General features: G+C 42.3%; 60 protein-coding genes (2 of these 60 only partly in view). 37 read left to right on the forward strand and 23 right to left on the reverse strand.

The window, feature by feature from the left end; all coding sequences use genetic code 11:
- From POW22_RS09475 to ychF, 3 genes are all read left to right on the forward strand, one after another.
- On the forward strand, positions 1–681 hold the 3' portion of the coding sequence (locus POW22_RS09475; protein ID WP_272832418.1) for an alpha/beta hydrolase. The gene continues 186 nt to the left of window position 1, outside the view; the window shows 681 of its 867 coding nt (coding positions 187–867); its start codon lies off the left edge, out of view; its stop codon occupies positions 679–681.
- Positions 674–1,471, forward strand: coding sequence for an alpha/beta hydrolase (locus POW22_RS09480; RefSeq protein WP_272832420.1), 798 nt, complete (start codon positions 674–676; stop codon positions 1,469–1,471). The genes POW22_RS09475 and POW22_RS09480 overlap by 8 nt, the downstream gene beginning before the upstream one ends.
- 69 nt (positions 1,472–1,540) lie before the next feature.
- Positions 1,541–2,635, forward strand: a complete 1,095-nt coding sequence (gene ychF, locus POW22_RS09485; protein WP_272832422.1) for a redox-regulated ATPase YchF — start codon at positions 1,541–1,543, stop codon at positions 2,633–2,635.
- Here ychF and POW22_RS09490 read toward each other — a convergent pair.
- Positions 2,632–3,162 (reverse strand): hypothetical protein, encoded by a 531-nt coding sequence (locus POW22_RS09490; RefSeq protein WP_272832423.1) that lies wholly within the window; start codon positions 3,160–3,162, stop codon positions 2,632–2,634. The two genes, ychF and POW22_RS09490, sit on opposite strands and share 4 nt — an antisense overlap.
- 291 nt (positions 3,163–3,453) lie before the next feature.
- Between POW22_RS09490 and POW22_RS09495 the strand changes: the two genes are divergently transcribed.
- Both POW22_RS09495 and POW22_RS09500 read left to right on the forward strand, forming a co-directional pair.
- Entirely contained in the window at positions 3,454–5,307 is a 1,854-nt protein-coding gene (locus POW22_RS09495) for a DNA topoisomerase IV subunit B (RefSeq protein WP_272832424.1), read from the forward strand.
- 27 nt (positions 5,308–5,334) lie between these two features.
- The gene (locus POW22_RS09500; RefSeq protein WP_272832425.1) at positions 5,335–8,010 is read left to right on the forward strand and encodes a DNA gyrase/topoisomerase IV subunit A; all 2,676 of its coding nucleotides are present in this window, start codon (positions 5,335–5,337) and stop codon (positions 8,008–8,010) included.
- Here the strand turns inward: POW22_RS09500 and POW22_RS09505 are convergent.
- Together POW22_RS09505 and POW22_RS09510 are read right to left on the reverse strand one after the other, a co-directional pair.
- Positions 8,007–8,417: a DNA topoisomerase IV gene (locus POW22_RS09505; protein WP_272832427.1), complete on the reverse strand. Its 411-nt coding sequence runs from the start codon at positions 8,415–8,417 to the stop codon at positions 8,007–8,009. The two genes, POW22_RS09500 and POW22_RS09505, sit on opposite strands and share 4 nt — an antisense overlap.
- Positions 8,418–8,442: 25 nt before the next feature.
- On the reverse strand, positions 8,443–8,826 hold the full coding sequence (locus POW22_RS09510) for a helix-turn-helix transcriptional regulator (RefSeq protein WP_272832428.1): 384 nt from the start codon (positions 8,824–8,826) through the stop codon (positions 8,443–8,445).
- A gap of 281 nt (positions 8,827–9,107) precedes the next feature.
- On the opposite strand from POW22_RS09510, the gene POW22_RS09515 reads away from it, so the two are divergent.
- Together POW22_RS09515 and POW22_RS09520 are read left to right on the forward strand one after the other, a co-directional pair.
- Complete coding sequence (locus tag POW22_RS09515; protein WP_272832429.1) at positions 9,108–10,211, forward strand: M14 family zinc carboxypeptidase; 1,104 nt, start codon at positions 9,108–9,110, stop codon at positions 10,209–10,211.
- 83 nt (positions 10,212–10,294) lie between these two features.
- Complete coding sequence (locus tag POW22_RS09520) at positions 10,295–10,774, forward strand: Lrp/AsnC family transcriptional regulator (RefSeq protein WP_272832430.1); 480 nt, start codon at positions 10,295–10,297, stop codon at positions 10,772–10,774.
- Here POW22_RS09520 and POW22_RS09525 read toward each other — a convergent pair.
- Both POW22_RS09525 and aroB read right to left on the reverse strand, forming a co-directional pair.
- Positions 10,771–11,052 (reverse strand): hypothetical protein, encoded by a 282-nt coding sequence (locus POW22_RS09525; RefSeq protein ID WP_272832431.1) that lies wholly within the window; start codon positions 11,050–11,052, stop codon positions 10,771–10,773. The genes POW22_RS09520 and POW22_RS09525 overlap by 4 nt on opposite strands.
- 70 nt (positions 11,053–11,122) lie before the next feature.
- The gene (aroB, locus tag POW22_RS09530; RefSeq protein ID WP_272832432.1) at positions 11,123–12,196 is read right to left on the reverse strand and encodes a 3-dehydroquinate synthase; all 1,074 of its coding nucleotides are present in this window, start codon (positions 12,194–12,196) and stop codon (positions 11,123–11,125) included.
- 68 nt (positions 12,197–12,264) lie between these two features.
- Here aroB and POW22_RS09535 point away from each other — a divergent pair, with 68 nt between their 5' ends.
- A complete protein-coding gene (locus POW22_RS09535) occupies positions 12,265–13,455 on the forward strand; it encodes a proline dehydrogenase family protein (RefSeq protein ID WP_272832433.1) in 1,191 nt (396 codons plus the stop codon).
- Here POW22_RS09535 and POW22_RS09540 read toward each other — a convergent pair.
- The 5 genes from POW22_RS09540 to tsaE form a co-directional block, all read right to left on the reverse strand.
- Complete coding sequence (locus POW22_RS09540) at positions 13,452–13,838, reverse strand: hypothetical protein (RefSeq protein WP_272832434.1); 387 nt, start codon at positions 13,836–13,838, stop codon at positions 13,452–13,454. The two genes, POW22_RS09535 and POW22_RS09540, sit on opposite strands and share 4 nt — an antisense overlap.
- 2 nt (positions 13,839–13,840) lie before the next feature.
- Positions 13,841–15,040 carry an alanine dehydrogenase gene (locus tag POW22_RS09545; RefSeq protein ID WP_272832435.1) on the reverse strand — a complete coding sequence of 400 codons (1,200 nt, stop codon included), beginning with the start codon at positions 15,038–15,040 and terminating at the stop codon, positions 13,841–13,843.
- Between the two features lie 63 nt (positions 15,041–15,103).
- Positions 15,104–15,640 (reverse strand): hypothetical protein, encoded by a 537-nt coding sequence (locus POW22_RS09550; RefSeq protein ID WP_272832436.1) that lies wholly within the window; start codon positions 15,638–15,640, stop codon positions 15,104–15,106.
- Positions 15,585–15,722 carry a hypothetical protein gene (locus tag POW22_RS09555; protein ID WP_272832438.1) on the reverse strand — a complete coding sequence of 46 codons (138 nt, stop codon included), beginning with the start codon at positions 15,720–15,722 and terminating at the stop codon, positions 15,585–15,587. The genes POW22_RS09550 and POW22_RS09555 overlap by 56 nt, the downstream gene beginning before the upstream one ends.
- 180 nt (positions 15,723–15,902) lie before the next feature.
- Positions 15,903–16,337: a tRNA (adenosine(37)-N6)-threonylcarbamoyltransferase complex ATPase subunit type 1 TsaE gene (gene tsaE, locus POW22_RS09560; RefSeq protein WP_272832439.1), complete on the reverse strand. Its 435-nt coding sequence runs from the start codon at positions 16,335–16,337 to the stop codon at positions 15,903–15,905.
- A 362-nt stretch (positions 16,338–16,699) separates the two neighbouring features.
- Between tsaE and POW22_RS09565 the strand changes: the two genes are divergently transcribed.
- A complete protein-coding gene (locus tag POW22_RS09565) occupies positions 16,700–18,505 on the forward strand; it encodes a helix-turn-helix domain-containing protein (RefSeq protein ID WP_272832440.1) in 1,806 nt (601 codons plus the stop codon).
- Here POW22_RS09565 and porX read toward each other — a convergent pair.
- The gene (gene porX, locus POW22_RS09570; protein ID WP_272832441.1) at positions 18,474–20,021 is read right to left on the reverse strand and encodes a T9SS response regulator signal transducer PorX; all 1,548 of its coding nucleotides are present in this window, start codon (positions 20,019–20,021) and stop codon (positions 18,474–18,476) included. The two genes, POW22_RS09565 and porX, sit on opposite strands and share 32 nt — an antisense overlap.
- Before the next feature lie 36 nt (positions 20,022–20,057).
- Here porX and POW22_RS09575 point away from each other — a divergent pair, with 36 nt between their 5' ends.
- The 11 genes from POW22_RS09575 to POW22_RS09625 all read left to right on the forward strand — a co-directional run bounded on the left by POW22_RS09575 (position 20,058) and on the right by POW22_RS09625 (position 31,270).
- Positions 20,058–21,284: an HD domain-containing protein gene (locus POW22_RS09575; protein ID WP_272832442.1), complete on the forward strand. Its 1,227-nt coding sequence runs from the start codon at positions 20,058–20,060 to the stop codon at positions 21,282–21,284.
- Positions 21,285–21,383: 99 nt separating this feature from the next.
- A complete protein-coding gene (lpxD, locus tag POW22_RS09580; protein WP_272832443.1) occupies positions 21,384–22,409 on the forward strand; it encodes a UDP-3-O-(3-hydroxymyristoyl)glucosamine N-acyltransferase in 1,026 nt (341 codons plus the stop codon).
- A complete protein-coding gene (locus POW22_RS09585; protein ID WP_272832444.1) occupies positions 22,402–23,805 on the forward strand; it encodes a bifunctional UDP-3-O-[3-hydroxymyristoyl] N-acetylglucosamine deacetylase/3-hydroxyacyl-ACP dehydratase in 1,404 nt (467 codons plus the stop codon). The genes lpxD (POW22_RS09580) and POW22_RS09585 overlap by 8 nt, the downstream gene beginning before the upstream one ends.
- 15 nt (positions 23,806–23,820) lie before the next feature.
- On the forward strand, positions 23,821–24,603 hold the full coding sequence (gene lpxA / locus POW22_RS09590) for an acyl-ACP--UDP-N-acetylglucosamine O-acyltransferase (protein ID WP_272832445.1): 783 nt from the start codon (positions 23,821–23,823) through the stop codon (positions 24,601–24,603).
- 5 nt (positions 24,604–24,608) lie between these two features.
- Complete coding sequence (efp, locus tag POW22_RS09595; protein WP_272832446.1) at positions 24,609–25,175, forward strand: elongation factor P; 567 nt, start codon at positions 24,609–24,611, stop codon at positions 25,173–25,175.
- A gap of 60 nt (positions 25,176–25,235) precedes the next feature.
- A complete protein-coding gene (lpxD, locus tag POW22_RS09600) occupies positions 25,236–26,177 on the forward strand; it encodes a UDP-3-O-(3-hydroxymyristoyl)glucosamine N-acyltransferase (RefSeq protein WP_272832447.1) in 942 nt (313 codons plus the stop codon).
- A 1-nt stretch (position 26,178) separates the two neighbouring features.
- On the forward strand, positions 26,179–26,583 hold the full coding sequence (locus tag POW22_RS09605) for a nuclear transport factor 2 family protein (protein ID WP_272832448.1): 405 nt from the start codon (positions 26,179–26,181) through the stop codon (positions 26,581–26,583).
- A 71-nt stretch (positions 26,584–26,654) separates the two neighbouring features.
- The gene (sucD, locus tag POW22_RS09610) at positions 26,655–27,527 is read left to right on the forward strand and encodes a succinate--CoA ligase subunit alpha (protein WP_272832449.1); all 873 of its coding nucleotides are present in this window, start codon (positions 26,655–26,657) and stop codon (positions 27,525–27,527) included.
- A gap of 117 nt (positions 27,528–27,644) precedes the next feature.
- On the forward strand, positions 27,645–28,391 hold the full coding sequence (gene fabG, locus POW22_RS09615) for a 3-oxoacyl-[acyl-carrier-protein] reductase (protein WP_272832450.1): 747 nt from the start codon (positions 27,645–27,647) through the stop codon (positions 28,389–28,391).
- A 22-nt stretch (positions 28,392–28,413) separates the two neighbouring features.
- Positions 28,414–30,444 (forward strand): VWA domain-containing protein, encoded by a 2,031-nt coding sequence (locus POW22_RS09620; RefSeq protein ID WP_272832451.1) that lies wholly within the window; start codon positions 28,414–28,416, stop codon positions 30,442–30,444.
- Positions 30,445–30,454: 10 nt separating this feature from the next.
- Positions 30,455–31,270, forward strand: a complete 816-nt coding sequence (locus tag POW22_RS09625) for a prohibitin family protein (protein WP_272832452.1) — start codon at positions 30,455–30,457, stop codon at positions 31,268–31,270.
- Positions 31,271–31,288: 18 nt separating this feature from the next.
- Here POW22_RS09625 and POW22_RS09630 read toward each other — a convergent pair whose 3' ends face one another.
- The 4 genes from POW22_RS09630 to POW22_RS09645 form a co-directional block, all read right to left on the reverse strand.
- Positions 31,289–33,079 carry a sodium:solute symporter family protein gene (locus tag POW22_RS09630; protein WP_272832453.1) on the reverse strand — a complete coding sequence of 597 codons (1,791 nt, stop codon included), beginning with the start codon at positions 33,077–33,079 and terminating at the stop codon, positions 31,289–31,291.
- Between the two features lies 1 nt (position 33,080).
- Entirely contained in the window at positions 33,081–33,722 is a 642-nt protein-coding gene (locus tag POW22_RS09635; protein ID WP_272832454.1) for a hypothetical protein, read from the reverse strand.
- The gene (locus POW22_RS09640) at positions 33,722–34,591 is read right to left on the reverse strand and encodes an OmpA family protein (protein ID WP_272832455.1); all 870 of its coding nucleotides are present in this window, start codon (positions 34,589–34,591) and stop codon (positions 33,722–33,724) included. The genes POW22_RS09635 and POW22_RS09640 overlap by 1 nt, the downstream gene beginning before the upstream one ends.
- 251 nt (positions 34,592–34,842) lie before the next feature.
- Positions 34,843–35,274 (reverse strand): hypothetical protein, encoded by a 432-nt coding sequence (locus POW22_RS09645; protein WP_272832456.1) that lies wholly within the window; start codon positions 35,272–35,274, stop codon positions 34,843–34,845.
- Positions 35,275–35,403: 129 nt separating this feature from the next.
- Between POW22_RS09645 and POW22_RS09650 the strand changes: the two genes are divergently transcribed.
- The 5 genes from POW22_RS09650 (at position 35,404) to POW22_RS09670 (ending at position 39,746) form a co-directional block, all read left to right on the forward strand.
- Complete coding sequence (locus tag POW22_RS09650; protein ID WP_272832457.1) at positions 35,404–36,087, forward strand: hypothetical protein; 684 nt, start codon at positions 35,404–35,406, stop codon at positions 36,085–36,087.
- 132 nt (positions 36,088–36,219) lie between these two features.
- Positions 36,220–37,197 carry a hypothetical protein gene (locus tag POW22_RS09655; protein ID WP_272832458.1) on the forward strand — a complete coding sequence of 326 codons (978 nt, stop codon included), beginning with the start codon at positions 36,220–36,222 and terminating at the stop codon, positions 37,195–37,197.
- Between the two features lie 162 nt (positions 37,198–37,359).
- A complete protein-coding gene (locus tag POW22_RS09660; protein ID WP_272832459.1) occupies positions 37,360–37,881 on the forward strand; it encodes a DinB family protein in 522 nt (173 codons plus the stop codon).
- A complete protein-coding gene (locus POW22_RS09665; RefSeq protein ID WP_272832460.1) occupies positions 37,882–39,195 on the forward strand; it encodes a hypothetical protein in 1,314 nt (437 codons plus the stop codon). It begins immediately after the preceding gene.
- Positions 39,196–39,200: 5 nt separating this feature from the next.
- A complete protein-coding gene (locus tag POW22_RS09670) occupies positions 39,201–39,746 on the forward strand; it encodes a hypothetical protein (RefSeq protein ID WP_272832461.1) in 546 nt (181 codons plus the stop codon).
- A gap of 112 nt (positions 39,747–39,858) precedes the next feature.
- Here the strand turns inward: POW22_RS09670 and POW22_RS09675 are convergent, their stop codons facing one another.
- Positions 39,859–40,335 (reverse strand): DUF2306 domain-containing protein, encoded by a 477-nt coding sequence (locus tag POW22_RS09675; protein WP_272832462.1) that lies wholly within the window; start codon positions 40,333–40,335, stop codon positions 39,859–39,861.
- Positions 40,336–40,661: 326 nt separating this feature from the next.
- Positions 40,662–41,186, reverse strand: coding sequence for a 5' nucleotidase, NT5C type (locus tag POW22_RS09680; RefSeq protein WP_272832463.1), 525 nt, complete (start codon positions 41,184–41,186; stop codon positions 40,662–40,664).
- 136 nt (positions 41,187–41,322) lie between these two features.
- Here POW22_RS09680 and POW22_RS09685 point away from each other — a divergent pair, with 136 nt between their 5' ends.
- Positions 41,323–41,697: a hypothetical protein gene (locus POW22_RS09685; RefSeq protein WP_272832464.1), complete on the forward strand. Its 375-nt coding sequence runs from the start codon at positions 41,323–41,325 to the stop codon at positions 41,695–41,697.
- Here POW22_RS09685 and POW22_RS09690 read toward each other — a convergent pair.
- Positions 41,694–43,244, reverse strand: coding sequence for a M20/M25/M40 family metallo-hydrolase (locus POW22_RS09690; RefSeq protein ID WP_272832465.1), 1,551 nt, complete (start codon positions 43,242–43,244; stop codon positions 41,694–41,696). The genes POW22_RS09685 and POW22_RS09690 overlap by 4 nt on opposite strands.
- A 138-nt stretch (positions 43,245–43,382) precedes the next feature.
- Between POW22_RS09690 and POW22_RS09695 the strand changes: the two genes are divergently transcribed.
- Both POW22_RS09695 and POW22_RS09700 read left to right on the forward strand, forming a co-directional pair.
- Entirely contained in the window at positions 43,383–44,285 is a 903-nt protein-coding gene (locus tag POW22_RS09695) for an EamA family transporter (RefSeq protein WP_272832466.1), read from the forward strand.
- Between the two features lie 72 nt (positions 44,286–44,357).
- Positions 44,358–46,481, forward strand: coding sequence for a flavin monoamine oxidase family protein (locus POW22_RS09700; protein WP_272832467.1), 2,124 nt, complete (start codon positions 44,358–44,360; stop codon positions 46,479–46,481).
- A gap of 53 nt (positions 46,482–46,534) precedes the next feature.
- Here POW22_RS09700 and POW22_RS09705 read toward each other — a convergent pair whose 3' ends face one another.
- Positions 46,535–46,657, reverse strand: coding sequence for a hypothetical protein (locus tag POW22_RS09705; RefSeq protein ID WP_272832468.1), 123 nt, complete (start codon positions 46,655–46,657; stop codon positions 46,535–46,537).
- A 138-nt stretch (positions 46,658–46,795) separates the two neighbouring features.
- On the opposite strand from POW22_RS09705, the gene POW22_RS09710 reads away from it, so the two are divergent.
- Together POW22_RS09710 and POW22_RS09715 are read left to right on the forward strand one after the other, a co-directional pair.
- On the forward strand, positions 46,796–47,158 hold the full coding sequence (locus POW22_RS09710; RefSeq protein ID WP_272832469.1) for a hypothetical protein: 363 nt from the start codon (positions 46,796–46,798) through the stop codon (positions 47,156–47,158).
- Positions 47,159–47,160: 2 nt separating this feature from the next.
- Positions 47,161–48,774 (forward strand): FAD-binding protein, encoded by a 1,614-nt coding sequence (locus POW22_RS09715; protein ID WP_272832470.1) that lies wholly within the window; start codon positions 47,161–47,163, stop codon positions 48,772–48,774.
- Positions 48,775–48,815: 41 nt separating this feature from the next.
- Here the strand turns inward: POW22_RS09715 and POW22_RS09720 are convergent, their stop codons facing one another.
- Entirely contained in the window at positions 48,816–48,938 is a 123-nt protein-coding gene (locus POW22_RS09720) for a hypothetical protein (protein WP_272832471.1), read from the reverse strand.
- A gap of 321 nt (positions 48,939–49,259) precedes the next feature.
- Between POW22_RS09720 and POW22_RS09725 the strand changes: the two genes are divergently transcribed.
- A complete protein-coding gene (locus tag POW22_RS09725) occupies positions 49,260–50,165 on the forward strand; it encodes a hypothetical protein (RefSeq protein ID WP_272832472.1) in 906 nt (301 codons plus the stop codon).
- Positions 50,166–50,217: 52 nt separating this feature from the next.
- Here POW22_RS09725 and POW22_RS09730 read toward each other — a convergent pair whose 3' ends face one another.
- Positions 50,218–50,838, reverse strand: a complete 621-nt coding sequence (locus POW22_RS09730; RefSeq protein WP_272832474.1) for a hypothetical protein — start codon at positions 50,836–50,838, stop codon at positions 50,218–50,220.
- A 257-nt stretch (positions 50,839–51,095) separates the two neighbouring features.
- Here POW22_RS09730 and POW22_RS09735 point away from each other — a divergent pair, with 257 nt between their 5' ends.
- From POW22_RS09735 to POW22_RS09755, 5 genes are all read left to right on the forward strand, one after another.
- Complete coding sequence (locus POW22_RS09735; protein WP_272832476.1) at positions 51,096–52,982, forward strand: CocE/NonD family hydrolase; 1,887 nt, start codon at positions 51,096–51,098, stop codon at positions 52,980–52,982.
- A 6-nt stretch (positions 52,983–52,988) separates the two neighbouring features.
- Entirely contained in the window at positions 52,989–53,561 is a 573-nt protein-coding gene (locus POW22_RS09740; protein ID WP_272832477.1) for a Crp/Fnr family transcriptional regulator, read from the forward strand.
- A 77-nt stretch (positions 53,562–53,638) separates the two neighbouring features.
- On the forward strand, positions 53,639–54,319 hold the full coding sequence (locus POW22_RS09745) for a type 1 glutamine amidotransferase domain-containing protein (RefSeq protein WP_272832478.1): 681 nt from the start codon (positions 53,639–53,641) through the stop codon (positions 54,317–54,319).
- 2 nt (positions 54,320–54,321) lie between these two features.
- Positions 54,322–55,428, forward strand: coding sequence for an alkene reductase (locus POW22_RS09750; RefSeq protein WP_272832479.1), 1,107 nt, complete (start codon positions 54,322–54,324; stop codon positions 55,426–55,428).
- A gap of 11 nt (positions 55,429–55,439) precedes the next feature.
- Positions 55,440–55,859 carry an OsmC family protein gene (locus tag POW22_RS09755; RefSeq protein WP_272832480.1) on the forward strand — a complete coding sequence of 140 codons (420 nt, stop codon included), beginning with the start codon at positions 55,440–55,442 and terminating at the stop codon, positions 55,857–55,859.
- A 60-nt stretch (positions 55,860–55,919) separates the two neighbouring features.
- On the opposite strand, the gene POW22_RS09760 is transcribed toward POW22_RS09755, so the two are convergent.
- Complete coding sequence (locus tag POW22_RS09760) at positions 55,920–56,504, reverse strand: hypothetical protein (RefSeq protein WP_272832481.1); 585 nt, start codon at positions 56,502–56,504, stop codon at positions 55,920–55,922.
- Positions 56,505–56,562: 58 nt separating this feature from the next.
- Entirely contained in the window at positions 56,563–57,369 is an 807-nt protein-coding gene (locus POW22_RS09765; protein ID WP_272832482.1) for a DUF1853 family protein, read from the reverse strand.
- 60 nt (positions 57,370–57,429) lie between these two features.
- Here POW22_RS09765 and POW22_RS09770 point away from each other — a divergent pair, with 60 nt between their 5' ends.
- Positions 57,430–57,671, forward strand: the start of a protein-coding gene (locus tag POW22_RS09770) for a Rossmann-fold NAD(P)-binding domain-containing protein (RefSeq protein ID WP_272832483.1). Its footprint extends 424 nt past the window's final position; 242 of the gene's 666 nt are visible here — the first part of the coding sequence; it begins with the start codon at positions 57,430–57,432; the stop codon falls past the right edge of the window.

Raw genomic sequence — 57,671 nt, forward strand, 5'->3', positions numbered from 1 at the left:
AATGGCTTGCATTTTAAAGTGAAAGACCCGATCGGCGTGGTTTTATACCTGAAAGGCAATTCCAAGAGTATCAAAGGCTGGGGGAAGTTTGCCGTGGATTTTACGCGACACAATTATGATGTGATCATGTTGGATTACCGCGGATTCGGCAAAAGCACTGGGAAACGCAGTCAAAAAGCTATCAAAAGAGATGTGCAGTACGTCTACAACAAAATTAGAGAGCGCGTCAGTGAGGAGTACATTATTATCTATGGCCGATCTTTAGGTTCAGGTTTCGCTACCAAGATCGCTTCAGAGAATCATCCACGCATGCTCATTTTGGATGCTCCATATTATAGCCTCACAAAAACTACCTCAAGGTATATGCCGTTTATGCCTTTGTCTGTGATTTTAAAATATCCAATGCCAACCTATAAATGGTTGAAGTATGTTCGATGCCCCATCCACATTATCCACGGGACTCAGGACCAACTCATACCTTTTAAGTCAAGCATTAAGTTATCTAAGATAAATCCAAGCAGAACAAGACTTTATGCTGTGATAGGAGGAGGGCATAAGAACCTGAATAATTTTGAATCCTACCACCGTATGCTCAGCGAGATTTTAATGAGCAAACCTACGGATATTGATCTTGAGACCACCAGTATGAAAGTAAAACACAGCTCCAAAGCCAATGCGTAAACTGTTTTTTGGGATTGCGATTCTCACCATTCCCTACACTGTTTTTTCTCTATTTATGTACTTCATTCAAGACAATATCATGTTTCAGCCTCAAACTTTGGCTGCAGATTACAAATATGCCTTCAATACAGAGTTTGAGGAGTTTAACCTGTGGACTCCAGACAGCGTTGCCTTGAATGCCTTGCATTTTAAAGTTGCTGATCCAAAAGGCCTTATTCTGTATTATCACGGAAATGCAGGAAACTTAGCGCGTTGGGGCGGTATCGCAGAACAGTATACCAAATACGGTTATGATGTGATGGTGATGGATTATCGCGGCTACGGAAAAAGTGGTGGAAGCCCTGCAGAAGCTACCCTATACAGTGATGCTCAGCTGTTTTATGAACATGCCAAAAAGCAATATAGGGAACAGGATATTTTGGTTTTTGGAAGATCTTTGGGAACCAGCGTGTCTACCTTTTTGGCAGCGGAAAATACTCCGGGACAGCTCATTTTAGAAACACCCTTTCACAGTATAGAAGACGTGGCCAATACCCGTTTTAGGTATTTACCGGTTCAATGGCTCATTAAATATGACTTCCCCAGCTATAAATATGCGCCAGAGGTGAATTGCGCAACCCTTATTTTACACGGTACCCGTGATGGAGTTGTGCCTTTTAGCTCCGGACAGCGTTTATTCTTAGAATTCAAACCCGCAAATGTGCAATTCATCACTATTCCAGAGGGTAGGCATAACAATCTCGGGGAGTTTCAGCTTTATCACAAATCCCTGGATTTGTTCATTAGATGAATTAAGGCCGTATAAATGGCGCGGTATACAGGGCAATTCTTATCTTTGCCGCCAAATTAGTTACAGCCCATGAAAGCCGGAATTGTAGGATTACCGAACGTAGGAAAATCAACACTTTTCAATTGTTTATCCAATGCCAAAGCGCAAAGTGCGAACTTTCCGTTTTGTACCATTGAACCAAATTTAGGTGTGGTAAACGTACCCGATACCCGTTTGGAGGTATTGGAAAAATTGGTGAATCCGGAGCGCGTAGTTCCTGCTACGGTAGAGATTGTAGATATTGCCGGTTTGGTAAAAGGTGCCAGTAAGGGTGAAGGGCTCGGCAACCAATTCTTAGGAAACATTAGAGAGACAGACGCTATTCTTCACGTATTGCGCTGTTTTGATAACGATAATATTGTTCACGTTGACGGTTCTGTAGATCCGGTTCGCGATAAGGAGACCATTGACATTGAGCTCCAACTTAAAGACCTAGAAACTGTTGAGAAACGTTTGGAAAAAGTAAAGCGTGCAGCAAAAACAGGTAATAAAGAAGCTCAAAAAGAAGAAGCAGCGCTCAACTTGATCAAAGAAGGTTTAGAAGCTGGTAATTCTGTACGTGCTATTGAGGTGCCAGAGGACGCTCGCGAAGCCTATATTGATCAATTACAGCTCATTACTGACAAACCGGTAATGTATGTTTGTAATGTAGACGAGTCTAGTGCAGTTAGCGGAAACGCTTATGTAGAGCAGGTGAAGGCGGCAGTAGCTTCAGAAAATGCGGAAGTGCTCGTATTGGCTGTGGGCACTGAGGCGGACATCAACGAACTAGACGATTATGAAGAACGTCAAATGTTTTTAGACGATATTGGTTTGGAAGAACCTGGAGCGTCTAAATTGATCCGTGGAGCTTATAAACTTCTCAACCTGCAAACCTACTTCACTGCAGGAGAGAAGGAAGTTCGCGCATGGACTGTTGCAGTAGGAGCCACTGCTCCAGAGGCGGCAGGAGTGATCCATACAGACTTTGAGAAAGGTTTTATCCGTGCGGAAGTCATTGCCTATGAAGATTATGAGGCCATGGGCTCTCGTGAAAAGGTCAAAGAGGCTGGTAAGCTCGGCATTGAAGGAAAAGACTATGTGGTGAAAGACGGCGACGTGATGTTGTTCCGTTTCAATGTCTAACGATTGGCGTAATCTGACATATAACGAGTTTCTCCCCGAGCTTTTCGCTTTTCTTTTTTAATACTTTCGATCTTCTTTTGAGTAGTCTTTAGCCAATCTTGTGCATGACAGTGCTCTGGCGCGTAGAACAAGGCCTTTTCAAACATGACCTGCGCTCTTAAATAGGCGCCTGATCTATAAAAATCAACGCCAAAGGACAAATAGTGTTCTGCCCTTACCTCACGATATTGCACTTGAGGATCTTCAGCCAGTTCTTGCAAATCGGTTTGATTGTTTGAAATAGGCAGTACTACTGCAGAGGTAGTACAAGTACTCACTACATCTGGAACCTTTACGGCATCCGCAGAACCAAAACTGCTGAATATAAACAGTAGGGCACCTAAAATAAGAATCAGCACAATTGCAGTTTCTATTCTTCTTCTACGACGCAGACGTCTACCGATGTTTTTGATCTCTGAAGCACTGAGTGTAGTGAGACGCTTGTTCTCGTCTTCTTTACGGACAATGTCCTTGTCTTTCAGACCCATAACGGTGCGCTTACTCTTAAAACGCGAAGAGCGTTTTTTAAGGAGCTTACGATTGTTTCTTAGGATAGTATTTGCGCCACCGGAATGCATAATTCAAAGCAGGTTTTAATGTATTAGTCGCAAAAACCATCGAAATGTTAATAAAATCTTAAATAATTCGCACTGAAAAGCTGTTAGACCCTGTATTTCTTAACAATTTCAAGGTTCTTATTGTTAATTACTTTAGGCTGATCTCGTTTTAAAAAAGCAGTTGAAATCCTATATTAGCAGGAGTACTCCCACAACAGATTAATGGCAAAAGAGACACAATATACCGAGGATAATATACGCTCGCTGGATTGGAAAGAGCACATCCGTATGCGCCCCGGAATGTATATCGGGAAGCTGGGAGATGGTTCTTCACCAGATGATGGAATTTACATCCTGCTCAAAGAGGTTATCGATAACTGTATCGATGAATTTGTAATGGGCGCAGGGAAGACCATTGAAATCCGAATCAAAGACAAAGAAGTACACGTGCGTGATTACGGACGTGGAATTCCACTGGGAAAGGTCATCGATGTGGTCTCTAAAATGAACACTGGAGGTAAATACGACTCCCGAGCCTTCAAAAAGTCTGTAGGTCTGAATGGAGTAGGTACTAAGGCGGTTAATGCGCTTTCAACCAGTTTTCGTGTAGAATCTGTGCGTGATCAGCAGATCAAAGCCGCGGCCTTTGCCCATGGCGAGTTGGTTGAAGACCTGCCTGTAGAAGATACCTCCCGTAGAAAGGGAACTAAAGTAAGCTTTGTTCCAGATCCGGAGATTTTTAAGAACTATAAGTACCGTTCGGAATACGTGGCCAAGATGCTCAAGAACTATGTGTATCTCAACCCAGGCCTTACTATTGATTTCAACGGTGAAAAATATCATTCTGCTAATGGGCTAAAGGATCTGTTGGAAGACAATATGAACAATGAGGATATGCTGTATCCCATCATTCATTTGCGCGGCGATGATATTGAAGTGGCCATTACGCACTCCAAAACCCAGTACAGCGAAGAGTATCACTCTTTTGTTAACGGTCAGAACACCACGCAGGGAGGAACGCATCAAGCGGCCTTTAGAGAGGCAATAGTAAAGACTGTTCGTGAATTCTACGGCAAGAACTATGATGCCAGTGATATTCGCAAAAGTATAGTAGCGGCGATCAGTGTTAAGGTGATGGAGCCCGTCTTTGAGTCCCAAACCAAGACTAAATTAGGGTCTACAGAAATGGGAGAGGGGCTGCCTACAGTAAGAACGTATATCAATGATTTTGTCAAGACGCAGGTCGATAACTTCTTACACAAAAATCCAGAGACCTCAGAGAAGCTACAGCGCAAGATCATGCAGGCCGAACGCGAACGCAAAGAACTCTCTGGGATTCGTAAGCTCGCCAAGGAACGCGCTAAAAAGGCCAGTCTGCACAACAAAAAGCTCAGAGACTGTAGAGTACATTTAGGAGACCTCAAAAAAGACCGTCGTTTGGAATCTACGCTTTTCATTACCGAGGGTGATTCGGCAAGTGGTAGTATTACCAAAAGTCGTGATGTGAATACACAGGCGGTATTTTCTCTACGTGGAAAGCCCTTAAACTCCTACGGCATGAGTAAGAAGATCGTTTATGAGAACGAAGAATTCAACCTCCTGCAAGCGGCCTTGAACATTGAAGAGTCCTTAGAAGACTTAAGGTACAACAATATTGTTATTGCTACGGATGCCGATGTGGATGGAATGCACATACGTTTGCTGCTGATCACCTTCTTTTTGCAATTCTTCCCAGAACTGATCAAAGAAGGCCATTTGTACATCCTTCAAACGCCGCTATTTCGGGTTCGCAATAAAAAAGAGACCATTTATTGCTATTCAGAGCAAGAGCGCATTGACGCCATTGAAAAGCTCAAACCAAAACCTGAGATCACCCGATTCAAAGGATTGGGGGAGATCTCTCCGGATGAATTCCAGCATTTTATAGGCAACGATATCCGTTTGGACCCTGTAATGCTGGATAAAGCCATGTCCATTGAAAACTTGCTCCGCTTCTATATGGGCAAGAACACCCCGGACCGTCAAGAATTTATTATCAATAATCTAAAGGTTGAATTGGATCGTGTAGAGGATTAATCCAATAGCACTAGCCCGCAATACTATATGAGTGACCAAAGCCCTTTAAACGGAGAAGAATTAAGCCCTGAAGACCCACAGGATACCATCACTAAGGTAACCGGGATGTATCAAGATTGGTTCTTGGATTACGCTTCATATGTAATCCTGGAGCGTGCAGTACCTGCAATTGAAGACGGTTTTAAACCCGTACAGCGTCGTATCATGCATTCACTTAAAGATTTGGATGATGGACGCTATAACAAGGTGGCTAATATTGTAGGACATACCATGCAGTATCACCCACACGGAGATGCCTCTATTGCAGATGCCATGGTGCAGATCGGGCAAAAGGATCTGCTGATAGACACTCAAGGTAACTGGGGAAACATACTCACTGGAGACCGTGCAGCAGCTTCTCGTTATATAGAAGCACGACTATCTAAATTTGCTTTGGATGTGGTTTACAATCCTAAGACCACAGATTGGCAATCTTCTTATGACGGGCGTAAAAAGGAACCCATTCATTTGCCGGTAAAGTTTCCGCTGCTGCTAGCTCAAGGCGCAGAAGGTATTGCAGTAGGACTTTCTACTAAGATCATGCCGCACAACTTTATAGAACTCATTGACGCTTCTATTAAACATCTACAAGGAAAGCGATTTACAATTCTGCCTGATTTCCCAACAGGAGGAATCGCAGATTTCACCAACTACAATGACGGTTTACGCGGTGGAAAGATCCGCAGTAGAGCGCGCATCAGTCAATACGAAAAGAACACCTTGGTCATCACGGAGATTCCTTTTGGAACTACGACCTCTTCTTTGATCGATTCGATATTAAAAGCGAATGATAAGGGAAAGATCAAGATTAAGAAAATTGAAGACAATACGGCTGCAGACGTGGAGATCTTGGTGCATTTGCCAAACGGAATCTCACCAGACAAAACCATTGATGCGCTGTATGCCTTCACCAATTGTGAAACCTCTATTTCGCCTCTAGGCTGTGTCATTGAAGACAACCGTCCGCTTTTTGTCGGAGTCTCAGAAATGCTCAGAAGTTCCACAGACAGGACCGTGGAGTTGCTTAAAAGCGAATTGGAGATTCAATTGGGTGAGCTGGAGGAGCAGTGGCACTTTGCTTCCTTAGAACGGATCTTTATTGAGAATCGTATCTATCGCGACATTGAAGAGGAAGAAACCTGGGACGGCGTAATATCGGCCATAGACAAAGGACTAAAGCCGCACATCAAGCATTTAAAGCGTGCGGTGACCACAGAAGACATCACGCGTCTTACAGAGATCCGCATCAAACGCATCTCCAAATTCGATATTGATAAGGCACAACAAAAGATAGAAGCTTTAGAGGAGCAGATCGCTCAAGTAAAGCACCATTTGGAGCATCTTATTGAGTATGCCATAGATTACTTCAAACGCTTAAAGAGGACCTATGCTACGGGTAAGCAGCGCAAAACGGAGATCCGCGTCTTTGAAGACATCGAGGCCACTAAAGTGGTTATCAGGAACACTAAACTTTACGTGAATCGGGAAGAGGGCTTTATTGGTACTTCTTTGCGTCGTGATGAATATGTGACGGATTGTGCTGATATTGACGACATCATTGTATTTACGCAGGACGGCCAAATGATGGTCACCAAGGTAGATAACAAAACCTTTGTTGGAAAAGGCATTATTCACGTTGCAGTCTTCAAGAAAAAGGACAAGCGCACCATTTACAATATGATCTACAAGGACGGTACTCGTGGATCCACTTATGTAAAGCGCTTTGCTGTAACAGCCATAACCAGAGACAAACATTACGACCTAACTGCGGGCAACAAAGGAAGTAAAGTACTTTATTTTACAGCTAATCCGAATGGTGAGGCGGAGATAGTAACCGTGCTTCTGCGTCAATCGGGTAGTATCAAAAAGCTCAAGTTTGACCTAGACTTTGCCGATCAATTGGTGAAGGGTAGAAACTCCAAAGGAAATATTGTAAGCAAGTATCCTGTAAAGCGTATAGAGCTTAAGGAAAAAGGCTTATCCACCTTAAAGCCCCGTAAGATCTGGTTTGACGACACCGTGCAACGTCTCAATGTGGACGGTCGTGGGGAGTTTTTAGGCGATTTTAGAAGTGAAGATCGCTTACTTATAGTAAATCAGAAGGGGATGGTTAAAACCGTTATTCCAGAAATGACTCTGCATTTCGATTCTGATATGATCGTTCTAGAAAAATGGGATCCAAAAAAACCGCTTACCGCCATTTATTGGGAAGGCAGTAAGGAGCTATTTTATGTAAAGCGTTTCTTGATTGAAAATCCAGAGCGAGAAGAAAGCATCATTGGAGATCATCCCGATTCTCAGTTGGAATGCATCTTTACAGATCATCGCCCGCAGGCAGAAGTTGTATTTGCTAAAAAACGTGGAAAGGATCGCAAGGAAAACCTGGAGATCAATCTGGAGGAATTTATAGCAGTTAAAGGGATTAGCGCCATGGGCAACCAATTAACCAAAGACAAGGTTTTGGAAATAAACCCCATGGAACCATTACCCTATGAGCAGCCAGAAGAGGTTCCTGCAGAAGAGATGGAGGTAGTGGATCAACAAGACGTTTCAGAAACTGCACCAGAAACTGCTGCCGCTAAAAAGACTGAAGATTCATCAGGGGATTCAAAGCCTGACCAAACAGCAGGTGCTGATGACGAAGGGCAAACTACACTCTTTTAATTGCGTGAAGTGGCTTCGCTTACTTTCTTAGCTGTGCCTTGGCGCACATAACGTTTGCTTGCTTTATTCTTTTTAATCACCATGGAATACTCAAAAGTGTAGGTGTCACCTTCTGTTTTTAGGATCTTGAAATGTACCGGACGCTCCTCTGATTGATTCTTGGGACGCAGATTCTTCATGATATACTCACAGTCGTTGATCCAGCGAATACTAAAGGTATCTATGGTTTGGTCGTAATAATCGATCTCAATACTGTCATTGCGAACAAAGGTGGTTTGCTTGAGCTCTCCGCCGACAAACTCTTCAAAAGTAAAGGTACCCGTCTTAAAATCCGGACATCGGCGCTCCGGCTCTTGACACGCAAACACCAGACTAAATACTAAGGATAGGAGTACGATCTTTTTCACTTTGCAAATTTCGTGAAAAAGCGGCTTAATACGGTCGGTATTTTTTAAAACTTCCGTCTTTGTAAAAGATGATGATATGTTCTATTTCTCCGTCCTTGTGGTTCGCGTTAGTTTCAATTGCTTCCGATTCGATCTCCTTCGGTTTAGATGGAATAGTGGCAACAGTTTTTAAGGGCGATCCTGAATTAGGGAAATCTCCCTTCCCATTGAGCAACCAATACAACTCAACTTCCTCAAAAGATTCTACCACCTTGATGACAAAATCTAGACTTGGTTTATTACGTCCAGAAAGTAGGTGAGAGATGCTGGAACGATTCACGCCAATTGCCTCGGCAAATCCTGCAGAACTCAGGCTGTAATAATCCATGATCTGCTTTAAACGTTTGGAGAATGCTTCTGTGTTGACCATAATTAATTGACGTGTTACAAATGTAACGTTTTACCCAGTGAATTGTTTCAATTTTAACACTAAGCTCACAATTTTATATGAAATAAACATTTAAGCAAACTATTATAACATGCTTATATGCAGTCATATAAATTACTCTGTAGATGTCTCCATTAGTTTTTTCTATTTGGATGGATTAGCTCCAATAAACATGTTTACGATTGTAACCAAATTGAATGAAAGCGCTGTTTACATTTGTAATTTATTGATTGTTTACATTTGTAACTAATTCAAGAATCACTGTGGAATTTATCGCGCGTTATTTAGCTCCAGATCACATTTTATCAGCACTGAAAAGCTTTGCGCAAGACGCTAATTTTTCCTTATCTGTTCTCGGCAAATCTGTTAAAGGAAGATCCATTTACAGATTGAATTTCGGTTCGGGTCCCAAAAAGATTTTGTTGTGGTCGCAAATGCACGGAAATGAAACCACCACCACGAAAGCTTTACTGCATTATTTACAGACCTTGGTCAATAGTGAGCTTGGAAATGAACTTGCCAAGCATCTGGAGCTCTGTGTTATTCCCATGCTGAATCCTGACGGAGCTGCTGCCTATACGCGACTTAACGCCAATGAGGTTGATCTAAACAGAGATGCTCAAGACTTATCGCAGCCAGAAAGTCTGGTATTTAGAGAAGTATTCAACAGCTTTAAGCCGGACCTGTGCTTGAATTTACATGGACAACGCAGTATTTATGGGCTCACAGGGAGTGAAAACCCTGCAGTATTGTCTTTTTTAGCACCAGCGGCAGATGATCAGCGCTCCATTACCCCAGCTCGTTTAGAGGCCATGCGCCTTATTAACTGTATGACCGCGGTGCTTCATGAAGACTTAGGGCAGCAGATCGGGAGGTATGACGATACTTTCAACGGCAATTGTCTCGGAGATTATTGTACGCAACAAGGCGTACCCACCATTCTCTTTGAAGCTGGCCACTACCAACAAGACTATACGCGCAACAACACAGCAGCCCTAATTCAGAAGGCCTATACGGTACTTTTTGACGAATTGTGTAGTCCGCAGCCAGTCATTGACAGCGATGCAACAGTTGCCGCTTATTTGGAACTGCCTGAAAATGAGATTAATTATTGTGATCTGATTTTAAAAGATGTGCTGCCGAGTGATGTTCACGACGCTAAAGACCTTTATATTCAATATAAGGAATCGCTCTTTGAGGGTGTAATTCGCTTTAAGGCTGAGTTAATAGGTGCAGATACACCAAATCCAGAATTTGCGCATCGCTATGAAAATGATCCTGAGTTAAATAGCGAACTCAAACGTTTGAATCAAGAAGATTGGTCTTCATTTATTGCTGATTATGTACTAAAAAAGTACAGTCATTAGAAAATCTGCAACAAAATCTGTGATTTTGCCGTTTTTTCTCATAATTTTGCAATAACAAAAATGTACGAATAGAAGCAATTTTTATGGCCAAGTTCAAATTAGACGACGTAGATCACCAGATTTTAGACATTCTCATTCAGAATACACGAGTACCTTTTACTGATATCGCGAAGAAATTGCTTATTTCTGCAGGTACGGTACATGTACGAGTTAAAAAGATGGAAGAGGCAGGGATCATTACTGGATCATCACTCACCTTAGATTACACCAAGCTTGGTTATTCCTTCATTGCTTATGTTGGCGTATTTCTTCACAACACTTCTCAAACACAATTCGTTTTAGAACGCATTCAGGAGATTCCCTACGTGACTGTAGCTCATATTACCACAGGGAAATTCAATATTTTCTGTAAAATCCGTGCTCGCGATACCTTGCACGCGAAAGAGGTGATCTTCCAATTGGATGATATTGATGGCGTGATGCGCACAGAAACCATGATCTCTTTAGAAGAAAGCATTAACGACAAAAAGCGCTTGATGCACACTATTTTTAACGAGCTTTAAGAAGGTTCAGATTCAGACGACGGGATAGCTACATCGCCGTCATAATCTTCCTCACCATCATCTTCTTCAAACTGCGCCATAGCACTGGCTAAGCGAGAACTGACCTTGACCAAATAAACAGTGTCATCCGTCTTGACCTCCACAGCTTCTATGGTATCGTTATGTTGGTTTTTAAAGCTGATGATATGATCATCATCATATCCGTCCGGATAACGTGCTACAAGCAAAGAAAGGATCTCTGGCGTTAGTTTTTTGATATCTACTATAACGCGTTTCATTATGTTTTAGCTAATAATGCACTACTAAAATTAGCTAAAAAATCAATTGGTTTGACCTAGAATGCAAACTTTACACTTCGTTTACATAAAATTCAAAGGCTTCCTTAATGAGTTCAGGATCAATAGTTTGGTCTATTTTATGAACGCCAATATCTTCCAATAAGACGAAATTCACACGCCCGCCCACATTCTTCTTGTCGTGGAGCATATAGGTGTTGATTTCTTCCAAGGCATTCTCAGGGAAACTCACTTTGCGATAATAGGAACGCACTAAATTCATCAAATCGTAGAGACTGCTTTCCGGAAAACCAAAGCGTTTGACAGACAAATAGGTTTCCATCACCATTCCTACTGCGATGGCTTCGCCGTGAAGCAGATCATCCATTACATCAGATTCTAAGGAATAGGTCTCAATGGCATGCCCTAGAGTGTGTCCAAAATTGAGAATCTTGCGTAAACCCTTTTCTGTAGGGTCTTCCAGGACCACATCGCTTTTTATCACCACAGAGTCTCTTATCAAAACATCCAATCCTTCCATAGTACCAGGATCAAAATTCCTCACTGCGCTCCAGTAGTCTTTGTTAGAGATCAAACCGTGTTTAATGATCTCTGCAAAACCGGATCGCATTTGATTTTCAGGTAAGGTGGCCAAATAGTCAATATCAACCCCAACCATGGCGCCATTATTGATCACACCGATTTGATTCTTAAGCATGCCGTGATCTACGCCAGTTTTACCTCCAACAGAAGCATCAACCATTGCCAATAGGGAAGTAGGTAGATTGATATACGTAATGCCGCGTTTGTAAATAGAAGCCACAAAGCCGCCTAAATCAGTAACCACACCACCGCCTAAATTGATCATTAACGCTTTTCTATCCGTCAATAGGTTTGAAAGCTCATCAATGATAGAAACAGTTACCTCCATGGTTTTAAAGGCTTCCCCCGCCGGCATCACCAGAATGTTCGGTTCCATAGGAAAATTGATCTGGTCTAGTAGCAACGGAAGGCAATCCGCATAGGTGTTATCATCCGTAAGGATCACTACAGAGCTGGGCGAATATTGCTCAATATATCTAGTTATTTCGCTGTAAATCTGCTCGTTAAAATATACGGGTGCTGCTCCTGAGGTAATGGCTTGCATCTTCAATTTTCTTTAGGACCAAATTAGCGGTTTTCGCGCAAATAGCTGCGAATTCTAATTATATTTGTATGTCAAAATTTTTGCTCATGCCGTCCGAAAAACTCTTCGAAAACACAGAAGTGGCCTTTGCACTTAAGACCGATTCTGAACTTGAACGCGCCCATTTTCTATTTAAAATGATAGCCAGTGAACCCCTTGTTAAAATAGGGACGGCGGCAACCAAGCTCGCCTTGAACATGAATCTACCGGTAGAAGGTTTGATTCGTTCTACTGTTTTTGATCATTTCTGCGGAGGCGTGAATGAAGAAGACTGTCTACCCGTAGTAGACAAGCTCTATGAAAAAGGAGTTCACGCGGTTTTGGACTATTCGGTAGAAGGCAAAGAAACGCAAGAGCAATTCAACAGCACATTAGCCAAGGTAAATGAACTTACTGCCTTTGCCGATGAAAAAGACGCTATGCCCTTTTCTGTTTTTAAACCGACTGGTTTGGGAAGATTCAAGATCTGGGAAAAGAAATCAGCTGGCGAGACATTGACTGAATCTGAGCAGGCTGAATGGGATGCTATAGTAGCTCGTTACGAATCTGCTTGTGAAAAGGCTCAAGCTCATGACGTTGCTTTACTAATAGACGGGGAGGAGTCTTGGATGCAAGATGCTGCGGATGAGTTGGTGACGGATATGATGCGCAAACACAATAAGGACAAAGCTTTAATCTTCAACACCTTACAGTGTTACCGCTGGGACCGATTGGATTATCTTAAAGAACAGCATTTAGAAGCTCGTGCCAAAGGGTTTAAGCTGGGTTATAAGATAGTTCGTGGAGCCTATATGGAGAAAGAAAACGAACGCGCTGATGAAAATGGGTACCCAACACCCATATGTAAAGATAAAGCCCATACCGATCAGACCTTCAACGACACCTTGCGTTATATTTTAGAAAATTTAGAGGACATCTCCGTATTCATAGGTTCTCACAATGAAGAGAGTTGTTACTTAGCTATGGAACTGATGGAGGAGTTGGGTATTGCCAAAAATGATCCAAGAGTGTGGTTTGGACAACTTTTCGGGATGAGTGATCACATTTCTTATAATCTTGCAGAAGCTGGTTATAACGTAGCCAAATACATTCCTTTTGGACCCGTTAAGGACGTAATGCCGTATTTGATCCGCAGGGCAGAGGAGAACACCTCTGTAGCAGGACAAACCTCTAGAGAATTGTCATTGTTGAAAAACGAAAAGAAGCGCAGAAAGCTTTAATCTTCCACGTATTTACTGAAGTCCGTAATAAAGGCTGTGGAGTCGCAGTTTTTAACCTGCATAAGGTAACGCTCGTTATCTTTAGCTTTTCCACGTATCACGTATTTTTTACAGCTATCATTGATCTTGACATTGCTGTCTCTGAACAAAACCTTACCGATTTGCAAAAAACGTCTTACTTCTGAGGTGTCTAATCCATTAGCGGTCATGCCTGCTAAAGCCTGTTCACTTACTTCAGGACTCTTGATTCGGATGTTTTTGAGTACACGCGCATTTGGTCCGTACGCACAAGAAGCATTCTTACCGCCAAGGAAAAACATCAGAATTACTACACCAACGCTGAATCCGCCAAAGAAATAGGCAAAGCGTTTAATTCGGGTCATATTTAGAAGATCAAAAGGTTGATATCGCTGTATTTCATGTCGAACCAATCAGCCACCGACTTATTGGTTAAAATACCGCGGTAAAAATACAACCCATTTTTCAATCCGGAATCAAATCGGATGGCATTTTCAAGACCTCCGCATTCGCCCATTTGAAGTAGGTAAGGAGTGAATATATTACTGATACTGATCGAAGAAGTTTTTGGGTAACGTGCCGGAATATTAGGAACACCGTAATGAATCACGCCCTCTTGAACCACGGTTGGTTTGTCGTGATTGGTCACTTCAGTCGTCTCAAAGCAACCACCCATATCTATACTTACATCTATAATGACCGCTCCTGGCTTCATGGCTGAAACCATATCGCGACTAACAACCACCGGAGATCTGTTCTTTCCGCGTACTGCTCCAATGGCCACGTCGCAGCGTTTCAAAGCTTTAAGTAAGTACTTAGGTTGAATGGTGGAGGTGTAGAGCGTTCTGCCCAAATTGGTCTGTAGAATTCTTAAACGGGTCAAGGAATTATCAAAAACCTTGACGTTAGCTCCTAAACCAATAGCTGAACGCGCTGCAAACTCTCCAACGGTTCCAGCTCCTATTACCACGACTTCTACAGGAGGCACACCGCTTATGTTACCGAACATCATTCCGTTGCCCTGTTTGTCATTAGCCATGATCTCTGAGGCAATTAAAACCGATGCTGTTCCTGCAATCTCACTCAAAGCGCGCACGGCAGGATAGGCACCATCTTGATCTTTGATGAATTCAAAGGCGAGCGCTGTAATTTTTTTCTTGGCTAAAGCCTTAAAATAACTTGCTTGTTGTGTTTTGAGTTGTAAAGCCGAAATGATGATGGTGTTAGGATTGACCATCTCCAATTCATCAAGAGTAGGGGGCTCCACTTTAAGCACTATTGGACAACCAAAGACCTTTTTAGTGTCATTGGTGATACTTGCACCAGCTTCTGAATAATCTTTATCTGAAAAGCTAGCCTGCTCACCAGCCTGAGATTCAATTAATACCTTGTGGCCATTAGACACAAGGGCTCCAACGGCGTCTGGTGTTAAACAGATCCTGCGCTCTTGGAAATATACTTCTTTGGGTATTCCTATGAAGAGTTCGCCGTGTTCTTGGGCTATTTCAAGTTTTTCTTCCTGAGGGAGTAATTCAGCTTTGGTAAAAGGAGATAGCTGCTCAGCCATGGTTGGATGTTTAGTCTAACCCAAGATACAATAAAAGTAAATGAAGTTCCAAATGGAAATGCCTTAGCGAAAGAGGTCTTTAAGTTGTGTCATCAATCCTTTTTCTTGAGCCAACTCTTCTTCGAATGATTGAAGGTCATTACCACGGATAGAATTGAATAATTTAGCACGGACTAAATAAACAGCAGGTACAATTACTGCCATCAAAGGAATAATATAAACTAATTCCAATTCATCAATAGGCTTACCCGAACTTTCCCAGATTAGAGACCATAATTGAAATGAGTACATTGCTATAGGCACTAATATAATCCAGTGCCACCAATGCTTACAAGTAAAGAACCATAACAATAGCAAATAGAGGGGGACAATCTTCCCTACTAAATACCATGCATAGTTAAACCAATTAGAAAATGTGGTTTCGAGAGTAAAAAAAGAAGTTTCCCAGACTTGGGTATCGTCTGGGAAATTCCTGTATGAATAAAAGATGAACGGAACAATAGCAATCAGTATTACTAATATTCCTCCAACATACAACGATTTTTTACCCGTTGGCTGGTGGTTTTTGGTGTCTGTCGACTTGTTGTTCGGTTTGTTCATCTTCAATACTTTCAGGTGTACAAGAAGTCAATAATCCAAACCCAAAGAGTGCAACGATCAATAGTAATTTTGTAGCTTTCATGTTCTGTTTTTTGTGAGGTTAATAGTACAAACCTAGTCCATTAAAACAGAAGTTTTGGAACTATTATCACCTTAACTTAGCTAATTGTCTTTTTTCAGAACATGCTTTAATCAGCGCTTCAGGTTCTAATATCCCAAATATTTTACTACAACAATTTTCTTCCTACAAATATCTATTTGATCAAGTAGGTCTGGCGATCGTTCGCTCAATTTTTAGATTTAGGGTTCTTGTATTATCTGCATTACGGCTTAACCGTAAAATATTATATGTTTGATCCAGCAGAAACTCCACCTTCTCGGGCCATTCAATGAAAACCCAATTCCCGGAATCTAAATACTCAGTAAATCCAAGCATTTCCGCATCTTCCGAAGACTTTAACCGATAACAATCAAAATGAAAAATCGGCCCATTTTTGGACGAATATTCGTGAACTAACGCATAGGTAGGACTGCTAATTTGATCCTGGACCCCCAACTTCTTCAATAATGCCTTCAACAGGGTAGTCTTTCCTACTCCAAGCTCACCGTACAACAGTACGATTCGGCCTTCAAGGTTCTTCTGCAATGCTTCTGCAATTGCGTCAACCTCCACTAATTTGTACGTAAAACCTGTCATTTACTATTTACGAACTTTACAAATGTAATAAATTATCGATGATATCAAAATTTTATCGATTAAAAGCACCTTAGTGTAAGAAAAATAGAAATTGAAATTACGGCTATTTCATATACACTCTGTATATCAATGAGTTAGGTGCTTTCATCGACATTACAAAATTAATGAAAAAAAGCGATGAAGAAATTGCCGCGTTCGTAGTTACTCCCCTATTAGTACTAAAATGCAAGACGGCAATCGTTCATCGCTTTTCAAACCTATTTAGATATTTCCATTCAAAAAAATGAGTCCTGACTATATTCATAAATCCAGTAATTAATTGATTGTGTATTTCAGTATACATTTATAAATATGTATCAGTTATGAAAGATCGATACCTTGAGAATAGATATATTTCAGTCATGAAATATTTATTAATCAAACAGACTGTATACGGATTATTGTTCATGTTCATTTTAAAAACAGATGCACAAGTATCTCCGTTAAACTATAACAACTACAGTGATGAAGAGTTAATTCAAATAATTGATAATCCTGGAATCAATTTATTAGTAAAGAAGCAAGTTTCTGATATTTATTTGTTACGAGGAAAGGCTGAAGCTGACACCATAAAAATCGCACGTGCATATGATCGCCTTTCAAGACTATTCACAAATGACTCCACACTTATATATGCCGATTCTGTAATTCTCTATACTAAAAACTTAAAGCATAAGACTTATCCAGGGGTTGGATATTTATTAAAAGCAACTCATTACTCTAATAAAAGACAATATAGCAAAGCATTAGCCAATTACTCTGAAGCACAGAGGTACGCGGTAAATAGAGAGAACATAATTCATGAAATATTTATTAGAAAATGTGTAATCGACATTACTTCTAGATGGTCTAGTCCGGAAAAGGCTATCAAATTAGGCAATGATCTACTAAGAATCATCGATACTTTGAATTATGAAACTGTACTCACTAATACTTCACGACCTAGTTTTAAAATTAATGATTCTGTCCTAAGCAGACATTATCTAATTGACAAACTAGACGTTATTAATTCGCTAATCACATCTTATGTACTAAACAAGCAATATGAAGTAGCTTTAAGTTTAACCGACGAAGCGAATATTGTAATTCAGGAGCTTGGAGATTTAAAGAAAGAAATTAAATTAAAGAGAAGAATTGCTGAAATAGAATATTACCGTGGAAATTACAAATCCTCTATCGACACCCTGTCAAAATATTTTTCGCACCTAACTGTCACCAATAGCAAGTTGAATTCATATTATTATTTAGGGATGAATTCAATCAAACTAGGAAATCAGAAAATGGGACTAGATTATCTATTGAAAGCTGACAGTGTTTATATGATTGAACCCTACATTGTTCCTTCTCAAAGACCATTTCTTGCTGAATTGTACAAAATTTATAAGAGTGAAGGAAACAAGTTGTTGCAAGTAGAAATACTAAATAAAATACTTTCTGTGGATAGTCTTTTTAAAGAATCTTATAAGAATATCAATAAGAGCTTAATTGACAACTTCGAAACCCCACAACTCCTTGCAGAAAAAGAAAAACTCATTGCTCAACTGGAATGGGAGCAAGGTCGGGAAAAGCGAAAACAACTATTTACAGGCTTTCTGCTCTTACTTAGTTTAGGTGGATGCGCTTATTACTTCTGGAAACAACGTCAATACAAAATGCGTTTTGCGGCAATAGTTAAAGACGGTTTACAGCCTCAAGAAGACCAGCTCAACAAACAAAAACGCAATGAAATCTCCGCAGAAATAGTGGATGACATCCTCAAAAAGCTCGAACGCTTTGAAGCAAAAGGCCAATTTACAAGAGGTGATGTTTCCTTACAATCCGTTGCCAAGCGCTTCAATACCAATTCGTCTTACTTGTCAAAAGTTGTCAATCTTAAAAAGGACAAGAACTTCTCGCAGTACATCAGCGAATTGCGCATTTCATATGCAGTAGATCAACTTCAGAACAATCCACGTTTCAGAAAGTACACCATAAAAGCCATAGCGGAAGAAGTCGGTTTTGGAAATGCTCAGAGCTTTTCCAAGGCTTTCAAGGCCAGAACGGGCCTACATCCGTCCTATTTTATTAGAAATCTCAATAAACAGTACCCCAATAATGCTACCTCGGATTCAATACTGCAAACGGAATGATCATCTCTTCTAGAGAAACTCCGCCGTGCTGGTATGTGTTTCTGTAATAGCTTACATAGTGATTGTAATTGTTTGGGTAAGCAAAGAAGAGATCTCCTTTAGCAAATATGAAGGAAGAACTCATATTTATTGCAGGGAGGTGAATATTCTTAGGGTCTTTGGCAGCCAGAACATCCTTGTCTTCATAAGTCAAACTGCGCCCGGTTTTATAACGCAAGTTTAAACTGGTGTTTTTATCTCCGATCACTTTAGATGGATTCTTCACATTGATAGTCCCGTGATCTGTTGTAATGATCAGCTTAAAGCCCATTTGAGCGGCTTGTTGAATGATCTCCAAAAGTGGGCTGTTCTTAAACCAACTCTGGGTTAGCGAGCGATAGGATTTATCATTAGAAGCTAATTCCTTGATTACTTCCATCTCTGTTTTTGAGTGCGAAAGCATGTCTACAAAATTGTAAACTACAACGGTCAAGTCATTGTTCTTCTGCGATTTGAAATTATCCACCAAGCGTCTGCCTTGCTTTAGACTGGAGATCTTGTGGTATTCCCACTTGATATCCATCCCCAAACGTTTGAGTTGCGCCCCTAAAAAGTCATGTTCGTGCATATTCTTTCCACCCTCATCGGTGTCATTAAGCCACCAATCTTTATGTAGACGCTCCATTTCACTAGGCATAAGTCCTGAGAAGATCGCGTTGCGCGCGTATTGAGTAGCCGTAGGGAGTATGCTGTAAAAAGCCTTTTCCTTTTCTTTCTTATATGCGTTAGATACGATAGGTTCAAACGCCTTCCATTGATCGTAGCGCAAATTGTCTACAACCACCAAAAGGGTAGGGCTGTCGCTTAACTCAGGCTGAATCCAATCCTTAAATAAGGTATGTGACATAACTGGAGCCTCTTCTTGATCGTGAAACCAATCTGGATAGTTCTTGTCAATAAACTTGCAGAACTGTGTGTTGGCCTCAATTTTCTGTGATTCCAGAATTTCAAACATCCCGGTATCTTCTATATCTTCCAACTGTAATTCCCAGTAGATCAATCTTTGATACAATTCCGCCCACTCTTCATGGGAGTTCACCATAGACATATCCATAGCGATCTTTCGGAATTCCTGTTGATAGTCTGACGTCGTCTTTTCAGAAACCAATCGACTGTGATCCAAGTTCTTCTTTAAGCTCAATAGAATCTGGTTCGGATTAACAGGTTTGATCAGGTAATCGGCAATCTTAGCACCAATGGCCTCTTCCATAATATACTCTTCCTCACTTTTAGTGATCATCACTACCGGCAAGTTAGCTTGCTTCTCTTTGATCTCAGAGAGTGTTTCCAAACCGGTAAGCCCTGGCATGTTCTCGTCCAGAAAAACAATATCAAACTGTTGCTGTTCAATCTCTTCTAAGGCTTCTGTACCACTTTGCGCCGTGGTCACTACGTAATTCTTTTTTTCGAGGAAAAGGATATGAGGTTTGAGTAAATCGATCTCATCATCGACCCACAGTACTTTTATGTCTGTCATATATGTATCTTTGTGCTTGAGGCTTAAATAATAGGTTTGAAAAACCGTAAGAAACTTACTCTCTTTAACGATCCAATTTACGGATTTATTACCATCCCAAATGCTTTGGTGTTTGATCTGATCGAGCACACATACTTCCAGCGTTTGCGTCGAATTACCCAAATGGGAATGTCCTATTTAGTGTTTCCAGGGGCACATCACACACGATTCCACCATGCCTTGGGCTGCATGCACCTAATGCAGAAGGCAGTTCAAGTACTTCGTTATAAAGGAATTGTGATCAGTTCGGAGGAAGAAGAAGCGCTTTATGTTGCGATCTTGCTGCATGACATTGGGCACGGACCTTTTTCTCATGCACTCGAGCACAGCTTGGTCACTGGAGTGGATCACGAGCAGATTTCCTTGCAATTCATGGAAGCGCTCAATAAAAACTTTAACGAGAGATTAACGTTGGCCATCTCTATTTTCAATGACAGTTACCCAAGAAAGTTCTTACATCAATTGGTCTCTGGGCAATTGGATATGGATCGCTTGGATTATCTAAAGCGAGACAGTTTTTATACAGGAGCCTCGGAAGGGAACATCAATAGTGAACGCTTGATCAGCATGCTCAATGTGGCCAATGACGAGTTAGTAGTGGAATCTAAGGCCATCTATAGTGTAGAGAAGTTCTTGGTCGCTAGACGCCTCATGTATTGGTCGGTGTACCTACACAAAACAGGCTTGGCAGCCGAACAAGTCTTGATCCGTGTATTGCAACGGGCTAAGGAACTTATTTCAAAAGGCGATCAATTACAAGCCAGCGAACCCTTAATGTTCTTTTTAAAGCGTGATTCTGATGTGTTTGAACAGGAGGCGCTTGCGCATTTTGCCCGTATGGATGATCACGATATCATTCAGGCGCTAAAAGGCTGGTGTGACCATAAAGACCCAGTGCTTTCCAAGCTTTCCAATATGATCTTAGATCGGGATCTTCCTAAAGTAAAGCTCAAGAATAAAAAGCCCAAAAATGCAGAGGTTGATAAAAAGAGAGAAGCTCTAGCAAAAGCTTGGGGAATCTCTATGGAGGATACCAATTATTTCATCTTTGATGGTAAGGTTACTAACCGTGCTTATCGCAGTGACAGTGAGAATATTAATCTGCTGAGCAAGAACGGAAAGCTCATTGACGTTGCTAAGGCGAGTGACCAGCTCAATCTTAAGGCTTTGACTCAAGAAGTGACCAAACACTATCTGTGTTATCCCAAGGCCAAACATTATTAATTTTTTCTATTTTTGCATGAATTGAAAGCGCAGGATGAGCAAAGCGTATAACCACAATTTTTACATCTTTAAACCGCTTCCAAACGCATAACAGCACCTATGAAATTTACAGCGACGCAGATAGCGGGCATTTTGGAAGGGGAAATAGAGGGGAATCCGGAGGTAGAAGTTTCAAAACTCGCCAAAATAGAAGAGGGTTCTCCAGGAAGCCTTACCTTTTTATCAAATCCAAAGTACACGTCCTTTATTTATAAGACGCAGGCTTCAATTACTATTGTCAATAAAGACTTTAAGGCGGAAGATACACTTAACACCACCTTGATTCGCGTGGAGGATGCCTACAAGGCCTTCTCAACACTCTTAGAATATTACAACCAGGTGAAGATGAACAAGACCGGAATTGAACAACCGGTGTTCATTGCGGAAAGCGCTTCTTATGGAGACAACTTGTATATGGGAGCTTTCTCTTACTTAGGTGAGAACGTTTCTATAGGAGCGAACGTAAAGATCTATCCAAACGTATATATAGGTGATAACGTAACCATAGGAGACAATTGTGTGGTTTTTGCTGGAGCTAAGATCTACTCGGAATCTGTTATTGGTAATCACTGTGTGATCCATTCTGGAGCCATTGTGGGCGCAGATGGATTTGGATTCACTCCGAATGAGAAAGGAGAATATCAAAAAGTACCCCAAACCGGAAACGTGATCATTGAAGACCACGTGGACGTGGGTGCGGGAACAACTATAGACCGAGCCACCTTAGGTTCTACCATTATTAGACGTGGCGTGAAGCTGGACAATCAGATCCAAATTGCTCACAATGTGGAGATCGGAGAGAATACTGCTATAGCGGCTCAATCCGGAGTTGCTGGATCTACCAAGATCGGTAAGAACTGTTTGATCGGAGGGCAAGTCGGAATTGTTGGCCACATTACCATAGGAAACAATGTGCGCATACAAGCTCAGAGTGGAATCGGCAGAAATGTAAAAGACAACGAAGTGTTGCAAGGATCTCCAGCTTTAAATTACGGAGATTACAACAAAAGTTATGTACACTTCAAGAACCTTCCTAAAATAATAGATCGTCTCAACACTATTGAAAAAAACCAAAACAATGAGTGAAACTGGCGCCAAACAACGCACCATTGAAAAGGAAGTATCCCTTAAAGGTGTGGGATTACATACCGGAAAGGATGTAACACTGACCTTTAAACCAGCACCTGAAAATCACGGTTACGCTTTTGTACGTGCCGATCTAGAAGGTACACCAACTATAGAAGCAGATGCCAATTATGTGGTGAATACGCAACGCGGAACCAATTTGGAGAAGTTAGGCGTAAAGATCCAAACATCAGAACACGTATTGGCTGCACTTGTTGGTATGGAGGTAGATAATTGTATTATTGAGTTAGATGCTTCAGAGCCACCAATTATGGACGGTTCTTCCAAGTTCTTTGTTGAAGCTATTGAAAAGGCTGGAATAAAAGAGCAAGAAGCCCTGCGCGAGGAATATGTAGTGAAAGATGTGATCTCTTACAGCGATCCAGAAACGGGAAGCGAGATCATTGTCATGCCTGCAGATGAGTACCAGATCACTACCATGGTTGATTTTGGGACCAAAATCTTAGGAACGCAAAATGCTAACCTAAAACACCTTTCAGACTTCAAAGATGAGATCTCTGACTCAAGAACCTTTAGTTTCTTGCACGAGATCGAAACGCTCTTAGATCACGGCCTTATCAAAGGAGGTGATTTGAATAACGCTATTGTATATGTAGACAAGGAATTGTCTGCCAAGACTATGGATAAATTACGTGAGGCCTTCGGAAAAGACTCTATTTCTGTTAAGCCAAACGGAATCCTTGATAATTTAACCTTACACCACCCCAATGAAGCGGCTAGACATAAGCTGTTGGATGTAGTAGGGGATTTGGCCTTGATTGGGACGCGCATCCGCGGAAAGGTCATTGCTAACAAGCCTGGACACTTTGTAAACACACAGTTTGCTAAGAAAATGTCTAAGGTGATCAAAATGGAGCGCCGCAACAAGGTGCCTAAATTCGATTTGAGCAAGCCGCCGGTAAAGGACGTGAACCAGATCATGGCTATGTTGCCGCACCGTCCGCCATTCTTATTGGTAGACAAGGTTTTAGAGCTCAGTGAATCCCATGTTGTGGGACTCAAGAATGTGACCATGAATGAGCCTTTCTTTGTGGGTCACTTCCCTGGGGCTCCAGTAATGCCTGGAGTACTAATTGTGGAAGCCATGGCGCAGACTGGAGGAATACTCGCTTTGAGCACTGTTCCAGATCCGGAGAACTATTTGACCTTCTTTATGAAGATCGACAATGTGCGCTTCAAACAACAAGTAACTCCTGGAGACACCCTCATTTTTAAATTGGATTTGATCAGCCCGATACGTCGTGGAATTGTCCATATGAAGGCTTCGGCTTATGTAGGGGACAAAGTCGCTACCGAAGCAGAACTGATGGCTCAGATCGTTAAATCCAGAGAATAATATTACTTTCAATCCATGAATCAACCTTTAGCATATGTGCATCCCGGGGCAAAAATCGCCAAGAATGTGGTGATTGAACCCTTTACAACCATCCACAACAATGTGGTGATTGGAGAAGGAACCTGGATCGGATCCAACGTGACCATTATGGAAGGTGCGCGTATCGGGAAGAACTGCAATATATTTCCAGGCGCTGTAATTAGCGCTATTCCGCAGGATCTCAAATTCAACGATGAAGATACCATAGTTGAAATTGGTGACGGAACCACCTTACGTGAGTACGTTACGGTTAACCGCGGTACTGAGGATAGAGGAAAGACTGTGATCGGGAAAAACTGCTGGATCATGGCTTACTGCCACATTGCCCACGATTGTATAGTTGGAGATAACTGTATCTTTTCTAACAACAGTACACTTGCAGGGCACATCACAGTAGGTGATCATGTGGTTTTGGCGGGAATGACGGCCATTCAACAGTTCTGTACCATTGGAAATCACGCCTTTGTAACTGGAGGTTCTTTGGTGCGTAAAGATGTACCGCCTTATGTAAAGGCTGCGCGTGAGCCATTATCTTATGTGGGAATCAATTCCGTTGGATTGAGACGAAGAGGGTTCTCTACAGAAAAGATCCGTGAGGTGCAAAACATCTACCGCATCTTGTATCAAAAGAATTTAAACAATACTCAAGCCGTTGCGATCATTGAGGCAGAAATGGAAGCCACACCAGAACGCGACGAAGTGCTTGAATTTATAAAACGATCTAAACGAGGTATCATGAAAGGATACTTCAGCAACTAATAACTATGGCAAATACTTCTGACATCCGCAAAGGACTTTGTATTAAATACAACCACGATATTTATAAGATCATTGAGTTTCTTCACGTAAAGCCGGGGAAAGGACCTGCCTTTGTACGTACTAAACTTAAAAGTGTGACCACTGGAAAAGTTATTGACAACACCTTTTCTGCAGGACACAAGATTGATGATGTGCGCGTTGAAACGCACAAGTTCCAGTATTTGTACAATGAAGGGGAGACCTTTCACTTTATGAATACAGAAGATTACACACAGATCCAACTTCAAAAAGATGCACTAGACACGCCAGAGCTCATGAAAGAAGGAGAAGTGGTAACGGTGATCATCAACTCAGAAGACAATATGCCACTGTCTGTAGAAATGCCTCCTCACGTAATCCTTGAGGTAACTGCTACAGAACCTGGTGTTAAAGGAAATACCGCTACCAATGCAACTAAACCTGCAACTGTAGAAACTGGCGCCACAGTGAACGTGCCTTTGTTTATTAATGAAGGTGATAAGATTCGCGTAGATACTGAAAAAGGTAACTACCAAGAGCGCATTAAAGAATAATAGAAATTACCTGCTGTGAACGTCCCATGAAAATGGGGCGTTTTTTATATTTTTAGGATTATGAAATTTCCCAAAGTACACACACTCAAAGAGATCGCTGCGTTGATCGGTTCTACTTATGTAGGGGCGGATGACTTTCCTGTGGAGGGAATGAACGAGATCCACGTGGTTACTCCGGGAGACATTGTATTTGTGGACCATCCTAAATATTATGACAAAGCGCTAGAATCTGCAGCAACAATTGTGTTGATCAACAAGGAAGTAGATTGCCCAGAAGGTAAAGCTCTTTTGGTCTCTGACGATCCTTTCCGCGATTTCAACACCCTCACCAAGCATTTTATGCCGTTTGTGTCTGCTTCTGCCTTAATTGCGCCTACAGCGAGTATTGGTCATGACACACAAATTCAACCGGGAGCTTTTATAGGCAACAACGTGACTATAGGGGCTAATTGTGTTATTCACGCCAACGTAAGTATTTATGATCATTGCGTAATTGGTGACAATGTGACCATTCACTCCGGAACTGTTTTAGGAGCTGATGCCTTCTATTACAAGAACAGACCCGAAGGATATGACAAGCTACTCAGTGGTGGTCGTGTAGTCATTCAAGACGATGTTGACTTAGGAGCCCTGTGTACCATTGATAAAGGGGTTACTGGAGATACTACCATCATGAAAGGCACTAAAATTGACAATCAAGTGCATATTGGTCATGACACCGTTATTGGTGAACGTTGCCTTATTGCTTCACAAACCGGAATTGCTGGCTGCGTGATCATGGGTAATCAAGTGACCGTTTGGGGACAGGTTGGAATCACCAGTGGAATTACCATTGGAGACAAGACCGTGATCTCGGCCAAAGCTGGGGTGAGTAAATCCTTAGAAGGAGGGAAGCACTACTTTGGTATTCCAGCGGATGAATTTAGAAAGAAATACAAAGAAATAGCGTCCATCAGAATGATACCTGCATTGATGGAGCAACTCAAACAACAAAACAAATAAGATGTCTAAAGAAGTAGTACGTAACTTTTACAAAGCCGATATTTTAAAGGATCCGACGGTTTTACAGACTTATTTTCATCCGGAGATCAGTTTGATCTGGAACAGCAATGACGGATTGACCATTATGAATTTTCAAGATCTTGAAGGTTTTTTTAGAGAGATCAGAAATACTTATGACGATCTGAGAATTGAAGTGAGTCACCTTTTGCAAGACGATGACTTTGTAACCATTCGCTACAAATACTATGTATCCACTTTAGAGAACCCAGATGAAGAGTTGGGTATTGCCCACTTTATTGCCATATGGGAGATCAAAGACGGGAAAATGTATCGCGGATACCAAGTGAGTCAACCCGTAACAGAACTGGACGATACCACAGAATCTTATCATAAAGTTAAAGTCTAGTCCACTTATTTTTTAGGAGATAAAAGTGTATTTTTGTACTCCGAAAAACCAAATGTAAATTACAGCTACACATGAGCGTATTAGTCAATAAAGATTCTAAGATAATTGTACAAGGCTTCACAGGGAGCGAAGGAACCTTCCACGCTGGCCAGATGATTGAGTACGGAACCAATGTTGTTGGAGGTGTTACTCCTGGAAAAGGAGGGCAAACCCACTTGGATCGTCCAGTTTTTAACACGGTATCAGAGGCCGTTAAAGAAACAGGAGCAGATACCACCATCATCTTTGTACCGCCTGCCTTTGCTGCAGACGCTGTTATGGAAGCTGCTGATGCTGGAATTAAAGTGATCATTACCATCACAGAAGGAATTCCAGTAGCTGATATGATCAAAGCTTCTAATTATATCGCCGAGCGCGACTGTCGCTTGGTAGGGCCTAACTGCCCAGGGGTAATCACTCCGGGAGAAGCTAAGGTTGGTATCATGCCAGGTTTTGTTTTCAAAAAAGGAAACGTAGGTATCGTATCTAAATCAGGTACATTGACTTATGAAGCTGCAGATCAAGTAGTACGTCAAGGCCTTGGAATCACTACAGCAATTGGTATTGGAGGTGATCCTATCATTGGAACAACAACCAAAGAAGCTGTTGAAATGCTCATCAACGATCCAGAGACCGAATGTGTGGTGATGATCGGAGAGATCGGAGGACAGTTGGAAGCTGATGCCGCTAATTGGTATCAGAACAGCGGAAGCAAAAAGCCAGTTGTTGGATTCATCGCTGGTGAGACTGCACCGAAAGGAAGAACTATGGGGCACGCTGGAGCTATTGTAGGCGGCAGCGAAGACACTGCTCAAGCTAAAAAACAAATTATGCGTGAATGCGGAATTCACGTGGTAGACTCTCCAGCAGAGATCGGCAAGAAAGTCGCAGAAGTGCTGGGATAGGCTGTTAAAACTTTTAAGAAGAGACCGTGTAAATTACCATAATTTTATACGGTCTCTTTTTATTTAAAGCCACCTCATTTACTATCTTTACCATTCAACCAACTAAAATTTACCACTTTGAAAATACTTGAAGGAAAAACAGCGATCATTACCGGCGGAAGCCGTGGAATCGGGAAGGGAATAGCGGAGGTATTTGCTGCCCACGGAGCCAATGTAGCTTTTACCTACAGTTCTTCTGCAGAAGCTGCGAATGCCTTAGCCGCAGAGCTAAACGCAACCGGTGTTACTGCCAAAGCATATCAATCCAACGCTGCTGACTTTGACCAATGCGAAACTTTAGTAAAGCAAGTTTTAGAAGATTTTGGAAGCGTAGACGTATTGATCAACAATGCTGGGATCACCAAGGACAACTTGCTCATGCGAATGAGTGAAGAAGATTTTGACAAAGTGATCGAGGTAAACCTCAAATCTGTGTTCAATATGACCAAGGCCATTCAACGTACGTTCTTAAAGCAGCGCAGCGGATCCATCATCAACATGAGTTCTGTGGTAGGTGTTAAAGGAAATGCCGGTCAAGCCAACTATGCGGCTTCTAAAGCGGGGATCATTGGATTCAGCAAGTCTGTAGCCTTGGAGTTGGGATCACGTTCTATTCGTTGTAATGTGATCGCTCCTGGATTCATTGAAACTGAAATGACTGCGAAGTTGGATCCAGATACAGTTCAGGGATGGCGTAACGCGATTCCATTGAAGCGTGGAGGTCAGCCAGAAGATATTGCTAATGCCTGTGTATTCCTAGCCAGTGACCTGTCAGCCTACATCACCGGACAAGTAATGAATGTAGACGGTGGTATGCTCACCTAATACTTAGACTCTAAATTAATTAATGTCCGCAACAACCCTCTTATCTCTTATTGCTGCTGCAGTTATTGCTCTTGGGTTGTCTGTGTATATGTATGGTTTTAAATCACGATTGAACCTGAGACTCCGCTGGATTCTTGGGATTCTTCGTTTTATGACCTTGCTGACTCTTGGAGTGCTTTTGGTCAATCCGAAGATCAAAAAGGAAACCTATACCACTCAAAAACCTGCACTGAATATTTTGGTTGACAATTCGAGTTCGTTACAGAATTTGAATCGGGATAGTGTAGTAGTTGATCTGAGTACAGCCTTACTAGAAGATGCTGAGCTCAATGAGCGCTTTGATATTTCGGCATTTCAGTTCGATCAAAGCTTTAGCCCATTAAATTCTTTGGATTTTCAAGGAGTAAGCAGCAATATCGCAGAAGGGCTGCAAGGCTTGACGACCATTAATGGTGATCAAAATGCCGCTACAGTTTTACTCACAGATGGTAATCAGACTTTGGGTCGTGATTATGCAAGTTTAGGCAATCGTCTTAAAAACCCAGTATTTCCCGTAGTCATCGGGGATACGACTCAATTTGAAGATCTGCGCATCTCTAGATTGAACGCCAATCGGTATGCTTATCAAGACAATGAATTCCCCGTTGAACTTTCCTTAGGGTATACGGGAAATAATGCAGTGAACACCGTATTGATCATCCGCAAGGGTAATCAAGTGGTTAAGCGTCAAGCTCTCAGCTTTGATCCACAAGGGAATGCACAAACCATTGAAGTCCTTCTAAAAGCAGATCAAGTAGGAATTCAAACCTATACGGCCGAACTCCAGGCCTTAGCCTCAGAAAGAAATACCAGCAATAACCGCCAACAATTTGCTGTAGAAGTAATTGACCAAAGTACACGCGTGGCCATTATCTCTTCCATTCAGCATCCTGACCTTGGAGCCCTGAAAAAGTCTATAACCACCTTAAAACAAAGAGAGGTCAGCGTTATGGAACCCGCGCAAGCTGTCGGTAAATTAGACGATTATCAACTGGTGATCCTGTATCAGCCCGATTCCCGCTTTACCCCAGTGTATCAAGAGCTCAATGAGCTTAAAAAGAACCGCTGGACCATTACGGGTTTACAAACGGATTGGAATTTTTTAAACGATATTCAATTGCGCTATGCAAAAATAGGAGCAGGAGGGGAAGATCAAGTTTCTGCAGAGACCAATAGAAACTATCCGATCTTTGCCATGGATCCTGTAGATTTTAGTAGCTATCCGCCGCTGATTACGCAATTTGGGAGTCTGGATGTCTTTGTTCCCTATGATGAACTGCTGAGTCAGACCATTTCAGGAATCTTTACAGAATCTCCAATGCTCTTTAGTTTTGAAGCCGATGGAGTCCGGGAAGCTGTATGGGATGCGCAAGGTTTATGGCGCTGGCGTGCACACAACTTCATTGAGACACGCAGCTTTGAACAATTTGATGATCTGGTAGCCAATATGGTGCAGTATCTGTCCTCAAACAAACGCAGAAGCCGATTGAATGTGTCTTATGAGTCCTTTTATTACAGTAATGCGCAGATCGGGATTCAAGCGCAGTACTTCAATGAGAACTACCAATTTGATCCCGAAGCGAGTCTAAATTTGACCTATACCAATGCCGATGGGCAAAGCCAACGCTTACCCATGCTGCTCAAAAACAACTATTACCAAGCCAATTTAGACGGGTTAGCTGCTGGTATGTATGATTTCACTGTCACAGTTGATGGCCAAGGAATTGCCAGAAGTGGACAGTTCACCATTTTAGACTTTAGTGTGGAAGATCAATTGTTGACTCCAGATGTATTGAAGCTGAGTTCCTTGGCATCCAATACTGCGGGCAGCTTATTTTATGAGGATCAATTGGGTCAGCTAAAATCTGCTTTAATGGAAGACAGTCGCTTTGTTGCCATTCAAAAAAGTAGGCAAAATGTCGTACCTTTAATATCCTTAAAAATCCTACTCGGTTTGCTGGGATTACTGCTAGCAATAGAGTGGTTTACCAGAAAATATAACGGTTTAATATAATCTTTCAACCATGGAAAAATTACCCAAACTCGGCGTCCCATTGATCATTGGCGCCATTGTCATAATTATCATGTTATTCAAATCCTTTGTTCGTATTGAAGCGGGATACGCTGGCGTACTCTACGAGACCTTGAGTGGCGGTGTAGATCCCGAAAAACCCGCAATGAGACAAGGTTTAAACTTTGTCATGCCTTGGAATGAAGTAATCAAATACGAGGTGCGTCAACAAGAAGTATCAGAACAGATGGACGTGCTTTCATCAAACGGATTGGAAATTCAATTGGACGCTTCTGTACTTTATCAGCCAGATGCAAGTCAGCTTGGAAAACTCCATAACGAAAAAGGGGAGAATTATTTATCTCGATTGGTACAACCAGCCATCCGTTCTGCCGCGCGATCCGTAGTAGGGCGCTATACGCCAGAGCAGCTGTATTCTACCAAGCGTGACGCTATTCAGGATGAGATCTTTGCTGAGACCAAAAAGATCTTGGATGAAGAATATATTCAACTCAATCGTGTGTTAGTGCGTGATGTGACCTTACCACCGACCATTAAAGACGCTATTGAGCGTAAACTGAAGCAAGAGCAGGAATCCTTAGAATATGAATTCCGTTTGGAGAAAGCTGAAAAAGAAGCCCAACGTCAACGTATTGAGGCAGAAGGTAAGGCTGCGGCTAACAGAATCCTCAGTGCTTCGTTGACCGATAAGATCTTACAAGAAAAAGGAATTCAAGCCACCTTAGAACTCTCTAAATCACCAAACAGTAAAATGGTCATCATTGGGTCTGGAGATGATGGGTTACCTTTGATTCTCAACAATAATTAATCAAAAGAAAGTTTTGATTTAGGAGGCGCTGCTGTTGGTAGCGCCTTTTTTATTGCGCCACAGGCGGTAAATGCCAACTCCAGCGATAAGCGTGATTGAAAAGAGTACCAAAGCCCCGATCGCGTTTCCATAAAGCGCGAAACCAAATCCAAATAGAGCAGTGTAAACCAAAAGGATTCCTAAAAGCATGGAACCTAGATCTGAAGTAAAATTGTCTTGGGTAGTGTTTAGCGTAATGTTTTGCTGTTCGGCTTTACGTCTTAAACCATTCCAGCCTTTTCCATAAGGAGTAATGGCGTTGTAAAAAGCGACCAATTTATCTGTGTCCGTTGGACGGGTCACTAGGGTAACAACGATCCAAGTAAGTGTGGTTAATACTACACCGATGACCAATTGGTAGTGCCCGGCTATTTCTGGGCCTACGGCATCATGCACGAACTCAAAATAAAGTGCAATTAAAAAGGAGACGATCATTCCACTGATCTCTGAATAGGCATTGACACGCCACCAGAACCAACGCAGAATAAAGATCAATCCAGTACCTGCTCCGATCTGCAATAAGATTTGAAAAGTACCCAAAGCATCCGTTAAATAAAGGGCAAGACAAGCAGAAAAGACCATCAACAAAACCGTTGACAAGCGTCCTACTGTGACCAGTTCCTTTTCACTAGCTTCTGGTTTTACAAAGCGCTGATAAAAATCCAAAGCGATATAGGAAGAACCCCAATTCAAATGGGTAGAAATAGTGCTCATAAAGGCCGCGATCAATGAAGCTAATACCAATCCCAATAGCCCGGCAGGTAATTGAGTCAGCATGGCAGAATACCCTAGATCATGTCCTAAAACAGCATCTGGAAAGGCCGCTCCAATATCTGTGAGTTCTGGATACAGCACCAAAGAGGCCAGTGCAATTAAGATCCAAGGCCAGGGACGCAAGGCGTAATGAGTAATATTAAAGAGCAGGGTAGCGCCAATGGCATTTTTCTCATCCTTAGCAGAAAGCATGCGCTGCGCAATGTATCCACCACCTCCGGGCTCCGCTCCTGGATACCAAACCGACCACCATTGTACCGCGATGGGTATGATCAACAAAACAATGAGGGATTCATTATCGCTAAAGTCAGGAAGAAAGCTCAATTTATCGGAAACATTGGGGTGGGAGAGCATGGCCTCTAATCCGCCAACTTCAGGCAGATTAATAATGTAATAGGCAGCCCATACAGAACCTACCATGGCTACAATGAACTGCAAGAAATCGGTAAAGATGACTCCACGCAATCCGCCTAAAGTACTGTAAACAACGGTAATGATACTCGCATAAAGAACACACTCCCAAGGTTGTAAACCGAACATCACCCCTCCGATCTTTATAGCTGCCAAACACACAGAAGCCATAATAAGCACATTGAAAATGACTCCAAGATAGATCGCCCTAAAGCCTCTTAAAAATGCAGCAGGCTTGCCACTATAGCGTAGTTCGTAGAATTCTAGATCAGTTACTACTTTGGAACGTCTCCATAGTTTGGCGTAAATAAATACGGTAAGCATTCCTGTGATGAGGAAAGCCCACCAGGCCCAATTCCCAGAGACACCGTTTTGTCTCACAATATCTGTGACCAGGTTAGGGGTGTCTGCAGAAAAGGTCGTGGCCACCATGGAGATCCCAAGTAACCACCAAGGCATATTTCTCCCCGAAAGAAAAAACTCTTTGGTATTCTTACCGGCACGTTTGGTGACGACCAAACCAATAATAGTAAACACAATAAAAAATCCGAGGATGATTCCCCAATCCAGGGTGGATAAAGACATGTTAGTAGTTTTTGAGTCGCTCTGCTTGACCGACCCAATTGTCGCGTTCCATGCGGCCCGGGAAAAAGTCGATCATTTCCGTAACGGTTTGGATATCTTCCCAATTGAATCGACTGATCTGATCATAGGTATAAATCCCGATCTCATTGAGCTTTTGTTCAATATACGGACCTACCCCTGAGATCTGGGTGAGATCGTCCTTGTCACTGGCACTCGCGTAGCCAAAATTATCAAAGTTCAACTCCTTTTTTTCTAAGGCTTTTTGATAAACCGCGCTGGCCTTGGCTGCAACCTCTTGTTGGGTTTTGACCTGTTTGGTCTCTGCAGTTTCTGGAGTTGGTGTATTCACGACGACCGGAGCGGCTTTAACAGGAGCCGCTTGAGTAGTGGCACGCGTTCTACTTTCTATGGTCTCAATGATCTTGGGCTCAATCTCTGTGTAAAGCACCTCAATATCTTTGGCAGCTTCATTTTGACGCTCGTCCAATTCTTTACGAAGCTTCTTAATGGCTTTTTTATGCTTACCATTGTTGAGCTGTAAACTGGCTAGGTATCCAATAAGAAATGAACTCAGCATTAAAATACTGATCTCCAAATAGGCCGACCACATATCGCTGGCTAGTATTTCAGAGAATCCCTCCATTAATTGAATATAATTTCTATGCGTCTGTTAAGATCACGACCGCGTTGTGAATTGTTGGAATCAATGGGTTCTGATTCTCCTTTGGACAAGGCCATTAATCTGGTTTTATCTAAACTTCCTCGTGAAATGAAATACCAGCGCACTTGTCTAGCGTATTTGAGCCCTAAATTATAATTGTCCTGGTAATTCCCAATGTTATCCGTATGTCCAACGATCTTTACGGTGATCTCTGGACGTTCCTCTAAAACGGTTTTGATCTCTTCTAAAGTATTTTTCAATGCATTATTAACCAAGATCCCAGAGTTGGTAAAGGTTGGATAGACTACTTTGTTCTTTGGAATTGCGGTCGCCAAAGCAGCAACGCGCTCGGTATCTAAAGGTCCAAACTTGAACGAAATACCATTGTCAAAGGAATTTTGACTGTCAAAGTCAATGTCTTGAATATCTGATTTAATTACGATAACTTCTCTTGGCACACCTGCTGCAACCAACTCTTCCTTTATGAATTCGCCGCGAATCACTCCAAAATTAGGGCTCCTAAAGTCCTCATCGGCACTGTATCTGGATAAAATGGTTACCTCTCTGTCGGGATGTTCCAGCAAGTAATTCAAGATTTTATACTTGTAATCGAGGTTACTCGCATCGCTGTAAACCAGGGAATCGTTCTTACTGATCCGCAGTCCTTGATCAAAATAGAAAATGGTGGTTCCCTCAGCATCTTTGCCTACAAGTCCCTCCAAGCTTGGATTAGCTTCAGCGGTTATGAGCGTGTCTTGCACGGCGAGGGTTGTTGTGATAGTATCTGCGGTCACTTGCTTTTCAAGTTGTTCAATTGAGTCTTGTTGTGCGGAGGTTTTAGTCCAAGACAAATTTGCAGGGGCTTTAATTAAAGAATATAGCCACAGTGCGAAAAAGGTCCAAACGGCAAAAACCACAAAGGCTATTAGAAAATTCTTCATTAATGCACCCCAAATCCCAAATTAATGGACGAAAAATACTACAAAATCAACCATAAAACTAAAAAATTCTTCAGTTTTTACGAACGATTAGAACGGGGATTTATTAACCTTTTGTGAACAAAAAGACCTTGCAATGCCCCTGACTTAACAGGGGCGTTAAATTATTTCAAGATTCCTTCTGCAGTTGCCTTTTTGGAATACCAAACAAAGACCACTGATAAGATCAATACAATGATCGGCATAATCAGTGCTTGCGCACCGTATACCTCAAAAGTATTGGATAAAAAGAAACCGTAAATCTGTTGTCCAATCACACCTAAAAGAGAGAGCAAAAACAGGGGATAAGCAAACCGTTTACGGATCAACAGGGCAATAGCTCCCAAAAGTCCAAACCACACAGCAATAGCAAAAGCTGCGGTAGCCCATGAAGGAGTAGCTGCATAGAGCTCCTGTTCTGTAGTAGGTAACATTTTAAGGGCATCTTCTGTCATAAAAGCTTGCCCTAGATAAGCGAGCACACCAAAGATGTTCCAAATCAATGCTACTATGGCAATTACCCAAAATAGGCTGGTGGGTTTCTTTGTTTCTGTCATGAGAAAATAGTTTAATTGATTAGTTGGACTAAATGTACAAATTCTCTGTAAATGTGTTAAGTCCGCGTTAATTGGGACTTAAGCCACTATTTATAAATTTTTTGCACGATATTTGCTACCAGTATGTCTATGATGAAGAAGTATTGTACTGTTATGCTGATGAGCGCTGGTCTTTTGGCCTACGGTCAAATAGATAGTCCTACGGGAATGGGCTCTGGGCTGGATATCCCTTTTGGCTCTAGCAATGACGATGTCAATATAGGCGGAAGCAGCTTGAGCATCCCTAATTTTGGTTTGGACAATCCCGATGACAAACAGGGCTTTGGGCAGTTTAGCGTAACCGATACTCTAAGTATAGGAGAAACCGAAAAAGAAGGGATCAAATTCACGACAGACCGCGGGTTTGTGGATACCAAAACAGATAAAGCTCCTAAATACTTCACCAAAGACAAGGAGGAAAAAGACGAATACCGCCAGAATCAATTCTTTGGTCAATACAGCTCTGATGCAAAATTTGTGGTTTTGCGTTGCCGTGACCACGAGTTTGTGGATGGAGATCGCGTCCGCGTCTATATGAATGGACATGTATTGGTTCCCAACATTAGATTAGGCAGCGGCTATCAGGATTTTGAACTCTTCCTAGATCCTGGAATGAACACTGTGGAGATTGAAGCCTTGAATCAAGGAACTTCGGGTCCAAATACCGCGGAATTCATCATTATTGATGATGACGGCGCCTTACTTTTCTCCAATGAATGGAATTTAGCCACAGGAATTCGCGCAAAATTCATCATAAATAAGCCGCAACAATAAACCCGCGTATTTCCTAGGGTTCCGGCTTATTTCTTCACTATTTTACTTAAGTAAACATTTATCGGTAAACACCGTTTTTCTACTATTTGCTACTACTTTCATCTTGCCAATCGAAAAAAGTGAAAAAGAAAGATGAAGAGAAGTATACTAATCCTGCTTAGTGCTCTTTTTTGGATATCCTGCTCCGATGATGATAAGGCCATTGACGTGGTCACCGAAGAAATCGAGTACGGAGCCGTAGTACGTACCCTGCAATTTAATAATGCAGAATTTAACGTCAACGATCCAGACAGCATGTTCAGTGTTGATGTAGAAGTACAAGACGAACAGGATGGTGGCCTGCTGGAAGCGGTAGATCTATTTGTCAGTTTTAAAGACAATACTCCGGCAGGTGGTGACTTCTCAACGGGAGAGGCCGCCCTAGGGAGTCTCATGCCCGACGAATTCACTACTGGAGCCAACGGCTTTCCCAGTATAACTCTAAATTACTCGCAAGCTGCTTTGGCAGAGGCTGTGGGGGTATCTCTAACCAACGTGGCTTGCAGTGATCAATTTTTAGTTCGCACGCGCATACGTCTAACAGACGGTCGCTCTTTTACAACAGGGACGGCCAGTTCCATTATACTGGCTTACGAGACCTTTTTTAGTTCGCCCTATTGCTACACCATCAATGTGGTGGAGCCCATAGATGAGGAATTGTTTACTGGGAATTACATCATGACCAGTATTGTAGACGGCCCTCTTGGACCTACTTTCAATGAGGTCGATCAATTGGTAGAGGTTACCAAGGCGCCGCATTCTAATACGGTTAGACAAGTACGGCTAAAACATGTTTTATCACACCCCACGAACGAACAACCTAGAATTTATGAATTCAGTATTGTTTGTGATCAGGTGGTATTTAGAAAGAATCAATTGTCCAGTGTTATCGGACAGTGTACGTTTTCTACTTCTAGTCCGATTTTACTCGGACCCGATACAGAGAACGCTCCCGCAAATATCTTAGACGACAGTGTCTTTGAAGTTTGGTTTGTGGAAGGATATTTAGGATTTGATGGCCGCTGTGGTTTTGGAACAGCGCCTTCACGTATACGGTTTACCAAACAGTAGATCGTAATTAACTCGGGTGTGGTTACCCGATTCTCATACAGTTAGTGAGTAAATTAGTGTTGTTGCAACGCTCCCGCTTAGAAGTTATTTTGTGGTAATTTTAAACTTCTATCACGGGAGCGTTCTATTTTTTGCTTACCTTGATTCTGAAAAATGAATCGCATGACAGTAACTGATCTAAACCCCCAAGATTATTTCGAATACTATGAATTATATCTCTCCGCAGTCCCCCGCAATAAAAAACTCTTAGCAGCTTATAAAGAAAGTGGGGAAGAAGTGGTTGCCTTTTTGGACAGTATCCCAGAGGATCGTTGGAAACATCGTTATGCCGCTGGCAAATGGAGCGTAGCAGAGGTAGTTCAACACGTTATTGATACCGAACGCATCTTTATGCATCGCTGTTTTAGAATCGCTCGTGGCGAGAAAGCAAACATCAGCGGATTTGATCAAGACGATTATATCGAACCTTCCAATGCCGATTCCAAAAGCGCAAAAGAACTCATCGCGGAATATGCAATGACCAGAGCCTACAGCCTCTCCATTCTCAGTTCCTTGAGGCCTGAGGACTTTCACAGAAAAGGACTGGCCAGTGATCGCCCGTTAACTGCCGGAGCTGCCGCTTTTATAGTTTTAGGGCATGAGATCTGGCACAACAATATCCTAAAGGAACGCTATTTGAATTAAATGAAACTTAGGGAGCGTATAACATCTTTCCAAAAAGACAGTTGGCAACTGGAGGTCTTTATCTCTGGTGGGATTGTTTATTGGCTTTATTCTTTAACGGATAGTCTGCGAGACTTTTTCTTTGATTTCTATCCGATCACCTATACCTCTTCCAACCAGATTGTCTTTCTGTTTGGGCTATATACCATAACTAGAGCCTTGCTCTTTGGTTTCGCGGCTAATCTCTTATTGCGCGCTATTTGGCTGGCCTATTTGGGAGTTAACTATTGGTATCCCAATGACGTTAATAAAGAGCGACTTCCCAACGCCCTGCAAGAAAGTAAACGTTTAAATACGGGCAAATCTGCTCCTGAGCGATTACTGGCCATTGAGCGTTGGTGCAATCTCTCATTTTCATTTGCCGTGATCTTTGCGCTATTTGGCACCAGTCTGCTCTTAGTACTTTCTGGAATCATTTGGGTCATTTTACAATTTACTGGGGAGAGCTTTTTTGAAAGCAGTTGGGTGACTTATACTATGGTCATTGGTTTGATCTTTATTCAATTGGGGATTTTTGATGGATTGATCTATACCAAGGGCAACAATAGTAGCCGATGGGGACGTTTTCGGGAACGTATTTTAGGAGTGTTAGATATCTTGTCGCTGTCCTTTTTATTCAAACGAGAATTCTTGGTGCTTAAAACCAACACCAAGCGCTGGTTTGTCTATGGGATCACTGCGCTCTATTTAGGCTTGGCATTGATCATTTCTATCAATCAAATAGGAGCTTATTATCCGTTTGGAACCTTTAATATCACCTTTTTTGATGATCGAACCCAATACGATAAAAATTTAGCTCCGGATATGAACTCCCTGCGCTATGAACCGGCATTGGTAAATGGGCGTCCGGCTTTTTATGGCTGTATTCAGAGTGAAATTGTTTCTGATGATTACATCAAGCTCTTTGTAGTTTATTGGGTGAGTTTTAATCGTTATTTAGAGGATCGATTTGAACACTACGGATATCAGGAATCCTATCCAGACCTCAAAGGAGCTGCGGCCTATGATCAGTTCCGCCAAGAGAACGACAGTCTCTATCAACGCGCACTCAACGATCTCTTTACCATCCGCATCGATCAACAAATACAAGATTCTTTGCATTGGAAGAATTACGTCCATCCCAAAACAGCAGAAGAAGGATATATCACCTTCATCCCGATAGATCGATTGGCCAACAAAGAGCATTTGCTCAAGGTTGAAACCACTTATATCAGTGGAGACAGCACTAGAACTGGCTTGTGGATGAAGATCCCGTTCTGGTCACAAAACCAATAATACCTATGGCAAAATTTAAATTACCCTCGTCAGACCGTTTGCTTAGCCTAGTGGCCATGTGTATGAGTTTGATAACCCTTGTGATCTTTGTGCGACAGACCAACATTATGGAAAAAGAAAGCCATTTAGGGGTTTTGCCTTATTTGGCCATTGAAACCTCAGACAACAGTCAAGACAAACAATTCCGCATAGAGATCATTAATTACGGTGTAGGACCTGCCATTATTGAATCTCGAGTTATCAAGTATAAAGGCAAGCGCTACGATATGGAGTTTCCAGCCTTTTTGTATGAGACCTTTCCTCAGATGGACAGCATCAAAGTGTTGACTGCGAGCACTGTGAACCAAGGTCTGGCTATTCCGGCTGGGCAAGCGCGAATTGTCATGGTAGCTGGCGGGAGTCAAGAAAGTTATGAGCAATTCTTGGAGATTATGTTGGAATTGGAAGGAGACGACAGTGAGTTTGAATTTGAGATCAATTATAAATCGATCTTTGAAGACCGCTGGCAACTCAATGCTACAGAGCGAGAACCTATCCCTATCGATCAATAAACAGGTAAAAACACCTATAGTTACATCAGCTCCAGATTGTACTTTTACCGAGTACATCAGGTTGGGGAGCTTGACAGTACAAAGTCAGAAGCGGTGCAAGTCACCGCTTTTTTTATGCAAACTGTTCAAACCACTGTTGCTTACGTTTTTTAAAGACAAAACCACCAATACCAAAGGTTAGGGCAGTGGCTATTCCAACCATTCCAAAGAAAGGTGTCTCTGGGATGCGTGTAAATACTTCTGAGAAGAAGGCCGCGTAGAGCCCTAGAACAGACCAATACATGAATGCAAAGTGATAAGCAATCCAATCGTTTTTGGGACGTTTTGTGAATACCGGAACCATTCCACCCAACAAGGTAATACTGCTGACTATTGCTGCGATGTGAAAGACACCAAAATATCCAAAGAGATTATAAAGCATAAAAGCTGTTACCAACATCGGGGTCATACTGGCCACATAGGCGTAACCCATACGCTTGTGTAATTTCGTGCCTTTGGGCAGTACTAATACGGCAGTTCCAGCTATCATAGCTAATATGGCCGTTATAAGATGAAGACCTCCAACGGTCCCTGAGATTAGATTTTCCATAGCACTAAACTAATTCATCATAGAACCTCTGAGGAATAGTTCCTACCGAATTGTAGAATAATACGACTGAACTGTTAGGATATAAAAAATCCCTTTAAATAGCACATCTAAAGGGATCTCATAGGTCGGATATTTGGTGGGTAAAGCTATCTGTGTATTGCATAACTGCTTGCTTTAGCCCACTCTTCAAGCAGCACCAGTAATCTGGCTCTCTTGGCTGCCCAATTTTTAAATAAAATTTCCATAACGCTTGTTGTTAATTAAACTTGTCTCTATTAATAAGTCGACAAGAATTGACAAGGTTGCGTTATAATCTTGTTAAAGTCCTATTTCAGAAGCTTTTCGGCTACTTCTTGCCAGTTGTCCACACGTTCATAGCCGGTATCTTTATTGTTGTGTGGCGAATTGAATAAAAGTCCACGGCCGTTGAAGTATTTTAGGTTATAAGAGCGATCATCAATCAAGACATCCCCATCCAAAATAAACTTATGACCACAAAGAATGCGGTATTCCCAGGTAATGAACGGGAAGTGCTCGTCCAACCAATCGCTTTTCTCGCGCAGTGAGTTCGGGAATTGCGTCGCCGCTGTGGCAATATAAACCTCGTGCTTTTGGGAAAGTTCTTTCATGACCTCTTGGCTATCTTTGATCACCGGCAGTTCTCTAAAGAAGCCATCGCGCCAAACGTGATCTTTCACATTCTGTAAATGCTCATAGGGAACATTCTCCCAAACTTCACCACTGGCAATGTCTTCCAGCTTTAACTGGGCGTTAAACTCTTCATTATACAGATCGATATGTGCTCCATAGGTGTCTGCTAACACCTCGTCCATGTCTACGAATATGGTCATCTTGTTTTTATTTCAAAGGTCCTTAATTTCAAGCTGATAAAAGCGATCTTCAATCGGTTTAACGCAAAATTAATGTTTGATCAATATCAGTTTCCAACAATTAAAAATTGTCTTACTTTGCTGTAAACACACCATCATGAGCGAGCAGTTATACCAATCACTATCTTGGATTCCTGAATATGCCACAGGCATTTGGATCAGTTTAAGTGCCATCCTTGTTTTTACCTTATTAAAAGTGGGGAAGCGGCAAGTGGTCGGTTCGCCTTTGTTTAAACTTGGATTGTTAGTCCTGATTGTGATCTGGCTGTATCCGGCGGTTACGCCTTATTTCTATCCGATTGAATCCGGTTTTATAGTCACCGTCATCACTTTTGTCTTGAGTATTTATTACTACAAAAGCCTGGCAAAACAAACCCCAAGGCTGCAGCTTTGGTTATGGCCACAGCTCTTGTGGTTGGTGCTTGTCATGCTATATACCTTAGTGGTTTTATTAAACAAATACAGTGCTTAATCCATTCCGCCTCGGCGGTTCGGGCTGCGCGGATTTGGCCATTCTCTCGGTTCTCCAGTTCTCGGGTTGATAGGCAATACCGCTTTTTCTCTAGAGGTCTTCTCCGGATCCTCAGAGGCCATATAGGCCAGAATAGCGGTGAGGATCGCGTTGTTTCTTACGTCGTCAAAAACGATCTTGTCATAAGTATCGCGATTGGTATGCCAAGTATAATTCCAATAGGACCAATTCAAAGAACTCAAACTAAATCCTGGAGCTCCCATGGCCTGAAAGCTGGCGTAATCAGAACCGCCTCGAGCTGGTGAACCAGGAAAAGTGGTCTCAATCTCATCAGTGATTTCTTTAGGTACGGCAGATAACCATCGGCTTAAATAATCATAACTGTGTAAAAAACCTCCACCAGAAATTCGCACCACACGGCCGGTACCGTTGTCTTGATTAAACAAGGCTTGTAGGCCATCCACAATTTTAGGATTGTCCTCAACAAAAGCGCGAGATCCGTTAAGGCCTTGTTCTTCACTGCCCCAATGACCTACCAAAATGGTACGCTTCGGGTTAGGGTAGAACTTTTTGAGTAAGCGCATGGCTTCCATCATTACTAAGGTCCCCGTACCGTTATCTGTGGCTCCGGTTCCTCCGTCCCAAGAGTCAAAGTGAGCGGAAAGGATCACGTATTCATTCGGGAATTCTGTCCCTCTGATCTCTGCAATGGTATTAAAAGTGGGCATTTCTCCCAATTCCTTTGACATTGCAACAATATTGAGCTGTGGTTTTTGACCCGATTCCACCAAGCGGTAAAGCATACCGTAGTCTTCCAATTCCAGATCAACCGTAGGAATGGCTTTGGTTCTCGCTCCAAAGATCTTATTGACTCCAAAACCTCTTGACCAGTTACTGGTAACGATACCCACAGCCCCAGCTTCTTCTAAGGCTTTAGGTAAGGTTCTGCTGTTATAACCCATATTCTGGAAGTTTTCACGCCAAGCACGGGTTTGTGCATCACGTGCCTCCTTCATTTTTTCAAAGGATTTATCTGTAGCGAATTCCTCCCAATTATAGTCTGGTCTACCGGTGGGTTGTTCCATGGATATCATCACCAATTTACCCTTTACAGAAGGTAGCCACTTAGCAAATTCCAAGGAGTCCTTAACCATGGGTAAAACCATGAGTTCCGCAGTTACTCCTTCTGCAGAAGTACTCGGATTCCAGGCCAATTGCGTTCCTCTTAAGCTTTGCGTTCTAGGGTGCACCATATCAATATGAGTGATGCCGCGTTGCCAGCCTCTCCATGTTCCGAATTGTTGATTCTCAGCAATGATTCCCCAAGAACCGTATTTAGAAACCGCCCACTCATGAGCAGCATACATTTCTGGTGTTCCCACCAAACGAGGACCAATTTGGTCCATCAATTCATGTGCTAAAGCCTCTAATTGAGAGTTTTCATTAGCTTCTTTAATGATTCCAGCAATCACCGGATCCTCATCTTGAGCGAGCAATTGCATGGGCGCAATCAGCATGCACAAGAGCAGTAGTCGTAAATTTCGCATGTTTTTGGTTTGTTAATTGTCCTTTAAAAATACGGCTTATGAAACAAAACCAATACGTGCGTCAGAAAAATCTATTGTTGCTGCAGGGCTGATTCCAATTAATTGCTGTAGTATTGATTTTAAATTCCTAACACCACAGTGAAATCCGAACGCGTTCTTATTCCCTTAGCTTTTTTTGCGATCTACGTGATCTGGGGAACTACCTATATGCTCAACAAGGTCGCCGTAGGACAACTAGAACCCTTTTATCTAGCAGGAATCCGCTTTACTACTGCAGGGCTATTGATCTTTGGTATTGCGCGTCTGTTGGGTCATGGTTTAAAGATCAGTTGGAAACAGATGAGAAATACGGCCTTCGTCGGCTTTTTATTTTTAACCTACGGCAATGGAGTAGTGGTTTGGGCTCTAAAATTTGTAGATAGCAACTTCGCTGCTTTAGAAATTGCCGCACAACCTTTGGTGGTTTTATTACTGATGTGGCTCTTACAGGGCAAGAAGATCAAGTTCAAATCCATGATCGGCGTGTTCCTTGGCTTTGTTGGCATGTATCTGCTGATCAGTCAAGACGAGATCCTGATGGGGCCGAACAGTTTGCTGGGCGTTTTGATGATCTTTAGTTGTATGCTGAGTTGGGGCTATGGAAGTCTGTTTGTGACTTACGCCGATCTGCCTAAGAACTATTTTGTCAATACAGGCTTTCAAATGTTCTTTGGAGGTTTGATGTTACTCATTGCGAGTTGGGCCTTTGGCGAATCGTGGATAGCGCCCACCAAATGGAACACAGACGTGCAGTGGGTCATGGTCATATTGGTGATCTTTGGTAGTATTGCAGCCTTTACCTCCTTCAACTATTTGCTCAAACGTGTATCTCCAGAAAAGGTGGCAACCTCTACCTATGTCAATCCAATCATCGCGATGTTATTGGGTTGGTATGTGCTCAATGAATCCATCAGCCTTCAATCGGTTATGGCAGCCTTGGTCTTATTAACTGGAGTCTATTTTATCAATAGCGGAAAAAGGAAAAAACAAAAAGCATCCTAAAACAGGTATTTACCACCTGTTATTACCAACAGGGCAATTGTAGTTTTATCGGGAACTATAAACCCCTATGGCATGAGTTATCTAGAATTCAGAAGTCCGGCTCAACCGGAAAACACATCCTCCGAACTACTTCAGAAGAAAATTCAACAAAAACCGCAACAATCCATAAAACGCGCATTTTCAGATTTTGTGGTAAAGAATTACGGCGACTATTACCTAAAACAACTCAAACAACAACGAGAGAAAGCCAAAGAGCGACCAGAACTACAATTGGATGATAGCCTGCCGCTGGTGGGCATAGTAGGTGGTGGGTTTGCAGGGATGTACGCCGGATTGATCCTTCAGTCCTTAGGTCTGGAATTTGAGATCTTTGAAGCCTCAGATCGTGTTGGCGGTCGCATTGACACCTGGTATTCTACCAACTATGATCCTAACAACACAGATCAGGCCTGTCTCTATGGTGAAGTTGGAGGTATGCGAGTCCCTCAATTCTCTGCAGACATGCTGCCGGTACAACAACTCACCATAGCATTAAATACGGTTCTGAGCCGCAACAATTTGAACGATCAAATGGTGAACTGGCGTAAATTCTACTACAGTTCGCCAGTGCAACGCATGCGTTATAACAATATGCAAGCGCCAATAGAGGCCAAAGATGCCGGATTGAATCCGCTCAACTTTGATACCAACAATGGAGGTGATATCCCAGAGGTATGGCTTACGCCGACTTCACAGGGCTGTAGCGCACCATATTTACCTATAAATATGATCCTGGAAAAAGTCAACCAACCCTTTATTGAGGCTATTAATGAGTCCTTTAAAAAAGGATTTGAAATGCTGATGCAACACGACGATCACTCCATGTGGAGTTATCTAAGCAATGTGTTTACCTTGGGAGATCTAGGCGAATACTATCAGCCAGCCATGGGCGACAAATCAGCTCATTTACCCTACAACGTGATTTCTTATTTAGAAACCTTAAACGTAGGAACGGGTATGTACTCGGTCTCTTTTGTAGAAATGGTCATCGCGGTTTACGATTGGGGTGGCAGTAAAAACCCATATGACAAAGCAGATCCAAACATTTATATGGTGACTGTAGACAAAGGGATGCAACATTTCCCAGATGCCTGTAAAACAGTGCTTAACCTCCAAGATGGTGTACAAATTACCGATGGAATTGCTGCCCAACAATTTGTGGGCATGATACCCGGGCAAAAAGGACAGAAAGGCTATTCACCCACAAACCTCACTCCAGATGCAGCTCCACCAAGTTCGGTTCCAAAAGCAGATCCTATAGTTCCATCACCGGCGCCTCCATCTGCAGAAAAACAACGCGTATTTAACAATACCAAAGTTAATAATTTACGCTATGAGAGCACCCTTTTTGGTGGATACGGGGGAATGCAAGTCGATCTCACAGACACTGACGGTAATTCGCAGACCAAAGACTATCCTTTTGTGATAAGTACACTACCAAACGGCAATTACGTAAACGGTAGCCTGGGCGGAGACTTCTTTAATTCCTTGAGTTTTGAAAAGGCGAGAGCCTTAAGGGAGTGTAATTATATGCCGTCCTTCAAAGCCTTTATTACGTTCAACGACCAATTTTGGGCGAAACTTGGCGAGCGTCAAGATGCCGGTTTGGGCGTGGGTACTTCAGACAGATCCAACCGACAGATCGTCTACCCGTCCTATGGTTATCAGGCCCAAGGTGGCGTTTTACAAATTTATTGCTGGGCTCAAGATGCAGAGCGTATGGGCGCTTTGGATGACCAGGCACGTGTCAATGAATGTTTGAAAGGCATACAATATCTATATCCTGAAGTAGATGTGCAAGCAGCTTTTGCAGGTTATGAGCCCGAAGTGACCACCAAGACTTGGTTTTGGGACAATCATGCCGGTGGGGGCGCCTTTGCACTTTACAAACCAGGTCAATTCAAAAATTTATATCCTGCTTTATTGAGTCCGGAGTTCAACGGACATTTAAATCTGGCTGGAGAGTGCTGTTCCGTCCACCACGGTTGGATAGTTGGGGCCTTAGATTCTGGTTACAATGCTGTTTTCAATATTCTAAGGCAACTACAGCGCGAGGATTTGATTGACCAAATGCAGCAGACCTGGGGTGTATTGAGCTACCCAGATATTGACTCCAAAGCAAAGCAAACAGAACAACTTTCCGCTTACTTAAGTTAGTAACACAAAGACCAATTAATTAGACCCTCTTAGAGCTTTTCTTGGAGGGTTTTTTATTTACGATTGTTTCTTTTTTGATGCTTCTTAATGATCGCAATTAAAAAGGAAAGGAACATAATTCCGAAGATCAAAACGCCGATCAGAACGGCTTGCCAAATACCAATGGCTAGGGTCATAATTATGAAGTTTGAGCAAATATACGGGAATTCCCTCTGCAATTAGGGGATAAATCCTCTTGTCCAGAACAGTACACCCAACTACTTTTAAATCAGCGAATTCGAACCGCAATCAAACACTAATTAACACCCCTAATCATGTCGTCCAAACATCTAAAATTCACTCGTCTGGTCTTTCTGGGAATTTTCATACTCTCTCTACATTCGTGCTACTCTGTTCGCTTTGTAAGCATCAACGGAGATGAGCAACCTGACCCCTTAAGCAGCAGAACCGATTACTACAGAGATATGCAAGTCATAGAACTCGATACGGTGATCACAGCAAAGGCAACGACGCAAGACATCAACTACTTGATCAAAGAGTCATCCGACTGCAAATCCGGTAGGATTCACACCATAGAGTTCAGAAACACTTTAGGCGGTGTTTTGCTAAGCGCCATAACCTTTGGTAGAAAACGCAAAGTGAAGATCAAATACGTCTGTCAACTAGAAACGAATTAACTATGGCCTCCACAATAGCACATGCAAAATCAGAATGGGACACTTTACACCACAACGGTCCATTTCCTTTAAAGACGCTTTATATTACGGAATTGGAAGGGGAGGGCAACCTACCCGACAAGTTTGCGCGTTACACAGATGCAGCTCATGAAATTCAGCGACTCATCCAAGAAACTAAAGATGCCCATCAGGGATTTAGAGCTTATGGTTCCCGCTGGTCCATGAACCATATTGCCAGTCATCACGACCGCATGCACTACAATGGTTTTATGAATATGCATATACCGACATTTGCTACTGATATGAACGCCAATTCCAATTACCACACGGATAATGTCTTTTTCTTTCAATGCGGAAATACGATCAAACGAGTCTCTGAAGTGCTCTCTGCGCACGGTAAATCTTTAAAGACTTCTGGAGCCAGTAACGGACAAACCATTGCAGGATGCATTTCTACAGGTGTTCATGGTTCCGGCTTGGATGTAGGTTCTGTACAAGATTATGTAGTTGGACTGAATATAATCACGGGGCCTAACCCGCAAGACATTGTTTATTTAGAACCTGCCAGTAAGCCTGCGCTCAATGATACTTTTGCACAAAAAATTGCCGGACGCATCATACGAGACGATGAGATCTTTAAAGCCGCTTTGGTAAGTTTAGGCAGCTTTGGCTTCATACACGGCGTGGTCATTGAGGCAGAGGATCGTTTTCTGTTGAATCGATATGTTCAAAAAATACCTAAGAAACTGGCCTTGGAGCTGTCTACCACCATGGATTTTGCCAACAGCAGTTTTAAGATCCCACAGGAGGTCGATGCCAATGGGAAACCCAACAGGCCTTATCATTACAAGGTTTTCATCAACCCCTATTCTAAGGAAACGGACTACGTGGTCGAAGTGATGTATAAAAAGCCTTATCAGACGCCATACCCAGATCCTTTCCCGATCATTAAAGAATCGATCTATCGCGACTTGATCTATGTTTTCATTAAGATCGCGGAGAAATTCCCGAAGAGTATACCCTGGCTCATCAAACGCCTTAGAAAGACCATCCTACCACTAAATGATCTGGAACGCGTTGTAACTGGCACCCTGCCGGAGATCTTTTGGGATGCGCCTTATCAAGGAGCGGCCTTTGCTTGCTCGTTTGGAGTAGATCACAAGGACTCAGCCAAAGCATTGCAGGTATTGACGGACCTGACGGTCAATGAAGGTCCTATTCCAGGAATCTTTGCCATGCGCTTTGTCAAGCAATCCGAAGCAACCATGGCCTTTACCAAGTTTCCTATTACGTGTATGTTGGAGATCGATGGGGTCTTGTGGAAACCCAACCGTAGAATTATGAGCTTGAATCAATACGGCAAACGGATGATAGAAGAACTCAAAAAGCACAATATTCCATTTACTATACATTGGGGAAAGAATGCCGATTGGGACCATCCAGGCTTGGTGGAACATATGTTTAATCCTGCATCTATTAAATCTTGGCAAAAGTCAAGGGCAGCGCTCTTAAGTCCAGAAATGCAAGAACTCTTCAGCAATCACTTTTTGAGTGACATTAAACTCAAGAATCAAGTCACATCTCCTGTAATTGAACCCAATGATCCAATTACATAAAAAAACCCCGCTAATTGCGGGGGTTTTCCTTTTGGGTAATTTTAACGATGAATCGCATAACTGCTCGCTCGGGCATATTCTACCAATTTGAGCTTGAGCCATTCACGCGTCTGATCCCAATCTTTGTTGTGAACAAAATTTAACTTGAGTAATAGTCGCTTCATACGGTGAGGTTAGCGTGTTATACAGTCTTTACCACTGCAAAATGCAGCGATATGAGGATCAGCAACAGTAGTTAAAAGGAAATGGTGGCGACTATAGCCTAAGTAGTAAGTGTCAATCTTTGAGGTACTTAAAGGTAAGAATTTTCTTCGGATAGTAAAACTTAAATTCAACTAATCGATGACTTTAATGTTTATCCGTTAAACGACTTAAATTAATAATCATCAGCGACTTATTGACAAGAACAAATTCATCAATTAACCCGTAAAATCACCTATGGAATTCCTCTGTTCATTGGCTACTTTGGAAGTTCATTCAAAATCATGTCAGTATACAATTCTAGGTGGATCCTTATCAATTTAGCTGCTGTTCTAGCCGTGCAGTTTTGCCAAGCTCAAGAATACTCCACACATTATGAAAAGCGCATAAAAGGCTTGGAAATTGGCATAAATACTGGCTACTGCTGGCTTAAGCTAGAACCTGGACAAGCCTTACGTTTAACTACAAATGATCTGACCCAAAATGAAATTACCGTTAATGAGCAAGCTGCTGGATTCAATCAAGAATTTGATGGATCAGCGGCTCAAATAGGTTTATTTGCCAATTGGAATTTCTCTAAGCAATTCAGTTTAGGAATTCAATGGGATTACCTCCAACAGATCGAGTATCGTGAGAGCGCCTTTATCACACAGTCCTATTTTGATTCCAGAGGTCAATTGAGCGTTCACAGCAGCGGTCGTTATGCGTTTGGCTCCACCGCAGATATTAATGTGCTCTGGCTAGGATTTAAATGGAGTCCCGTTACCTTTGATATTAGAAACAACCGACTCAGTCTATTCTTAAAAGCAGGCGGTGGCAGTAGCTTTTTCAAATTAGTCAATCGTATTCCAGATGCTTTTTTAAGTCTGGACTTTGTATCGCCTGCAGCAAACGGAAACTTCCGCTTGGGGCCTGGAGAGATCGTCAAACAAGAATTCAATCAGCAAGCATGGGCTTGGCAACTAGGAGGAGGCCTGAGCCTGAGATCAAAGCATATTCCTGGTATTAGCCTCGGGTTTTATTACACAAACTTGGGAAGCTTTATTCAGCAAGACGTATCGCCCGCAGAACTCTTTGTTTTAGACGCCGTTAATTCTCAAGCTGAGGATCAATTCATAAATATCTCATCAAGCCAGCAACCGCGATCCTTAAAATCACTTTCTTTGGCGCTTCAGATCTTTGTTTGGTAATAAAAAAACCCCGCACAAGGCGAGGTTTTTCAATTTCAAAAATCCTTTAGACTTAAGAATTCTTGTAAAGTGGCGGGTTAATTGTTGGGATGGAACTGCCGTCGTTTCCTTGCAAATGAAGATTTGGTGCCAAAAAGCGCACTTGTGTATGCTTTTCATCCTTCTGAATGGTCGCATCCATTACAATTCCGAACATACTACCAGAAACTGAATAGTCGTATTGGGTGTTTTGAATGGTACCCTTGTACTCAAAACGCTGAGTTTTGTTCACCAAATCCATCATGGTGTCAATGATCTTAGACTGCTGTTCGCGTGTCAAGCCCCAAGAATCCATGGTGTGGGTGGTTTGGCTATAAGAAGAATGGCTTCCTCCTCCAGAGAAGAATAAAAAGAATCCGCGCCCACCGCTAGAGGTCTTTTTTGTTAGTTGATCGTACTCGTGCTGTTTGGAGGCACTCAATAAACTGCGGATCAATTGATCCAAAGCATTTACATTCTCAGGGGTTACGCACTGCATGTTAAGGGTAAAGTCTACATCAACATCTGCGTGAGCAGGAACGGTATAGGTCACTCCAGAAACTTGTCCTTGGCCGTAAGCCGTTACTTGAACACCGTCTGTAGCAGAACCTGAATTGTCAACTGAGTTTGCAAAAACTGTACTTAGATTACTCATAATTATTAGGATTAGAATTAATAGACAATCGAAATACGAACTGTGAAATGAAAGGGGAGTGCGGGGAAACGCACAATTCGAAGGGGATTTCACTTTGAAATATGAGGCTAAACTAGGTGATAGCTTTTCGGGATGCATCCGTAGAAACACGCGATTTACCAATTACGCTGAGATAATTGCTAATCAAAGACAAACCTTGACGGTAAAGGAGGGTTCATTTTTTGTATTTTTAATGCACTAACCAAAAATCACTTCACATGTCTCGCAGCTCATTTATTTCGAGTCTTCTTTTCTTTTTGCTACTAACACCTCATTGGGTTGTAGCTCAGGATGATGATGTTCTTAAAAAATTAGAAGAAATAGCCATTATTGATCAAAAGGTCATGATGCCCATGCGAGATGGAGTTCGTTTGGCGACGGACATTTACAGGCCCAAGACGGACCAGCCCGTACCCATCATCTTTTCTAGGACACCTTATAATTTTAATTCTTGGGGCGATGGAAAGCAGCGTACCAGAACCGCACAACGCGCTTATGAAGCCGTGAAACGCGGTTATGCCTACGTGGTTCAAAACGAACGTGGGCGCTATTACTCAGAAGGAGAATGGGATATCCTTGGAGTTCCACTAACAGACGGTTATGATGCCTTTAGTTGGATGAAAGCGCAATCTTGGTCTAACGGCAGGATAGGAACTTATGGCTGTTCGTCGACAGCCGAATGGCAAATGGCGGTTGCAGCCTTGGATCACCCAGCGCATTTTGCAATGGTTCCTCAAGGTTATGGAGCTGGTGTAGGGCAAATTGGGGACATCACAGAACAAGGCAACTGGTACCGCGGAGGTGTGGAGCAGATGTTGTTCTTTAGTTGGTTATACAGTGTAGAACACGATAAATTCAAACCGAGAATTCCTGCGGGAGCTACGCAAGAGGATTTGATCCGTATTTCACGATTTTACGATTTAGCTCCAGAAAATCCACCGGTAGATATGGCAGAAGCACTTAGTCATTTGCCGATTCAAGATATTTTGGTGAACATCAATGGAAAACGCGAGATCTTTGATAAGATGATCCGCAGAAAACCCAATGACCCGGCATGGTATGAAGGCGGCTTGTATCACGATAGCATGGACATCAATACTCCAGGCTTCTGGTTTGCCAGTTGGTATGATGTTTCCATTACGCCAAATTTAGCCTTGTTCAATCATGTGAGAGCCAATTCCAAAGACGCTGATATTAGAGACAATCAGTATTTGGTGATCGCACCAACGCTGCATTGCGCCTACACACGAGCCACAGAGAATACCATAGTAGGTGAGCGCCCAGTTGGTGATGCGCGTTTAAATTATGATGAACAGATCTACGCTTGGTGGGATTTCTGGTTAAAGGGAGAGGAGACCGGCTTTAAAGCCAATACGCCTAGGGTTCAGTATTACACTATGGGAAGTAACAAATGGCAGGCTGCAGAGCAATGGCCACCCAAAGACAGTGAACTCACTACTTTTTATTTAAACAGTGGCGGAAGCGCCAATACCTTAAATGGAGATGGGGTTTTAACCACCAAAAAACCGAGAAAAGACAATCCGGATACTTTTACTTATGACCCTATGGACCCTGTAATGAGTTATGGTGGAAACGTCTGTTGTACGGGCAATGCCGTGAAAGGCGGGGCTTATGATCAGCAGTCTATGGAAGAGAACCCGAACATCTTGGTGTATACCTCTGAAGTGTTGACTGAGGATACTGAAGTAACAGGTTTTATAGAATCGACGCTTTATGTTTCTTCGGACGCAAGAGATACTGATTTCACCATCAAGCTCATTGACGTTTATCCTGATGGTCGTGCTTATAATTTGGATGAAACCATTCAAAGAGCCCGTTACCGTGAAGGTTATGACAAAGAGGTTTTTATGGAGGAAGGACAGGTCTATCAATTGGATCTTACTCCTATGGCAACGAGTAACCTATTTAAAAAAGGACACCGAATCCGTATAGAAATCTCCAGCAGTAACTTCCCGCGCTTTGCAAGGAATCTAAATACCGGCGGAAACAATTATGACGAGTCAGAAGGGGTTGTGGCTACCAATAGCATTCACCATTCCAGCAAGTATCCGTCAAATATTAAGTTGCCAATTAGAGGGAAATAAACGGTCTTGGATTCTTTAAAAAACCACGTTTTAAAACTCGTTCAGGCTTCTGATGAAGCCCTTGATCTATTTGCGAGTAAACTGCAACGGATTGCGATCTCTAAAAAGAGGTTTTTGTTACAACCCGGAACACAAGTTCAACACGAGTATTTTGTCCTAAAGGGGTGTTTGAAAACCTATTACCTAGACAAAAAGGGGAATGAGCATATCATTCAGTTTGCCATTGAAAATTGGTGGTTGGGTGATTTTGATGCTTTTTACAATGGCGGTACCGGGAAGTTCTTTATAGAAGCCTTAGAGGACTCTGAATTGCTGGCTATAGACTACAACAGTTTACAAGAAGTCTTTGAGAAGGAGCCTGTATTTGAGCGTTATTTTAGAATACTGATCACCGGAGCCTTTATTGCGCAACGCAGAAGAATCTTAGATGGCCTGAGCTTGAAAACCAAAGGGCGCTATTTGCAGTTTTGTGAAGCTTATCCCAATATAGAAACTCGAGTTCCCAATTACCAGATTGCAAATTATCTCGGAGTAAGTGCAGAAAATTTAAGCAGAGTACGCAGAAAACTCAAAAGTTAAACTTATATTAATTGATATAGGTCAATGGAATTCTGATTGCTGCTGTTTATCATAGGGTATCATTAAAAAATACTACTATGAAAAACATATTATTTGTACTTACCTCAAACGATTCCATGGGAGACACCGGAAAGAGAACCGGGTTTTGGATCGAAGAGTTCGCAGCTCCCTATTATCAACTCACCGATGCCGGGCATCAAGTAACGTTAGCCTCGCCAAAAGGAGGACAGCCACCAATTGACCCAAACAGTGAAACGGACGATGCTCAAACAGCGGCCACAGAGCGTTTTGAAAAGGATTCAGCAACCCAAGAGAAATTAGCCAATACCAAAAAATTGGATGATGTAAATCCTGCGGAATTTGATGCCGTGTTTTATCCTGGAGGGCACGGAGTGCTTTGGGATCTGGTAGAAGACAGCCAATCTATTAACATTATTGAAGAATTTGCAGCAGCCGATAAGCCCGTGGCTTTTGTATGTCATGCGCCAGCAGTCCTGAAAAATGTAAAGAATACCTCAGGAGAACCTTTGGTAAAGGATAAAAAAGTAACCGGCTTCACCAACACGGAAGAAGAAGCAGTTGGCCTGACCGATGCTGTTCCCTTCCTTTTAGAGGACATGCTCAAAGAAAACGGAGGTTCTTATACCAAAACTGACGATTGGCAACCCTACGCGGTAGCAGACGGTATTCTCATTACTGGTCAAAACCCTGCCTCCTCAGAAAAAGTAGCCCATTTACTCAACAAAAAATTATCATAAGCATGTCACAACCCTTATTACAACCTTTTAAAGAAAACGGCCTTGAACTGAGCAACCGCATAGTGATGGCCCCTATGACCAGAAGTAGAGCAGACAACCCTGAAAAAGCCCCAACAGCAGACTTACAGGGAGAATATTATCAGCAAAGAGCAACTGCTGGTCTGATTATTACAGAAGGCTCACAGATTTCGGAGCGTGGCGTTGGTTATATCAATACGCCGGGAATTCACTCTCAGGCTCAGATTGATGGCTGGAAGCAAGTTACTGAGATGGTCCACCAACAAAACGGGAAGATCTTTTTACAGCTCTGGCATGTGGGCCGTATGTCGCATCCAGATTTTCATAAAGGTGAATTACCCTTAGCGCCATCGGCAATAAATCCTGAGGCAAAATCGTATACGCCAGACGGTTTCAAAGATACTGTGACTCCAAAAGCCATGAGTATTGAGGAGATCAAGCAAACCATTGCAGATTTCAAACAAGCGGCTATAAACGCCAAAGAAGCTGGTTTTGATGGTGTTGAGATCCATTCATCCAACGGCTATTTGTTGCATCAATTCTTCTCTGCCACTACCAACATTAGAACCGATGATTATGGCGGAAGCATCCCAAACAGGGCGCGAATTCTCTTTGAGATTTTGGATGAAATTAAACTGGAATTACCGGATTTTCCCGTCGGAGCGCGATTTAATCCTTCCTTGCACGGTCAATTTGGAATGACCTTAGATCAAGAAAGTATTCCAACCTTTGAATATATTTTGGATAAGCTAAACGATTATGATTTGGCCTATGTGCATTTATCAGAGCCCTTTACGGATGTATCGGATCACGAATTTGCCGTGACAGAAGTGGCCAAACATTTTAGACCGATTTACAAAGGTACTTTGATGATCAACGCTGGATTCAATCAATTTACTGGAAACAAGATCATCGAAGATGGATTTGCTGATCTAGTAGCCTTTGGGAAGCCATTCATTTCAAATCCAGATTTGGTTTATCGCTATGAAAATTATCTCGAATTGAACGAATGGGATGAAGACACGTTTTACACCCCAGGGAAAAAAGGATATACAGATTATCCATTAGCACAAGAAACCGTTAATTCATAAAAAAACTTAAAATGAAATTCACAAGAAACGCAAAAGCCCAATGGAAGGGCAGTGGTAAGGACGGATCAGGAACACTGAGCACGCCTAGCACTATATTAGATAACACAAAGTATTCATTCAAAACGCGCTTTGAGGGCGACCCAGGAACGAATCCAGAAGAACTACTGGGAGCGGCTCATGCCGGTTGTTTTGCTATGCAACTGAGTTTTTTATTGCAAGAGGCTGAATTTGTCGCCGACACGCTTGATGTTAACGCCACAATTCATTTTGAAGACGGCAACATACCCAATATTGATCTGGATCTAACGGCTGAAGTACCCGACATCAGCGCCGAAGAATTCAATCAACTCGCCAATAAAGCCAAGGAAATATGCCCAATCTCAAAAGTGCTAAAAGCAGAGATCGGCTTGCAGATCAATTTGAAGAATTAAGACAAAAAACAGCTCAAAAGAGCTGTTTTTTTTTGATTGTAACCGGCAATACCTCAAGCCTTACTTTGGAGCAGGCATAGACGGATAGTCTTTCGCATATTGACTTAGCGTGTTTTGTACCAAATTGTGGATCTCATCTGGGAAGTGTGCGATCACCCCAGAAGGGCTATCAATAGCGTGCGCATAGAGTGGATCGGTCTCTTGGTTAATCCAACCAAAAACTATGGAACTGCCGTCTAGATACCCTTTTATGCGGTCTAAATCTGACTGAATTTCCGCCTTCCAATCCTCCAGTTTTGTGCTTTTGGGTATGGTTGTTATTGGGGCTATTTTCATTTTACCTTGCAGGGCTTTGTATTTGTCATCATTGGCCATAAGGTCTTCCATTTCACGCATAACCGATGCTTGGTTGGAACCGTTGACCCCTGTTTTCCATTGACCTGATGCATAGGTCTTCTCTATGTTTGCTGTTTGAGAATAGTTAGCGGAATAGGTGATATAAACCGCTTCTGGATCCTGCATGGATATTGCCATTACAGCATTACTTAGAATGTTGATTGCCTGTTCTTTAAAGCTGATGCTTCCGTTATTGTCTTTAAAGGGGATTAGAGTTGGCAAGAACTGCCCTTGATCGTATGCGTACATGATGTAGATATTTATTTAGGGGCAATATAGATCGAATAACCATCAGAAATTCAAGTAATTATACCTGATTCCACCAAACCACAAAAACCTTCTCCATAAGTCCACTGGGCTGTTTTATCCATACCAATGGCGCTGATTGTTTTTCATGAAACTCTTGCAGACGTTCCTGAGCCTGCTCAAAAGTTACCCAATCCACTGCGGTGTGGGGTTTGACCAACCAATCGTGTTTTCTCGGAAAATAGCATTTGCAGCCTATAAAAGCGGAAAACCCTTCAAAAGAAATATAGCTGCCGTAGATACTTTCAGGATTTAGAGGCGCTACATTGACCTCTTGCCCAAAGGGCAAATAGAGTTGCGCTTTAAAGCAGACCAATTGTTGCATTTGATCAGCCTTGAGATCAAGTGCATTGAGGTAGGCTTCAGTCTCTGGTTTGTAGAGCAGAGGAAGTTGTTTGTTTGCTAGTTTATTCAGCTTTAAAACCAAAGAATCTCTACGGTTTGGGCCAATCCAATGGTCTAAAGCTGTGATGCCAACCTGAGGATCATAGAGATAGAACTTATAAATTACCTCCAAATGAATAGGACGCCCGTCAATGCGGAGCAGACAGTCCAATTCTCCCAGGGTAAGTTTATCTCGCTGTATTTGAAGGTTTTCGGCCAGAATCTCGATGTGATCGTATTCTTTGAGCTCAGCAGTCACAAAACGCTCCACAAGATTTCCCAAGCGGTATTTTCCATCAAGAGACTGTATAAAACGCGGCGTTGGCAGCTTTTTTAAATACAACTGATTCAATCCCATAGGGCCTTCTCCTAGCCATAGTGTCGGCGTATTCAAATAACCTGTAAACTGAAGTTGTCTGGACATCTGTAGCGAAGTTATTGGAATTCTATTTAGGGTCGTTCTTTAAATCCTTAAATTTACAAGATGCATGATGTAATTATTACCGGAAGCACCGGAATGGTAGGGAAGGGCGTTCTTCTGGAGTGTCTAGATGCTGAGCAGATCGCATCGGTCTTGGTGATCAATCGGTCTTCCTTGGGTATGTCTCACCCAAAACTCAAAGAGCTTTTACTGCCCGATTTTACGCAATTGGAAGCACACAAAGTAATGCTCCAAGGATACGACGGCTGCTTCTTCTGTATGGGCGTTTCTGCCATTGGCATGAG

Source organism: Gilvibacter sediminis (assembly GCF_028561565.1).
In the GTDB taxonomy this organism is placed as follows: domain Bacteria; phylum Bacteroidota; class Bacteroidia; order Flavobacteriales; family Flavobacteriaceae; genus Gilvibacter; species Gilvibacter sediminis.

Coding starts and splice junctions, on each gene's coding strand:
- POW22_RS09650 (WP_272832457.1), top strand. CDS start 35,404: ATGATGAAGAAGTATTGTACTGTTATGCTGATGAGCGCTGGTCTTTTG.
- POW22_RS09625 (WP_272832452.1), top strand. CDS start 30,455: ATGGAAAAATTACCCAAACTCGGCGTCCCATTGATCATTGGCGCCATT.
- ychF (WP_272832422.1), top strand. CDS start 1,541: ATGAAAGCCGGAATTGTAGGATTACCGAACGTAGGAAAATCAACACTT.
- POW22_RS09745 (WP_272832478.1), top strand. CDS start 53,639: ATGAAAAACATATTATTTGTACTTACCTCAAACGATTCCATGGGAGAC.
- efp (WP_272832446.1), top strand. CDS start 24,609: ATGGCAAATACTTCTGACATCCGCAAAGGACTTTGTATTAAATACAAC.
- POW22_RS09685 (WP_272832464.1), top strand. CDS start 41,323: ATGAGCGAGCAGTTATACCAATCACTATCTTGGATTCCTGAATATGCC.
- POW22_RS09760 (WP_272832481.1), bottom strand. CDS start 56,504: ATGTACGCATACGATCAAGGGCAGTTCTTGCCAACTCTAATCCCCTTT.
- POW22_RS09510 (WP_272832428.1), bottom strand. CDS start 8,826: ATGGTCAACACAGAAGCATTCTCCAAACGTTTAAAGCAGATCATGGAT.
- POW22_RS09545 (WP_272832435.1), bottom strand. CDS start 15,040: ATGGCTGAGCAGCTATCTCCTTTTACCAAAGCTGAATTACTCCCTCAG.
- POW22_RS09735 (WP_272832476.1), top strand. CDS start 51,096: ATGTCTCGCAGCTCATTTATTTCGAGTCTTCTTTTCTTTTTGCTACTA.
- POW22_RS09725 (WP_272832472.1), top strand. CDS start 49,260: ATGTCAGTATACAATTCTAGGTGGATCCTTATCAATTTAGCTGCTGTT.
- POW22_RS09480 (WP_272832420.1), top strand. CDS start 674: ATGCGTAAACTGTTTTTTGGGATTGCGATTCTCACCATTCCCTACACT.
- POW22_RS09500 (WP_272832425.1), top strand. CDS start 5,335: ATGAGTGACCAAAGCCCTTTAAACGGAGAAGAATTAAGCCCTGAAGAC.
- POW22_RS09565 (WP_272832440.1), top strand. CDS start 16,700: ATGAAAGATCGATACCTTGAGAATAGATATATTTCAGTCATGAAATAT.
- POW22_RS09750 (WP_272832479.1), top strand. CDS start 54,322: ATGTCACAACCCTTATTACAACCTTTTAAAGAAAACGGCCTTGAACTG.
- POW22_RS09730 (WP_272832474.1), bottom strand. CDS start 50,838: ATGAGTAATCTAAGTACAGTTTTTGCAAACTCAGTTGACAATTCAGGT.
- POW22_RS09665 (WP_272832460.1), top strand. CDS start 37,882: ATGAAACTTAGGGAGCGTATAACATCTTTCCAAAAAGACAGTTGGCAA.
- POW22_RS09585 (WP_272832444.1), top strand. CDS start 22,402: ATGAGTGAAACTGGCGCCAAACAACGCACCATTGAAAAGGAAGTATCC.
- POW22_RS09555 (WP_272832438.1), bottom strand. CDS start 15,722: ATGAAAGCTACAAAATTACTATTGATCGTTGCACTCTTTGGGTTTGGA.
- POW22_RS09700 (WP_272832467.1), top strand. CDS start 44,358: ATGAGTTATCTAGAATTCAGAAGTCCGGCTCAACCGGAAAACACATCC.
- POW22_RS09645 (WP_272832456.1), bottom strand. CDS start 35,274: ATGACAGAAACAAAGAAACCCACCAGCCTATTTTGGGTAATTGCCATA.
- POW22_RS09540 (WP_272832434.1), bottom strand. CDS start 13,838: ATGACCCGAATTAAACGCTTTGCCTATTTCTTTGGCGGATTCAGCGTT.
- POW22_RS09550 (WP_272832436.1), bottom strand. CDS start 15,640: ATGAACAAACCGAACAACAAGTCGACAGACACCAAAAACCACCAGCCA.
- POW22_RS09655 (WP_272832458.1), top strand. CDS start 36,220: ATGAAGAGAAGTATACTAATCCTGCTTAGTGCTCTTTTTTGGATATCC.
- lpxA (WP_272832445.1), top strand. CDS start 23,821: ATGAATCAACCTTTAGCATATGTGCATCCCGGGGCAAAAATCGCCAAG.
- aroB (WP_272832432.1), bottom strand. CDS start 12,196: ATGCAAGCCATTACCTCAGGAGCAGCACCCGTATATTTTAACGAGCAG.
- POW22_RS09690 (WP_272832465.1), bottom strand. CDS start 43,244: ATGCGAAATTTACGACTACTGCTCTTGTGCATGCTGATTGCGCCCATG.
- lpxD (WP_272832447.1), top strand. CDS start 25,236: ATGAAATTTCCCAAAGTACACACACTCAAAGAGATCGCTGCGTTGATC.
- POW22_RS09720 (WP_272832471.1), bottom strand. CDS start 48,938: ATGAAGCGACTATTACTCAAGTTAAATTTTGTTCACAACAAAGATTGG.
- lpxD (WP_272832443.1), top strand. CDS start 21,384: ATGAAATTTACAGCGACGCAGATAGCGGGCATTTTGGAAGGGGAAATA.
- POW22_RS09660 (WP_272832459.1), top strand. CDS start 37,360: ATGACAGTAACTGATCTAAACCCCCAAGATTATTTCGAATACTATGAA.
- porX (WP_272832441.1), bottom strand. CDS start 20,021: ATGACAGACATAAAAGTACTGTGGGTCGATGATGAGATCGATTTACTC.
- POW22_RS09630 (WP_272832453.1), bottom strand. CDS start 33,079: ATGTCTTTATCCACCCTGGATTGGGGAATCATCCTCGGATTTTTTATT.
- POW22_RS09620 (WP_272832451.1), top strand. CDS start 28,414: ATGTCCGCAACAACCCTCTTATCTCTTATTGCTGCTGCAGTTATTGCT.
- POW22_RS09495 (WP_272832424.1), top strand. CDS start 3,454: ATGGCAAAAGAGACACAATATACCGAGGATAATATACGCTCGCTGGAT.
- POW22_RS09680 (WP_272832463.1), bottom strand. CDS start 41,186: ATGACCATATTCGTAGACATGGACGAGGTGTTAGCAGACACCTATGGA.
- tsaE (WP_272832439.1), bottom strand. CDS start 16,337: ATGACAGGTTTTACGTACAAATTAGTGGAGGTTGACGCAATTGCAGAA.
- POW22_RS09525 (WP_272832431.1), bottom strand. CDS start 11,052: ATGAAACGCGTTATAGTAGATATCAAAAAACTAACGCCAGAGATCCTT.
- POW22_RS09670 (WP_272832461.1), top strand. CDS start 39,201: ATGGCAAAATTTAAATTACCCTCGTCAGACCGTTTGCTTAGCCTAGTG.
- POW22_RS09490 (WP_272832423.1), bottom strand. CDS start 3,162: ATGGGTCTGAAAGACAAGGACATTGTCCGTAAAGAAGACGAGAACAAG.
- POW22_RS09765 (WP_272832482.1), bottom strand. CDS start 57,369: ATGTCCAGACAACTTCAGTTTACAGGTTATTTGAATACGCCGACACTA.
- POW22_RS09755 (WP_272832480.1), top strand. CDS start 55,440: ATGAAATTCACAAGAAACGCAAAAGCCCAATGGAAGGGCAGTGGTAAG.
- POW22_RS09675 (WP_272832462.1), bottom strand. CDS start 40,335: ATGGAAAATCTAATCTCAGGGACCGTTGGAGGTCTTCATCTTATAACG.
- POW22_RS09705 (WP_272832468.1), bottom strand. CDS start 46,657: ATGACCCTAGCCATTGGTATTTGGCAAGCCGTTCTGATCGGCGTTTTG.
- POW22_RS09605 (WP_272832448.1), top strand. CDS start 26,179: ATGTCTAAAGAAGTAGTACGTAACTTTTACAAAGCCGATATTTTAAAG.
- POW22_RS09535 (WP_272832433.1), top strand. CDS start 12,265: ATGTCAAAATTTTTGCTCATGCCGTCCGAAAAACTCTTCGAAAACACA.
- POW22_RS09520 (WP_272832430.1), top strand. CDS start 10,295: ATGGCCAAGTTCAAATTAGACGACGTAGATCACCAGATTTTAGACATT.
- POW22_RS09635 (WP_272832454.1), bottom strand. CDS start 33,722: ATGGAGGGATTCTCTGAAATACTAGCCAGCGATATGTGGTCGGCCTAT.
- sucD (WP_272832449.1), top strand. CDS start 26,655: ATGAGCGTATTAGTCAATAAAGATTCTAAGATAATTGTACAAGGCTTC.
- POW22_RS09715 (WP_272832470.1), top strand. CDS start 47,161: ATGGCCTCCACAATAGCACATGCAAAATCAGAATGGGACACTTTACAC.
- POW22_RS09710 (WP_272832469.1), top strand. CDS start 46,796: ATGTCGTCCAAACATCTAAAATTCACTCGTCTGGTCTTTCTGGGAATT.